General features: G+C 64.6%; 36 protein-coding genes and 1 pseudogene (1 of these 37 running past the window's edge). 26 read left to right on the top strand and 11 right to left on the bottom strand.

Translation table 11 applies throughout. The annotated features are described in order from the left end of the window. The 8 genes and pseudogenes from ACN0X6_RS20090 to ACN0X6_RS20055 form a co-directional block, all read left to right on the top strand. Positions 1-194 (top strand): annotated as a pseudogene (locus tag ACN0X6_RS20090) (hydrolase); the annotation flags it as partial. 97 nt (positions 195-291) lie between these two features. Next, positions 292-870, top strand: coding sequence for an antibiotic biosynthesis monooxygenase (locus ACN0X6_RS20085; protein WP_417706679.1), 579 nt, complete (start codon positions 292-294; stop codon positions 868-870). A 137-nt stretch (positions 871-1,007) separates the two neighbouring features. Next, positions 1,008-2,849, top strand: coding sequence for an amidohydrolase (locus tag ACN0X6_RS20080; RefSeq protein ID WP_417706689.1), 1,842 nt, complete (start codon positions 1,008-1,010; stop codon positions 2,847-2,849). A 1-nt stretch (position 2,850) separates the two neighbouring features. Then, complete coding sequence (locus tag ACN0X6_RS20075) at positions 2,851-4,455, top strand: MFS transporter (protein WP_417706677.1); 1,605 nt, start codon at positions 2,851-2,853, stop codon at positions 4,453-4,455. Positions 4,456-4,499: 44 nt separating this feature from the next. Further along, the gene (locus tag ACN0X6_RS20070; protein WP_417706675.1) at positions 4,500-5,237 is read left to right on the top strand and encodes an alpha/beta fold hydrolase; all 738 of its coding nucleotides are present in this window, start codon (positions 4,500-4,502) and stop codon (positions 5,235-5,237) included. Between the two features lie 31 nt (positions 5,238-5,268). Continuing rightward, a complete protein-coding gene (locus tag ACN0X6_RS20065; RefSeq protein ID WP_417706673.1) occupies positions 5,269-8,280 on the top strand; it encodes a triple tyrosine motif-containing protein in 3,012 nt (1,003 codons plus the stop codon). Then, positions 8,277-8,918, top strand: a complete 642-nt coding sequence (locus ACN0X6_RS20060) for a response regulator (protein WP_417706671.1) — start codon at positions 8,277-8,279, stop codon at positions 8,916-8,918. The genes ACN0X6_RS20065 and ACN0X6_RS20060 overlap by 4 nt, the downstream gene beginning before the upstream one ends. Positions 8,919-9,005: 87 nt before the next feature. Beyond that, the gene (locus ACN0X6_RS20055) at positions 9,006-9,575 is read left to right on the top strand and encodes a helix-turn-helix domain-containing protein (RefSeq protein ID WP_417706669.1); all 570 of its coding nucleotides are present in this window, start codon (positions 9,006-9,008) and stop codon (positions 9,573-9,575) included. Here the strand turns inward: ACN0X6_RS20055 and ACN0X6_RS20050 are convergent, their stop codons facing one another. Continuing rightward, a complete protein-coding gene (locus ACN0X6_RS20050) occupies positions 9,576-10,178 on the bottom strand; it encodes a glutathione S-transferase family protein (protein WP_417706668.1) in 603 nt (200 codons plus the stop codon). It abuts the gene before it with no gap. Positions 10,179-10,285: 107 nt separating this feature from the next. Next, positions 10,286-11,443, bottom strand: a complete 1,158-nt coding sequence (locus tag ACN0X6_RS20045) for a PLP-dependent aminotransferase family protein (RefSeq protein ID WP_417706666.1) — start codon at positions 11,441-11,443, stop codon at positions 10,286-10,288. Positions 11,444-11,526: 83 nt separating this feature from the next. Here ACN0X6_RS20045 and ACN0X6_RS20040 point away from each other — a divergent pair, with 83 nt between their 5' ends. The 4 genes from ACN0X6_RS20040 to ACN0X6_RS20025 all read left to right on the top strand — a co-directional run bounded on the left by ACN0X6_RS20040 (position 11,527) and on the right by ACN0X6_RS20025 (position 16,211). Further along, positions 11,527-12,048, top strand: a complete 522-nt coding sequence (locus ACN0X6_RS20040; protein ID WP_417706664.1) for a MarR family winged helix-turn-helix transcriptional regulator — start codon at positions 11,527-11,529, stop codon at positions 12,046-12,048. A 193-nt stretch (positions 12,049-12,241) separates the two neighbouring features. Next, positions 12,242-12,766, top strand: a complete 525-nt coding sequence (locus ACN0X6_RS20035; RefSeq protein WP_417706662.1) for an RNA polymerase sigma factor — start codon at positions 12,242-12,244, stop codon at positions 12,764-12,766. After that, positions 12,763-13,722 carry a FecR domain-containing protein gene (locus tag ACN0X6_RS20030; protein ID WP_417706661.1) on the top strand — a complete coding sequence of 320 codons (960 nt, stop codon included), beginning with the start codon at positions 12,763-12,765 and terminating at the stop codon, positions 13,720-13,722. The genes ACN0X6_RS20035 and ACN0X6_RS20030 overlap by 4 nt, the downstream gene beginning before the upstream one ends. Before the next feature lie 80 nt (positions 13,723-13,802). After that, positions 13,803-16,211, top strand: a complete 2,409-nt coding sequence (locus tag ACN0X6_RS20025) for a TonB-dependent siderophore receptor (protein WP_417706660.1) — start codon at positions 13,803-13,805, stop codon at positions 16,209-16,211. 54 nt (positions 16,212-16,265) lie between these two features. On the opposite strand, the gene ACN0X6_RS20020 is transcribed toward ACN0X6_RS20025, so the two are convergent. Continuing rightward, complete coding sequence (locus tag ACN0X6_RS20020) at positions 16,266-16,913, bottom strand: hypothetical protein (RefSeq protein ID WP_417706658.1); 648 nt, start codon at positions 16,911-16,913, stop codon at positions 16,266-16,268. Positions 16,914-17,056: 143 nt separating this feature from the next. On the opposite strand from ACN0X6_RS20020, the gene ACN0X6_RS20015 reads away from it, so the two are divergent. Both ACN0X6_RS20015 and ACN0X6_RS20010 read left to right on the top strand, forming a co-directional pair. Next, a complete protein-coding gene (locus tag ACN0X6_RS20015) occupies positions 17,057-17,668 on the top strand; it encodes a LysE family translocator (protein WP_417706656.1) in 612 nt (203 codons plus the stop codon). Then, positions 17,668-18,858: a benzoate/H(+) symporter BenE family transporter gene (locus ACN0X6_RS20010; protein ID WP_417706654.1), complete on the top strand. Its 1,191-nt coding sequence runs from the start codon at positions 17,668-17,670 to the stop codon at positions 18,856-18,858. Before ACN0X6_RS20015 ends, ACN0X6_RS20010 begins: the two co-directional genes overlap by 1 nt. Positions 18,859-18,984: 126 nt before the next feature. Here the strand turns inward: ACN0X6_RS20010 and ACN0X6_RS20005 are convergent, their stop codons facing one another. The 5 genes from ACN0X6_RS20005 to ACN0X6_RS19985 all read right to left on the bottom strand — a co-directional run bounded on the left by ACN0X6_RS20005 (position 18,985) and on the right by ACN0X6_RS19985 (position 24,090). After that, positions 18,985-19,881 carry a bile acid:sodium symporter family protein gene (locus ACN0X6_RS20005; RefSeq protein WP_417706653.1) on the bottom strand — a complete coding sequence of 299 codons (897 nt, stop codon included), beginning with the start codon at positions 19,879-19,881 and terminating at the stop codon, positions 18,985-18,987. A gap of 112 nt (positions 19,882-19,993) precedes the next feature. Continuing rightward, positions 19,994-20,755 (bottom strand): SDR family oxidoreductase, encoded by a 762-nt coding sequence (locus ACN0X6_RS20000; protein ID WP_417706651.1) that lies wholly within the window; start codon positions 20,753-20,755, stop codon positions 19,994-19,996. 203 nt (positions 20,756-20,958) lie between these two features. Then, entirely contained in the window at positions 20,959-21,660 is a 702-nt protein-coding gene (pyrF, locus tag ACN0X6_RS19995) for an orotidine-5'-phosphate decarboxylase (RefSeq protein ID WP_417706650.1), read from the bottom strand. 241 nt (positions 21,661-21,901) lie between these two features. Beyond that, on the bottom strand, positions 21,902-22,819 hold the full coding sequence (locus tag ACN0X6_RS19990) for a response regulator (RefSeq protein ID WP_417706687.1): 918 nt from the start codon (positions 22,817-22,819) through the stop codon (positions 21,902-21,904). Further along, positions 22,816-24,090, bottom strand: a complete 1,275-nt coding sequence (locus ACN0X6_RS19985) for a sensor histidine kinase (RefSeq protein ID WP_417706685.1) — start codon at positions 24,088-24,090, stop codon at positions 22,816-22,818. Before ACN0X6_RS19985 ends, ACN0X6_RS19990 begins: the two co-directional genes overlap by 4 nt. A 261-nt stretch (positions 24,091-24,351) precedes the next feature. On the opposite strand from ACN0X6_RS19985, the gene ACN0X6_RS19980 reads away from it, so the two are divergent. The 4 genes from ACN0X6_RS19980 to ACN0X6_RS19965 all read left to right on the top strand — a co-directional run bounded on the left by ACN0X6_RS19980 (position 24,352) and on the right by ACN0X6_RS19965 (position 27,656). Then, on the top strand, positions 24,352-25,746 hold the full coding sequence (locus ACN0X6_RS19980) for an ethanolamine ammonia-lyase subunit EutB (RefSeq protein ID WP_417706648.1): 1,395 nt from the start codon (positions 24,352-24,354) through the stop codon (positions 25,744-25,746). After that, a complete protein-coding gene (gene eutC, locus ACN0X6_RS19975; protein WP_417706646.1) occupies positions 25,746-26,510 on the top strand; it encodes an ethanolamine ammonia-lyase subunit EutC in 765 nt (254 codons plus the stop codon). The genes ACN0X6_RS19980 and eutC overlap by 1 nt, the downstream gene beginning before the upstream one ends. A 54-nt stretch (positions 26,511-26,564) precedes the next feature. Then, positions 26,565-26,738: a DUF2897 family protein gene (locus ACN0X6_RS19970; RefSeq protein ID WP_417706644.1), complete on the top strand. Its 174-nt coding sequence runs from the start codon at positions 26,565-26,567 to the stop codon at positions 26,736-26,738. A 159-nt stretch (positions 26,739-26,897) separates the two neighbouring features. Next, positions 26,898-27,656, top strand: a complete 759-nt coding sequence (locus tag ACN0X6_RS19965; protein ID WP_417706643.1) for a CPBP family intramembrane glutamic endopeptidase — start codon at positions 26,898-26,900, stop codon at positions 27,654-27,656. Here ACN0X6_RS19965 and ACN0X6_RS19960 read toward each other — a convergent pair. From ACN0X6_RS19960 to ACN0X6_RS19950, 3 genes are all read right to left on the bottom strand, one after another. Then, positions 27,607-28,425 carry a substrate-binding periplasmic protein gene (locus tag ACN0X6_RS19960; RefSeq protein ID WP_417706641.1) on the bottom strand — a complete coding sequence of 273 codons (819 nt, stop codon included), beginning with the start codon at positions 28,423-28,425 and terminating at the stop codon, positions 27,607-27,609. The genes ACN0X6_RS19965 and ACN0X6_RS19960 overlap by 50 nt on opposite strands. A gap of 76 nt (positions 28,426-28,501) precedes the next feature. Next, positions 28,502-29,287 (bottom strand): substrate-binding periplasmic protein, encoded by a 786-nt coding sequence (locus tag ACN0X6_RS19955; protein WP_417706683.1) that lies wholly within the window; start codon positions 29,285-29,287, stop codon positions 28,502-28,504. A gap of 87 nt (positions 29,288-29,374) precedes the next feature. Further along, on the bottom strand, positions 29,375-29,998 hold the full coding sequence (locus tag ACN0X6_RS19950; RefSeq protein WP_417706639.1) for a TetR/AcrR family transcriptional regulator: 624 nt from the start codon (positions 29,996-29,998) through the stop codon (positions 29,375-29,377). Positions 29,999-30,219: 221 nt separating this feature from the next. On the opposite strand from ACN0X6_RS19950, the gene ACN0X6_RS19945 reads away from it, so the two are divergent. The 8 genes from ACN0X6_RS19945 to ACN0X6_RS19910 form a co-directional block, all read left to right on the top strand. Further along, positions 30,220-32,037, top strand: a complete 1,818-nt coding sequence (locus ACN0X6_RS19945; protein ID WP_417706637.1) for an acyclic terpene utilization AtuA family protein — start codon at positions 30,220-30,222, stop codon at positions 32,035-32,037. A gap of 42 nt (positions 32,038-32,079) precedes the next feature. Then, positions 32,080-32,949, top strand: a complete 870-nt coding sequence (locus ACN0X6_RS19940) for an SDR family oxidoreductase (RefSeq protein WP_417706635.1) — start codon at positions 32,080-32,082, stop codon at positions 32,947-32,949. Between the two features lie 4 nt (positions 32,950-32,953). Beyond that, positions 32,954-34,570: a geranyl-CoA carboxylase subunit beta gene (atuC, locus tag ACN0X6_RS19935; RefSeq protein WP_417706634.1), complete on the top strand. Its 1,617-nt coding sequence runs from the start codon at positions 32,954-32,956 to the stop codon at positions 34,568-34,570. Positions 34,571-34,651: 81 nt separating this feature from the next. After that, positions 34,652-35,809: a citronellyl-CoA dehydrogenase gene (atuD, locus tag ACN0X6_RS19930; protein ID WP_417706633.1), complete on the top strand. Its 1,158-nt coding sequence runs from the start codon at positions 34,652-34,654 to the stop codon at positions 35,807-35,809. Positions 35,810-35,989: 180 nt separating this feature from the next. Further along, positions 35,990-36,790, top strand: coding sequence for an isohexenylglutaconyl-CoA hydratase (atuE, locus tag ACN0X6_RS19925; protein ID WP_417706631.1), 801 nt, complete (start codon positions 35,990-35,992; stop codon positions 36,788-36,790). Positions 36,791-37,017: 227 nt separating this feature from the next. After that, positions 37,018-39,003 (top strand): acetyl-CoA carboxylase biotin carboxylase subunit, encoded by a 1,986-nt coding sequence (locus tag ACN0X6_RS19920; RefSeq protein WP_417706630.1) that lies wholly within the window; start codon positions 37,018-37,020, stop codon positions 39,001-39,003. 74 nt (positions 39,004-39,077) lie between these two features. Continuing rightward, positions 39,078-39,926, top strand: a complete 849-nt coding sequence (locus ACN0X6_RS19915) for an SDR family oxidoreductase (protein ID WP_417706628.1) — start codon at positions 39,078-39,080, stop codon at positions 39,924-39,926. Positions 39,927-40,125: 199 nt separating this feature from the next. After that, positions 40,126-40,390: the 5' end (the start) of an autotransporter domain-containing protein gene (locus ACN0X6_RS19910; protein ID WP_417706626.1), read on the top strand. 2,171 nt of this gene lie beyond the right edge of the window; the window shows 265 of its 2,436 coding nt (coding positions 1-265); its start codon is at positions 40,126-40,128; its stop codon lies off the right edge, out of view.

Raw genomic sequence — 40,390 nt, 5'->3', positions numbered from 1 at the left:
CCTGGCAACAGGTGCTGCTGGAATGGCAGCGCGACTGGAAGAACCGCGACACCTACGACGCCGTGATGGCCCTGGTCAAGGAGCACTCCGGCGCCTACGGCATGGGCGTGGACTACGCCTACACCATGGTCCACAAGGCGCCTGAGCGCGTTGAGCACGGTCCGACCCTGGCCCCTGTTGCGGCGCCCATCTGACCTCATGACGGCGGAAACGCCCTCGACTCGACCAGCGGCGCGCATCGGTGCGCGCCGCTGGATCGACAAGACCAAGGCCTCGAGCAGAGTCTCCAGCATGAGCGAGACGCAAGCAGAAACCGTCACCCTGGTGGTGCGCCATCAGGTTCGCCCCAACCACGTGCCCCATTACGAGGCCTGGCTGCGCCGCATCATCGCCACTGCCAGCCAATGCCCCGGCCACCTCGGCGTGGACGTGGTGCGCAGCCGTCAGCCTGGCGTGACGCAGTTCACCTGCGTGCTGCGCTTCGCCAGCCTGCAGCAGTTGCAGAACTGGATCGAATCGGAACAACGACGCCAGTTGATCGCCGAAGTCGAGCCACTGCTACGCGCCGGCGACCAACTGGAGATCGCCGAGAACAAGGAATTCTGGTTCGTGCCGGAAACCGCACAGGCACCGCCGCCCCGCTGGAAACAGGTCTGCGTCACCTTCCTGGTGATCCTGCCGCTGAGCCTGCTGATACCGCTGCTCTGGCAACCCCTGTTCCACCTTGTTCCCTGGCTCGGCGATTACCTGCCAAGCAACGTCCTTATCACCCTGAGCATCGTCCTGCTCGTGGTGTACCTGTTCATGCCCGTGGCCACGCGGCTGTTCGACGCCTGGCTGAACCCAACCGTAGACGAGGATCGACCATGAGCCAGGACCCCTCCGACCCGAAACGCCGCCACTTTCTCGCCACCAGCAGCGTCCTTGGCGCGGCCGGGGCATTGTGGTCAGCCATGCCCTTCGCGGCCATGGCCAGCGACTCATCCGTCAGTTCATCAGGAGGCAACATGAGTGCCGATCTCATTCTCTACAACGGTCGCCTGCACACGGTTGATCGCGAAAAGCCCCAGGCCAGCGCCGTAGCCATCAAGGACGGGCGCTTCGTCGCCGTCGGCAGCGACGCCGAGGCCATGGCCATGCGCGGTGATGCCACCCGCGTGGTCGACCTGCAGAAACGCACGGTCATCCCTGGCCTCAACGACTCGCACCTGCACCTGATTCGCGGCGGCCTCAACTACAATCTGGAGTTGCGCTGGGAAGGCGTGCCGTCGCTGGCCGATGCCCTGCGCATGCTCAAGGATCAGGCTGACCGCACGCCGACGCCGCAGTGGGTGCGCGTGGTCGGCGGCTGGACCGAATTCCAGTTCGCCGAGAAACGTCTGCCGACCCTGGATGAGCTGAACAAGGCGGCGCCGGATACGCCAGTGTTCGTCCTCCACCTCTACGACCGCGCCCTGCTCAACCGCGCGGCATTGCGCGCCGTGGGCTACGACAGGAACACGCCGAACCCGCCCGGCGGCGAGATCCAGCGTGATGCCAGTGGCGAGCCCACCGGCATGCTGATCGCCCGGCCCAATGCACTGATCCTCTACGCTACCCTGGCCAAGGGGCCGAAGCTGCCGCTGGAGTATCAGGTCAACTCCACCCGCCAGTTCATGCGTGAGCTCAACCGCCTGGGCGTGACCAGCGCCATCGACGCCGGCGGCGGTTATCAGAACTACCCGGACGACTACCAGGTGATCCAGGAGCTGGCCGACAAGGATCAGCTCACCGTGCGCATCGCCTACAACCTGTTCACCCAGAAGCCCAAGGAAGAGCTGACCGACTTCAAGAACTGGACCAGCAGCGTCAAGCTGCACCAGGGCGATGACTTCCTCCGTCACAACGGCGCCGGCGAGATGCTGGTGTTCTCCGCTGCCGACTTCGAGGATTTTGTCGAGCCGCGCCCGGACCTCGCACCGAGCATGGAAGCCGACCTGGAGCCGGTGGTGCGTCATCTGGTCGAGCAGCGCTGGCCGTTCCGCCTGCACGCCACCTACGACGAATCCATCTCGCGCATGCTCGACGTATTCGAGAAGGTCGACCGCGACATGCCGTTCAACGGCCTGCCCTGGCTGTTCGACCACGCCGAGACCATCAGCCCACGCAATATCGAACGGGTACGCGCGCTGGGCGGTGGCATCGCCATCCAGCACCGCATGGCCTTCCAGGGCGAGTATTTCATCGACCGCTACGGCGCCAAGGCCGCCGAAGCCACGCCACCGATCCAGCGCATGCTGGCCGAAGGCGTGCCGGTCGGCGGCGGCACCGATGCCACCCGCGTGGCCAGCTACAACCCCTGGACGGCGCTGTACTGGCTGGTCAGCGGCAAGACCGTCGGCGGCACCACGCTCACCCCGCAGGGCCTGTCGCGCGCCACCGCGCTGCAGCTGTTCACCCACGGCAGTGCCTGGTTCTCCAGCGAGCAAGGCAAGAAGGGTCAGATCAAGGTGGGCCAGCTCGCCGACCTGGTGGCCTTGAACGCGGACTTCTTCAGCGTCGAGGAAGAGCAGATCAAGTGGCTGGAGTCGGTACTCACCATCGTCGGCGGCAAGGTGGTGCATGGCACCGGCGAGTTCGACAAGCTCGCCCCGCCGACGCTGCCGGTCTTGCCGGACTGGTCGCCGGTGGCCATGGTGCCTGGGCACTGGAAGCCGGCAGCGGCGCCCATGGCCGCCAGCATCCACCAGTGCATCGGCGCCTGCGCCGTGCATCAGCACCAGCATGACCGCGCCCGCCGCAGCAGCATGCCGGTGAGCGACCACCAGGGCTTCTGGGGCGCCTTCGGCTGCTCGTGCTTTGCGTTCTGACATGACCGGGGAAAAAGCTTCGCCGTGGAGCGCACTCAACCACGTCACGTTTCGTTGGCTGTGGCTGGCCAGCATCGCCTCGAACATCGGCACCTGGATGCACGAGGTCGGTGCCGGCTGGCTGATGACCGGCCTGTCGAGCAACCCCATGCACGTGGCACTGGTACAGGTCGCCGGCTCCGCGCCGATGTTCCTTCTGGCGCTGCCGGCCGGGGCCATGGCCGACATCGTCGACAAGCGTCGCTACCTGCTCGGCGTGCAATTGTGGATGGCGGCAGTGGCAACGCTGCTGGCCATCCTGACGCTACTCGGCCTGACCACGGTCTGGCTGCTGCTCAGCCTGACCCTGGCCATGGGTGTCGGTACCGCGCTGATGATGCCGGCCTGGTCGGCGCTGACCCCAGAGCTGGTGAGCAAGCGCGACCTGCCCTCGGCCATCGCCCTGTCGAGCCTCGGCATCAACGTGGCCCGCGCACTCGGCCCGGCCATCGCCGGGGTACTGGTCAGCCTCAGCGGCCCCTGGGCGACCTTCGCCCTCAACGCCCTGTCGTTCTTCGCGGTGATGGCGGTGCTGCTGACCTGGAAGCGTGAGCGCCAGGTCGCTGCCTTCCCGGCCGAACGCCTGCTCGGCGCCATGCGTGCCGGCTGGCGCTACAGCCGCGCATCGCGACCACTACAGGCCGTACTGGTCCGCGCCGCAGCGTTCTTCGTCGGTGCCAGCGCCGGCATGTCGCTGCTGCCGTTGATCGTACGTGGTGAATTGCAAGGCAGTGCCAGTGACTTTGGCCTGCTGCTGGGTAGCGTCGGTATCGGCGCAGTGCTCGGCGCCATGCTGCTGCCCAAACTGCGTGAGCGCATCAGCTCCAACACGCTGGTGGCCGCGGCCAGCCTGCTCTACGCACTGGTGTTGCTGGCCCTGGCCTGGGTGCGAGATTTCGCCGTGCTGCTGCCGGTGATGCTGCTCAGCGGTGCGGCGTGGATCGCCGTGCTGTCGAGCCTGCAGGTCAGTGCGCAGACTTCGGTGCCGGACTGGGTGCGAGCCCGCGCGTTGTCGGTGTATATCCTGGTGTTCTTCGGCAGCATGGCCGCTGGCGGTGCACTCTGGGGCTATGTCGCCAGCCAGGCGTCGATTCCGGTCGCCCTGTTCGCCGCCGCTGGTTGCCTGGTGCTGGGCTTGTCGCTGACGCTGCATTTCCCGCTGCCGGTTACCGAAAGCGAAGACCTCGCCCCGTCGCTGCATTGGCCAGCGCCGATTCTGGCTGACCAAGCCGATCTGGAGCGCGGCCCGGTCATGGTCACGCTGCAGTACGACATCGCAGCGGAGCATGCAGCCGACTTCCGCCAGGCGATGGCCGAGGTCGCTCGCATGCGCAGACGCAACGGCGCGTTCTCCTGGGGGCTGGTGCAGAACAGCGAGAATCCTCGCCACTGGCAGGAGTTCTTCTTTGACGAGTCCTGGCTCGAACACCTGCGCCATCACGGCCGGGTGACGCGCGCCGAGCAACGCATCGAGGCGGCGGCCAGGCATTTCCAGAACCCGGACGTGCCCGTGCACATCGAGCACTTTCTGATGCCGGCCAAGGATGCGCCCCATGCCACCCCCTGACGACGGCAACTGCCCGAATCAGGGCGTGACAGGTTGAGTGCAGCATGCCTCGTCATGCCCTGTTCATCCACGGCATCTGGCTCACGCCAGCGATCTGGGAGCCATTTCAGAGGCGTTTCAGCGCCTGCGGTTATCGCTGCACGGCGCCGCCCTGGCCGGTTAGCACTGAGGGTCGACAACCCGGCATCAGCACCCTCCTGGCCCATTACGAAACGCTGGTACGCAAGCTGGAGCAGCCGCCGCTGCTGATTGGCCATGACCTCGGTGGTCTGCTGGTGCAATTGCTGCTCGACCGCGGCCTGGGCCAGGCCGGTATCGCCATCGCTCCACTGGCGCCACGCGCCGGTTTGCTGGGATTGCATAGCACCTGGCCATGGCTGTTGCCCTGGGTGGGTTGGCGTGACCTGCTGTACATGACACCGCAGTATTTCGCGCGCAATATGGCGCAGACGCTGACACCTGCAGAGCAAAACGCCGCCTATGTGCGCCACATCGTTCCGGCGCCCAGCCGGGTGTTCGTCGAGGCTGCGCTGGGCATCGGTAGCACCGTCGACTTCGCCAACGGCGAACGTGCGCCTCTGCTGTTGCTGGCAGCAGGCAATTCCCACATCGTTCGCGCCAGCGTAGTGGCCGCCCTCTATCGTCGCCACCGAGACTCGTCAGCCATCACCAGCTTCAAGCAGTTCCCCGGCTACAGCCACTGGCTGATCGCCGAACCCGGTTGGGAGAGAATTGCCGACTACAGCATCGAATGGGTTCAGAACCAAGTTGGACGTTTTTAAAGCACATACCCCACAAGCTCGCCTCGGCGTCATGGCAGGCCTGCTCTGCCTGGTGTTTTTCAGCGTTGCCGCGCTGGCCGACAGAAGCGCTCTGCAGCAGCAGCTGGAGCATCGGCGCTGGACGCTCAACGACAACAGCCCCAGCCAGATCGGCGCATTGGCCGAAGCCCGGGACGGTTACCTGTGGCTGGGCACTCACGACTCCCTGTATCGTTTCGACGGTTTCGAGTTCACCCGATATCGCACGCCTGGTGGCCATGAACTGGGTATCGTATCCAGCCTGTTGGCCAGCGACGCCGGGCTTTGGGTCGGCTTGCGCAACGGCGGCGTTCACCTGATCGCATCGGCGGAGGAACGTCCCGGCAGCTTCGATCTGGCCCGAGGGGTCATCTACGCCCTGGCCCAGACAGCAGACGGCAGCGTCTGGGCTGCAGCCAACGACGGCCTGATGCGTTTCGACGGCAAGCGCTGGCAGCAACTGGGTATCGCAGAAGGTTTTATCGGCGAGAATGCCTACAGCGTCTTCGTCGACAGCAGTGACCGTCTCTGGGTGGCCGATGAACAGCGCCTTTATGTCCTGCCACCCGGGGCCCAGAAACTGCACGACACCGGCGTTCGCAGCCAACGTACGCGTCAGATGGCGCAAGCCGCTGACGGTGCACTGTGGCTGATCGAGCGCGACCGCGAGAGTCTGCTGCGAGTAAGGATCGATCAGCCGCACCTGCAGGCGACCCGCATCGCACTCGGCGAAGCAGCCAACGCCATGTTGTTCGACCAGCACGGCTGCCTCTGGCTGAGCACCGCCGGCGGCGGCCTGCTGCACGTGGCCAAACCCAACGAACATGGCCGTGGCCGCTTCGATGATATCGAGCGGCTTTCTTCACGTGATGGTCTGAGTTCCGACTTCGCCTGGCCGCTGCTCGAAGACAGCGAAGACAGCCTGTGGGTCGGCACACAGAACGGGCTGGATCGGCTGCGCGAACGCCCTCTGCGCCCTGCCGGCTTTCCGCCCGAGGCGAACAACCTGGCGATTGCCGCCGATGACGCCGGCAATCTCTGGGCCGCCAGCAGCAACCTGCCGCTCATGCGCCTGGATGAACAGGGTTTGCATGAGCTGCCGCTGCGTACACCGATCAGCGCGATCAGCAAGGACCCTGGCGGTTCCGTCTGGCTGGCCGGCTCCGAGGGTATCTGGCGCAGCACGGGCAAGCAGCTGGAAAAAGTCTCCGCCCTGCCGATCGAGCGTGATCTGGATTCCTCGGTGCGCACCCTGTTGATCGACGCTAAAGGCGCGCTCTGGCTCTCGCTCAACCGTCAGGGTCTCTACGTGCTGCGCGATGGCAACTGGCGACGGCTTCCCGCCCCCAGCAAGGACCCGGCGCAACTGATGCCGGTGAGCTCCGCCCTCGCCCCTGATGGCAGGCGCTGGTTCGGCTATCGCAACAACCTGATCGTCAGCCATGACGATCAGGGCGAACGCCACTGGGGCAGCGCCGACGGGCTGGATATTGGCCACGTGACGGCGATGGCTCATTTGCAGGGCCACAGCTGGTTCGGTGGCCAACACGGCCTGGCGCGCTTCGATGGCAAGCGTTTCCAGCATCTGCCGCTGAGCGAGAGTGGCCTGTTCGACAATCTCTACGCGATCATCCCGGTTACCGGCCCTCAAGGCGAAGACCTCTGGCTGCAAGGCAAAGGTGGCGTCTTCCAGTTACCGGCCGCAGAAATCGAAAAGGCCCTGAACGATCCCAAATACCATATCCGTTACCGTACCTACGATCTGCAAGGCGGGCTCGCCAACGACCCGCACCAGGTGCTCGCGCTGCCAACGGCCGTGCGCAGCAGCGATGGTCGCCTGTGGTTCGTCACCCGCAACGGCGTGGCCGGTTTGAGCCCGGACAGGGCGATGCATAGCAACAAGCCGCCCAGGGTGCGTATCGAATCGTTACTGGCTGACGGTGCGACCATCTCCTTGCAAACGCCGCCAATCCTGCCCGCAGACAGCAAACGCCTGGTCATTCACTACGGTGCCCTGAGCCTGTCTGCGCCCGAGGGGCTGCATTTTCTCTACCGTCTCGATGGCTTCGACAGCGAATGGCATTCCGCCGGACGTCAGCGCGAGGCGACCTATACCGGCCTGCCGGCCGGCGACTATCGCTTTCGCGTACGAGCGCTCAATCAAAATGGCGTGGCCAGCGAGCAGGATGCCGAACTCAGGTTCAGCATCGGGCAGGTGTTCTACCACCATCCGCTGTTCATCCTGGCCATGGCACTGGTCGTGCTGCTGACCCTGCACCTGCTCTATCGCAATAACATGCAGCGCGCGGCCGAACGCCTGCGCACACGCCTGGAAGAACGCCACGACGAACGCGAGCGCATCGCCCGCGAACTGCACGACACCTTGCTGCAGGGCGTGCAGGGGCTGATGCTCCACGTGCAGGCTGCGGCAGACAGTCTGCCAGCCGATCAAACGGTGCGAGGCAAGCTTGAGAATGCCCTGGATCGTGCCGATCAGGTCATCGCCGAAGGTCGTGATCGGGTGCGCAACCTGCGCCACGCCGAGGAGGCGTCGAACGACTTGCCGCAGACGCTGCAAGAGCTCGATCAATTGCACGAACATGCCGACACCGAGTATCGGGTCGAGATCGCAGGCACGCCCTGCGCCCTCCACCCGGTGGTGCATGACGAACTCAGCCAACTCGCACGCGAGGCGGTCAGCAATGCCTTCCGTCATGCCAGGGCGCGCCACGTGTGCGTGCAGCTGGATTACCAACCCCGACAGTTGTCATTGTGCGTGAGCGACGATGGCCGCGGCCTGCTGGCCGAGTACCTGCAGGGCGCGGAGCCGGTCGATCACTGGGGCCTTACAGGCATGTACGAACGCGCCGCCAAGATTGGCGGCACCCTGAACATCGACAGTACCCCAGGCCACGGCTGCCAGGTACGAGTGACCCTGGCCGGACCATTGGCCTATCGCCCGTCGCCCCCTCGCGCGCGGCGCTGGCTAAACTGGAAACGATTGAACAGGAGCTCGCAGTCATGACCGCTGCCACCCCCATCCGCGTGCTGGTCGCCGACGACCATCCTCTGCTGCGCGAGGGCATCGCTGCCGTGCTGGCCGGGCAGGCGGATATCGATCTGGTCGGCGAAGCCAGCGATGGTCGTGAGGCACTGGAATGCTTTCGCCAGCTACGGCCCGACGTCACCCTGATGGACCTGCAGATGCCGCGCATGAACGGCATCGACAGCATCCTGGCGATTCGCGGCGAATGCCCGGATGCACGCATTGCCATCCTCACCACCTATCGCGGTGACGTGCGTGCGCTGCATGCGATCCAGGCGGGCGCGCAGGCTTATCTGCTGAAAAGCACCCTGCGCAAGGAGCTGGTGGAAACCATTCGCAGCCTGGCCGCCGGCAGACGCCATATTCCGCCCGAGATCGCCGCCGACCTGGCCCAGCACATCGGCCAGCAGTGTCTCAGCCCGCGTGAAGTTGAGGTGCTGCAGGCGGCCGCTCTGGGTTATTCGAATCGCGATATCGCACTGCAACTGCGCATCACCGAAGACACGGTCAAAGGCCATATGCGCCTGATCATGGACAAGCTCCGCGCCAACAATCGCACCCACGCCGTGGCCATCGCCGTGCAACGCGGTGTGCTGGAGATCGGCACCCCACTTTAGTGTTGTCACCCTTCCCCTCCTTGTGAGCTGTGCACCATCGACGGCGCCGCGCATGCTCTGCAATCAATCATCCAAGGAGGTTTCGCAATGGGCTCGTTCGGCGAACTTCAGGCAATTGCGCCCTGCCTGCACCAGGCCGGGCACGACCCGCAGCTTCTTGACCGTATCGCGGCCTTGCTCGCCGAGGCTGAAACGCAGCTGCTGGAGGACACGCAAAGCGCCTACTTGCAGGTCGAGCAGGCCATGACGCTGCTGCGCCAGGTCAACGCCTGCAAGCAGTGTGGCATTCGTCAGTGCGCGAACGGTCTGACACGCTGGCAGACGCGACGCCTGGATCAGTACATCGGCGACAACCTGGCCACCGCCATTCGCACCTGCGACCTGGCAGCCCAGCTCAGCCTGAGCAGCAGCCATTTCTCCCATGTGTTCAAACAGACCTTCGGCGTCACGCCGCTGGCCTATGTGGCACGCAAACGCATCGAGGCGGCCAGGGAGATGATGCTGTCCACCGATCAACCATTGACCCAGATCGCGCACGCCCACGGGTTCTGCGACCAGTCGCATTTCACCCGCACCTTCCGCCGCGAGACCGGACTGAGCCCTTTGATATGGCGGCAGCGCTGCACAGCAAAGTCCAAAGCCACCGCCGAGCCGTGATCAGCCGAGCATGGTCACGTGGCGTGGGTGACTGGCGACGCGCTCGAGCCAGGCGCGCACGGCCGGGAAGGCCTCCAGGCTGAAGCCGCCTTCGTCGGCCACGTGGGTGTAGGCATACAGGGCGATATCGGCGATGGAGTAGTGCTCACCGACCAGGTAAGGAGTGCGCTCGAGCTGCTTCTCCATCACCTTCAAAGCCTTGTAGCCAAGCTTCAGGCAGCGCGCGTGCTCCTCGCGGCGCTCCTCCGGCATGCCCTGGTAGAGCTGGATGAAACGCGCCACCGCGACGTACGGCTCGTGGCTGTATTGCTCGAAGAACTGCCACTGCAGCACCTGGGTGCGCAAGCGCGGCTCGCTGGGCAGGAACTCGCTGCCATCGGCGAGGTAGTTGAGGATGGCGTTGGACTCCCACAGGCAGGTGCCGTCTTCCAGCTCCAGCACCGGAATCTTGCCGTTGGGGTTCTTGGCCAGGAAGGCTTCGCTTTGCGTTTCGCCCTTGAGGATATCGATGGCAATCCACTGGTACTCCTTGCCCAGCAGATGCAGCATCAGCTTGACCTTGTAGCAGTTGCCCGAGCGGTAATCGCCGTAGACCTTGAACATCGCATTGCCCTCCCCGTGTTTCCTTCTTTTACCTGTAGGAGCCGGCTTGCCGGCGATCAGCCCTAGCAAGCGCATCGCCGGCAAGCCGGCTCCTACGCTACAAGCTTCTACTTCGCCTGCGCCTCTTGAATCACCGCCGCCAGACGGCGCAGCCCCTCGCCCAGACGCTCCGGCGCCACGTGGCTGAAATTCAGTCGCAGGTGGCCGGGATTGGCATCCGGATCGATGAAGAACGGCTCACCCGGCATGAAGGCGACGTTCTGCGCCAGCGCCGCATCGAGCAGCGTGCGGGTGTCGAGCGGTTGCTTCAGGGTCAACCAGAAGAACAGACCGCCCTGTGGAATTTCCCACTCGGCCAGGTCGCCGAAGTGCTCCAGCAACGCCGCCTGCATGGCGTCGCGGCGAATGCGGTAGAAGTCGCGCAGCTCGGCCAGGTGGCCACGGTACTGCTCGCTGCCCAGCCACTGCAGCGCCTGCCACTGGCCGATGCGGTTGGTGTGCAGGTCGGCTGACTGCTTCAGGCGCAGCAGGTGCGGGTAAAGGTCCTGGGTGGCGATCAGGTAGCCGACACGCAGGCCCGGCAACAGTGTCTTGGAGACGGTACCGGTATAGATCCAACTGGCCTTCTTCAGGCGGCTGACGATGGGCGTGGCGCTACCGGCATCGAACACCAGCTCGCGGTACGGCTCGTCCTCGATCAGGGTCACGCCGAACTCGTCGAGCAGCGCCGCCACGGCTTCACGCTTGGCTTCGCTGTAACGGGTGGCGGACGGATTCTGGAAGGTCGGGATCAGGTAGGCGAAAGCCGGCGTGTGATTTTCCAGACGCTGACGCAGCGCCGCCAGCTCGGGGCCGTCGGCCTCCTGCGGCACGCTGATGCAGTCGGCGCCAAACAGCTGGAAGGCCTGCAGGGCCGCCAGGTAGGTCGGCGCTTCGAGCAGCACTTCGGTGCCCGGATCGATGAACAGCTTGGAGGCCAGGTCCAGGGTCTGCTGCGAACCGCTGACGATCAGTACCTGGCTGGCATCGCAGGGCACACCCAGCGCGCGTGCCTCGGCGGCAATGGCCTCGCGCAGCGCCGGCTCGCCTTCGCTCATGCCGTACTGGCCCATGCTCGCCGGCATCTCGGTCCAGTCCACCTTCGGCAGCATCGGCTCGGCCGGCAGGCCACCGGCGAAGGACATCACTTCCGGACGCTGCGCCGCGGCAAGAATTTCACGGATCAGGGAGCTTTTCAGGCGGGCGATGCGTTCGGAGAAGGCCATGGGATGTCCTGGGGTGCAAAAGTCATTGGAATTAAGTCAAACTGCTTGACCGAAACTACGCCGCCAACCAGAGATACGTCAATATGACTGACCTAAAAAATTTCCCCGAGAAATTTTTCACGTCGCCCGCCGAGGGCACGCAGGCCGGCCGTCATGGCGCGCAGGTCATCAAGAACGCCGCTGCTCAGCAGGCCGCCATGGAAGCCTTCTTCTTCGGCTACCAGGCCTTCACGGCCAAGCCCGACGAAATGCTCGCCAAGCGCGGCCTGTCGCGCGTGCATCACCGCATCCTGTTCTTCATCGCCAAGTACCCGGGCCTGAACATGACCGAGCTGCTGGGTTACCTGGGCGTGAGCAAGCAGGCGCTGAACATGCCGTTGCGCCAACTGATCGAAATGAACCTGGTGCAGAGCGAGGCTGCCGCAGACGACAAGCGCAAGCGTGTTCTCGGCTTCACCCTCGAGGGCGCCAAACTGGAGCAGGCCCTGCGCCGCGAACAGGCGCGCCTGTTGCAGCGCGTGTTTGGCGAGATGGGCGAAGAGGCCGTGCAGGGCTGGCTGGACGTCAATCATGCGCTGGCGCGCAGCCGCCAGGAACGCACCTGAGCATCACGCCCATATCCCGCTCGCAGGCGCTCGCATACCCATTCATTCGCAAACAGAGCTCGCGCCCAGCGATTCAGCCTGCCTCCTTGGTTCCTCTGCGCCGCCGGTCACGCAGGCCATCAGGTGATTGCACCCTGACACGACCTCTGCGATCATATGCGAATCATTATCACCTTAACTTAGATCTCGCGAGGTGCGCGTGTCGGTTCAGGATTCCAGCAATCAGCAACTGGTCGGTCTGCTTTATCGCGATCACCGTGACTGGCTGTTCGGCTGGCTGCGCAAAAGCCTGAATTGCGCGCAACGCGCCGAAGACCTGAGCCAGGACACCTTCGTCCGCCTGCTCGGCCGCGCCGACCTGCACCACCCGCGCGAGCCCAGAGCCCTGCTCACCACCATCGCCAAAGGGCTGCTGGTCGACCAGTTCCGCCGCCATGCGCTGGAACGTGCCTATCTGGAAGAACTCGCGCTGGCTCCGCAAGCCCTGCAGCCCAGCCCGGAAGAACAGGCGCTGGCACTTGAGCAACTGGCCGAGATCGACCGCCTGCTCGGTCAACTGTCGAGCAAGGCACGCGCGGCGTTCCTCTATAACCGTCTGGACGGCCTCGGTCATGCCGAAATCGCCGAGCGTCTTGGTGTGTCCCCGTCGCGCGTGCGCCAATACCTCGCCCAGGGCCTGCGCCAGTGCTACATCGCACTGTACGGAACGCCGCAATGAGTCAGGTATCGGCTCGCGTGCTCGATGAGGCCATCGCCTGGCAGCTGTGCCTGGACTCGGGTGAAGCCAGCGAGCAGCAGCGCCACGACTTCGCCGACTGGCTGGCCGCTCACCCGGCGCATGGCCTGGTCTGGCGACGCCTCGGCGGCATCGACCAGCAACTTTCTGCCGCCAGCACGCCGATGGCGCGACGCGCCCTGTTGCAGAGCAGCGTCAGCCGTCGGCGCAGCCTGCGCCGTCTCGGCGGTAGCGCCCTGAGTCTGCTGCTGGCCACAGGTGTAACGCTGGCGCTGCTGGCTCAGCAACGCCCGCTTGGCGACTACCTCGCCGACTACCATACCGCCAGCGGAGAACAACGCGACCTGCTGCTCGCCGACCGCAGCCAGGTACGCCTCAACAGCCGCAGTGCGCTGGATATCGAATTCGACGACAACGAGCGGCGCCTGCACCTGCGCAGCGGCGAAATTCTGGTTCAGACCGCCAAGGGCGATACCCGCCCCTTCATCGTCGAAACGGAGCAGGGACGACTGCGTGCATTGGGTACGCGCTTTCTGGTCCGACGCGAAGGGGCTGCGACCGAACTGATCGTGTTGCAGTCAGCAGTCGCTGCCAGGCCGCTGACCGGTTCGCAGGAACGCATCATCCACAGCGGCGAGCAGGTGCGCATGGACAGCCAGCACCTCGGCGACAGCCATCCTGCCCCCGTCAGCGCCGACGCCTGGAGCCGCGGCATGCTGGTGGCGGACAACCTGCCACTGCAGCGCCTGATCGATCAGCTTGGCGAATACCGCAGCGGTTATCTGAGCCTCGACCCGAGCCTGGCCGGGCTGCGCATCAGCGGCAGCTTCCCGCTGCACGACAGCGACAAGGCACTGGCCGCCCTGGCGCTGAGCCTGCCCGTGCGTACCGAGCAATTGGGCCCCCGGTGGACCCGCGTGGTGCCGGCAGAAAAATAATTTTCTGCGCCCCTGTCATTTTTCTTTCCTGCTTCGGCAAAAGGACATTGAGATACATTAACTCTTAGGAGACGTTCGCAATGTCCTTCCGCCCCGCTCCCTTCCGCCACACGCTGCTGGCCCTGACCATCGCCTTTGCCGGCCATGCCGGGCTGGCCCATGCCGAGGTCTACCAACTGCCTGCCGGCCCTCTGGCCGCCACGCTCAACCAGATCGCCAGCCAGGCCGGCGTGACCCTGAGCATCGATCCGGCCCTGACCGAGGGCAAGAACTCGGCACCGGTCAGCGGCGACTACGAAGCCATCGAAGCCCTCGATCAGGCACTGCGTGGCACCGGCCTGCAGCTGCAAGGCGGCAGCGGTGGCACCTACAGCCTGGCCCCCGCGGCCGAAGCGGCAATGGCGCTGCCGGACGTGACCGTGACAGCCAGCGAACAGGCCGCCGAGACCGCCTGGGGCCCGACCCGTGGTTATCTGGCCAACCGCACCGCAACCGGCACCAAGACCGACACACCGTTGCTGGAAACGCCACGCTCGATCTCCGTCGCTACCCGCGAGCAGATGCAGGACCGCAAGGTGCAGAACCTCGATGATGCCGTGCGCTATATGCCGGGTGTCATCGCCAGCAGCTACGGCAGCGACAGCCGCGCCGACTGGATGAAGATCCGAGGTTTCGAACCGATCCAGATGCTCGACGGCCTGCCCCTGCCCAAGGGCAGCTACACCATGGCCAAGCTGGAAACCTGGAACCTGGAGCGCGTCGCCGTGCTGCGCGGCCCGGCCTCGGCAGTGTATGGCCAGACGCCACCCGGCGGCCTGGTGGATGCGGTCAGCCGCCGCCCGCAGGCCGAAAGCAGCCATGAAGTGCAGGTGCAGGTCGGTAATTACAATCACAAGCAGATCAGCTTCGACAGCACCGGCAAGATCGACGATGAAGGTCGCTTTCTCTACCGTTTCAGCGGCACCGGTCGCGACAGTGGCACCGTTATCGAGCACATGGACGACCAGCGTTTCAACCTGGCGCCCAGCCTGACCTGGAATATTGCCGACGACACCAGACTGACCTTCCTCGGCCAGTTCAACCGTGACGATACCGGCGGCACCAGCCAGTTCCTGCCCCTGCAAGGCACCAAGCTGGGCACGCCAGCCGGCAAGGTCGATTACAACAAGAACCTCGGTGACCCTGACTGGGAGTTCTACGACAAGACGTTCTACGCACTGGGCTATGCCTTCGAGCACCGCATCAACGATATCTGGCAGTTCAATCAGAACCTGCGCTACAGCAAGCTCGAACTGGACAACCAGATCATCACGGCTGGGGGCTCAGCATTCTCGGTCGCTGCCGACGGCACAGTCGATCGTGGCGCCAACATCTACGACGAAAACATCAGCCACTTCGCCGTGGACAACAACTTCCAGGCGAACTTCAACACTGGCGCAATCGGGCACACCCTGCTGCTCGGCGTGGATTATCTGCGCGTCAACACCGATTACCGCTGGCTGTACGGTACGGCGCCCGACAGCAACATCATTCGCCCGATCTATGGCCAGGACTTCAGCGCTGTCACCTACACCGCCTTCCAGAACTACAACCAGAAGCGCAGAAACACCGGCCTCTATCTGCAAGATCAGCTGGCACTCGACGCCTGGCGTCTGACCCTGGGCGGCCGCTGGGACCGGCTGGACACCGACTCGGTGTTCCATAACGCCAATAACGCCAAGGACAGCCGTCGCGACAGCCAATTCAGCGGCAACGCAGCGCTGAGCTACGTGTTCGATTCCGGTTTCACGCCCTACGTGTCCTATGCCGAGTCCTTCCAGGCCGAAGCGGGCGGCAACAGCGGCGCGGCGTTCAAACCCAGCACCGGCAAGCAGTACGAACTGGGCATCAAATATCAACCGCCAGGCAGCGACATGCTGTTCACCGCCGCCGTCTATGACCTGAAGCGGCAGAACATCGTCACCACCAACACCGCCGGCGCCACCGAGCCGGTGAGCGAGGTGCAAGTGCGCGGCCTGGAGCTGGAGGCTACCGGTAACGTCACCGAGAATCTCAGCCTGACGGCGTCCTACAGCTATACCAACAGCAAGATGACCGAGGTCGGTGACCCGCGCGACAAGAACCGCGCCCTGCCGCTGATCCCCGAGCATCAGGCGTCGATCTGGGCCGACTATGACTGGAACCAGGGCGTGCTGGCGGGCTTCGGCGTCGGCTTTGGCGCCCGCTTCGTCGGCTCCACCGATAACATCGCCGTTGGTAGCATGGGCTTCGCCCGTGATCCTTCCGACGGCCACAGCAGCGCCTACACCGTCTACGACGCCGCAGTGCGCTACGATCTCGGCCAGCTCGATGCCGACCTGCGTGGCGCCAGCGTATCGCTCAACGCCAACAACCTGTTCGACAAGGAATACCTTTCGACCTGCGATGGTTTCTATTGCTACGCAGGGGACCCGCGCCGGGTCACGGCCAGCCTCGATTACAAGTGGTAAGCTGCTGAAAAACAGGAGCCGCCCGATGGGCGGCTCCTGGCATTCACGTCACAGTCAGCCGGCAGTCTTCTGCAACTCGGCAGCGCCCTTGAAGAACACCAGCATCAGCGCCACGCCGGCCCCAAGCAACGGCAGCAGCGCCACCAGCATCAACAGCACGCTGGCCAGCATCAGCCCTCCGACGATATCGAGCCAGGCCATCACCTTCAGCGACGGATAGGGATATTGCAGTTTAAGCAACCGTATCCCCAGCCAGGTGGTGCAGAGCCCCGTCAGGCACAGCAGCGCCACATAACTCAGCGTCTGCCAGTCCAGCCCTGCAAACAGCTGCTCGCCGAACAGCAGGTCGGCCAGTTCCATCAGCAGGGAAACCACCAGCACGGCCCATACCGGTACGCTCAGGTTGCGCGCAGCGAAACGTACTTCGGCAAAAGCCTTGAAACGCAGCAGCAGATAGCAACCGAGTAGTGTCAGCGCCAGCCTCAGCCAGTCGGTGTAGCTAAACAGCCGTTCAGCCTCATGTGCCTCCAGCAGCGCACCGGCGAACAGCAGCCCGACTACCAGGACATTGACCACTACCGAGACCAGTGCCAGCCAGCCCAGCACCTGCAACTGCCTGGCGCTCCAGCCTGGCAACGACTGCACGCCCGTGCTATCGAGCAATTCCACCTGCGGCGCACTGTAGGGATTGTCCGGTTGCATCGCCTTTATCCTTGTTCGGCAAAAACCCGAGGCTAACCATCCGGGCAGCGCTTGACCAGACTGTACGGTTCAACCCACCGGTGGCTGTACCGCGACGCCACTGCAGCCGCGCAATAGGCTTTGCCAGTCACCGGAGAACGACCATGTCCACCGAACTGCTGCTCGCCTTCATCGCCTTCGCCTTCGTCACCTCGGTGACGCCCGGCCCCAACAACATGATGCTGCTCGCCTCTGGAGTGAACTTCGGCGTGCGCCGCAGCATTCCGCACATGCTCGGCATCAGCCTGGGCTTCATGCTGCTGGTGGCTGCCGTGGGCCTGGGTCTCGGCCAGGTATTCCAGCGCCTGCCGATGCTGCACGACGTGCTGCGCTATGTCGGCGCCGCGTACCTGCTCTACCTGGCCTGGAAGATCGCCCAGTCCGGCGCGCCGCAAAGCCAAGAGAACCCTGAAGCCAAGCCGTTCACCTTCATCCAGGCGGCGGCCTTTCAGTGGGTCAACCCCAAGGCGTGGATCATGGCCATCGGCGCCATCACCACCTACACGCCGCAGGATGGCTTCTTCAGCAACGTGCTGCTGATCGCCGCGCTGTTCGCGCTGGTCAACTGCCCAAGCGTGGGTCTGTGGACCGTCGCCGGCAGCCTGCTGCGCAAGTGGTTGAACAACCCACGCGCACTGCGCGCCTTCAACATCGGCATGGCGCTGCTGTTGGTCGCCTCGCTCTATCCCATCCTCGTCGACACTGGAATGTTCTGATGCAAGACGCCGCCCCTACTCGTCTGCGCCCACTGGCGGACACCTCCACCTCGGCCGTGGTCGCCGGCTTCATCGCCATGCTCACCGGCTACACCAGCTCCCTGGTGCTGATGTTCCAGGCCGGCCAGGCTGCCGGCCTCACCGCCGGGCAGATCTCCTCGTGGATCTGGGCCCTGTCGATCGGCATGGCGCTGTGCTGCATCGTGCTCTCGCTGCGCTATCGCGCGCCGGTGATGATCGCCTGGTCCACCCCCGGCGCCGCGCTGCTGATCACCAGCCTGCCGCAGGTGTCCTACGGTGAGGCCATCGGCGCCTACATCCTGGCCTCGGGATTGATCGTGCTGATCGGCCTGACCGGCACCTTCGACCGCCTGATGCGTCGCATCCCCGCCTCCATCGCCGCCGCCCTGCTGGCCGGCGTGCTGTTCAAGATCGGCCTGGAAATCTGCGTGGCCGCCGAGCAGCAGCCAATTCTGGTGGTTGCCATGCTGCTCGCCTACCTGCTCGGCAAGCGCCTGTGGCCGCGCTACTCGGTACTTTCTGCGCTGATCGTCGGCAGCGTGCTGGCCGGGGTCTTCGGCCTGCTGGATTTCAGCGACTTCCAGCTGCAACTGGCCACGCCTGAATGGACGGCGCCAAGCTTCTCGCTGGCCGCCGCCATCAGCATCGGCATCCCGCTGTTCATCGTTGCCATGGCCTCGCAGAACCTGCCGGGCATGGCCGTATTGCGCGCCAATGGCTACGACGTGCCAGCCTCACCGCTGCTGACCAGCACCGGCCTGGTGTCGATTCTGATGGCGCCGTTCGGCAGCCATGGCATTCACATGGCGGCCATCAGCGCCGCCATCTGCGCCGGCCCGGAGGCCCATGAGGACCCACGCAAGCGCTACACGGCGGCGGTCTGGTGCGGGGTGTTCTACGCCATCGCCGGCACCTTCGGCGCCACCCTCGCTTCGCTGTTCGCGGCGTTGCCGGCGGCGTTGATCCTGTCCATCGCCGCACTGGCGCTGTTCGCTTCGATCATCGGCGGCCTGACCCAAGCCATGAGCGAGCCCAACGAGCGCGAAGCGGCACTGATCACCTTTCTGGTCACCGCCTCCGGCATGAGCCTGGCCGGCGTCGGCTCGGCCTTCTGGGGTATCGTTGCTGGCCTGTTGACCCTGGCGATCCTCAACGCCGGCAAACGCTAGCCACCCCGTACGGAAAAGCTCTGCAAGACCGCCCCGGATTGCATCCGGGCCATGGTTCCGGGGCAGCAGTAGGGTGCGCCGTGCGCACCTCCAGCCACGCGGCCTTTCCGGTGCGTGCAGCGCCCCCTAGCGTTCGGCCACCGCGTCGTGGGCCAGTTCGGTGCCATGCACGCGGTTGACCCACAGCCCGAACAGCGCTGCGGTCACGAACATGATCAGGCTATAGATGGCCGCCGGAATCGCCATGGTCGGGTTGTTCAGCAGCGCCGGGCTCAGGGCCAGGGCGATGGCCAGGGTGCCGTTGTGGATGCCGATCTCCATGGCGATGGCAATGGCCTGGCGCAGATTGAGCTTGAGCAGCCTGGGTACGCAGTAGCCTACCGCCATGCTCAACAGGTTGAACGCCAGTGCCGCCCCACCCACCGACGGCGCGTATTCCACGAAGGTGCGCCAGTCCTTGGCCACTGCCAGCAGGATGATCAGCAGCAGGAACAGCGCCGAGATGATCTTCACCGGCTTCTGCATGCGCTCGGCGAAGTCCGGAAACCGGCTGCGCAGCCACATGCCGATGGCCACCGGGCCGAGGACGATCACGAATACCTGCACCACCTTGGCGAACTGCAGCGGGATGGCCTGATCGGCAGACATGAAGTACGCCAGCGACAGGTTGACGATCAGCGGCATGGTCAGAATCGCGATCACCGAGTTGACGGCGGTGAGGGTGATGTTCAACGCCACGTCGCCGTGAGCCAGATGGCTGTAGAGATTGGCGGTGGTGCCACCCGGCGAGGCCGCCAACAGCATCAGACCGACGGCCAGTGCCGGCGCCAGGCCAAAGGCATTGGCCAGGAAGAAGCACGCCAGCGGCAACAGCAACAGCTGGCAAGCCAGGCCGATCAGCACGGGTTTGGGGAATTTGGCCACGCGGGCGAAATCGGCCAGGCTCAGTGACAAGCCAAGCCCGAGCATGATGATGCCCAGCGCAGCGGGAAGGAAAAACGTCAGCAAGGGATCGGCGGTCATTATTGTTATCGCTCCAGTTGAACCTGGCAGGATTGTGCTGAGTCAGGACCACTGCGGACAGTGGCCCTGCGAGCCAACCTTAGCCTGCTTGCAGACGACCGGGATAGAGCCTTTATATCGCCGTGGCCCCGCCGTCCACCGCCAACGCCTGGCCGGTGGTGAATGCCGCGTGGTCGCTGCACAGATAGAGCACGGCAGCCGCGATCTCCTCGACCTTGCCGATGCGCCCGACGGGGTGCATGGCGGCGGCGAACTCGGCCTTCTTCGGATCGGCTTCATAGGCGCGGCGGAACATGTCGGTGTCGATCACGGCCGGGCAGACTGCATTGACTCGCAGCTTCTTCTTGGCGTACTCGATCGCTGCAGATTTGCTCAGACCGATCACCGCGTGCTTGGAGGCCGCGTAGATGCTCATCTTTGGCGCCGCACCCAGGCCGGCCACCGAAGCGGTGTTGACGATGGCGCCGCCGCCCTGGGCCAGCAGCAAGGGGATCTGGTGCTTCATGCACAGCCACACGCCCTTGACGTTGACGCCCATGATAGCGTCGAACTCGGCTTCGTTGCCGTCGGCCAGCTTGCCCTGTTCGATCTCGATACCGGCGTTGTTGAAGGCATAGTCCAGGCGGCCGTACTGCGCCACGGTGGCGTCCATCAGCGCCTTGACCTCGGCATCACGGGTCACGTCGCAACGCACGAAGCAGGCCTCGCCGCCGGCCGCACGAATCAGCTCGACGGTGCCCTCGCCGCCGGCCACATCCACGTCGGAAACCACCACCTTGAGCCCTTCGGCAGCGAAGGCCTGGGCGGTGGCACGGCCAATACCGGCGGCAGCGCCGGTGACCAGGGCAACCTGGCCGGAGAACGTCATGCTCATGTCTGCTTCCTCGCAGCGATTCTTGTTGAATTGGCGAGGAGTCTAGCCAGGCGGCCGCACGCAGAGCAGCACTATCAGGCTCTGGAGTGGCGAGTCATGCAGGGCGCTGATGGCGACTCCACCAGCGCGGTGCCGCGATCAGCGGGTAGGGACAGATCGGACGGCATATCAGACAGCCCCGGAGTTCATCCGGGCTACAGGGCTCAGCCTTGCAGTTCGGCAACCACCGCAGCCAGTGCCTGGGCCGGATCGGCAGCCTGGCTGATCGGGCGACCGATCACCAGATAATCGGAGCCAGCATCCAGCGCCTGACGCGGGGTGAGGATGCGTTTCTGGTCATCGGCGCTGCTGCCGGCAGGACGAATACCCGGTGTCACCAGTTGCAGCTGCGGCTGTGCGACCTTCAGCGCGCTGGCTTCCTGCGCCGAGCAGACCAGGCCATCGAGCCCGGCCTCGGCAGCCAGCCCGGCCAGACGCAGCACCTGTTCCTGCGGCGGCACGTCCAGGCCGATGCCGGCCAGGTCCTGCTGCTCCATGCTGGTCAGCACCGTCACGCCGATCAGCAGCGGCTTGGCGCCCGCGAGCTTGTCCAGCTCGTTACGACAGGCCGCCATCATGCGCAGACCACCGGAACAGTGCACGTTGACCATCCACACGCCCAGCTCCGCAGCGGCCTTGACCGCCATCGCCGTGGTGTTGGGAATGTCATGGAATTTCAGATCGAGAAACAGCTCGAAACCCTTGGCCTGCAGCGCCTCGACCACCTGCGGACCACTGCGGGTGAACAGTTCCTTGCCGACCTTGACCCGGCACAGCGCCGGATCGAGCTGAGCGGCCAGCGCCAGAGCGGCATCACGGCTGGGAAAGTCGAGGGCGACGATGATCGGGGTTTGGCAGACAGGCATGGGGTGGGTCTCGAACAGGATGAAAAACGCCGCGCATTGTAGCGCAAAGCATCCTGTCACTGGTCGCGGCCGAAGTCCCTGTCCAGGGCAATCGCGCTATGCGTTCAGGGACCCGAGGATGCTGCATCGGTAGGGCGGGTGAAACCCGCCAATCGCCTCTGGCGGGTTTCACCCGCTCTACGAATCTGGCCTTGCCCCGTAGGAGCGGCTTCAGCCGCGAAAGCTCAGGGCAGCCAAACGGTCAGGCGATCAGCCGCTCACGCAGACGCCCGAGCATGCCCATCAGGCTGCCCACTTTCTCCTGCTCACGCTCGTCACGCGGCACCTCGGCCAGGCGAGTAACCACCTGCTGTGGTTGAGCGCGCCAGATCAGCGCCTGTTCGGCAGCGGCCTTCAAACCCTTCTCGAACAGACCACGACGAATCGGCTTGGGCAGGTAGCGGAAGATCTGCGCCTCGTTGACCAGACGCAGCAGCGCCTGGGTGTCCTGAAATGGCGTGACCACCAGGCTGAGCAGGCGCGGGTGGGCTTGCGCCAGGGTCTTGAGCAACGGCGCGGTGTCTTCGCCGGCCAACTTGAGGTCACTGACCAGAATGTCCGCGCCTTCGTTGTTGAGCTGCAGCATGGCTTCGGCCAGATTGCGTGCGCGCAGCAGGCGATGCCCGCCCACGACGCAGAACTCGCCAACGACGGCAAGCGTGTCCGGCTCGTCGTCCAGCAGCAGCACCGACAGCGGTGCACTCAACCCTTCGCTGGCGACAGCTTGCAGCGGCTGCGCCTGGCGAACGGCCAGCTCAGCCGCCTGGCGCAGGGTGAAGGCCATTTCCTGTTGGTCCCAGGGCTTGGTCAGGTAGCGGAAGATGCCGCCGTTGTTCAACGCCTCCACCGCAGCATCCAGATCGGAATAACCAGTCAGCAGGATGCGCAGCGTGTTCGGCGCAATCTCGCGTGCCTCGGCCAGCAGTTGCGCCCCACTCATCTGCGGCATGCGCTGATCGCTGACCAGCACATGGATATCTTCTTCACGCAGACGTTGCAGCGCGCGCAGCGGATCGCTCTCGGTCAGCACCTCGTAGTGACGGCGAAACTGCAGGGCAAGGCTGCGCAGAATGCGCTCCTCGTCGTCGACGAAGAGAATGCGAACGGGTGCGGACATCAGGCGCTCCTTTTCATGGCGACGGTAGCGGGCAATGGCAGGCTGACAAGAAAACGCGTGCCACGCCCGGGCTCGGAGGCGACGCGAATCTGGCCGCCGTGGTCCTGGACGATCTTGTAGCTGATGGACAACCCGAGGCCGGTGCCCTGGCCGACAGGTTTGGTGGTGAAAAAGGGATCGAAGATCTTCGCCATGACGTCCGGCGGCATGCCACGGCCGTTGTCCTGCAGCGACACATGAACGCCCTGGGCATCGGCCCAGCTGCGGATCTGGATGCGTCCCAGACCATCGATGGCCTGTGCAGCGTTGGTCAGCAGGTTGAGCAGCACCTGGTTGATCTGTGAGGGCGCACAGGCAATGCGCGGCAGCTCGCCGAGCTGCTGCACCACTTCGACCTTGTCCTTGATGTGGTTGCGGGCGATCAGCAGCGCGCTGCGGATGCAGTCGTTGAGGTCGACCTCCTCACTCATGGCGCGGTCGAGACGGGCGAAATCCTTGAGGCCAACCACCAGCTCGGCAATCTGTTCCAGGCCATACAGGGTGTCGCCATAGAGCTGCTGCAGGTCCTCGGCAAGCAGCTCCGGCGCCGCCTGCTGGCGAGCCTGTTCGGCGGCCTGCAGGGCCTGGGCGAGGCTTGCTTCGTCGCAATCCGGGTCGCTCAGGCATTGACCCAGTCGCGCCTGCGCGGCGGCCAGTTCGAACAGCGGCTCGCTCAGCTCGCGCAGCAGTTGCACGTTGTTCTTCACGTAGCCCAGCGGCGTATTCAGCTCATGGGCGACGCCGGCGACCATCTGCCCGAGCGACGCCATCTTCTCCGACTGCAGCAGTTGCGCCTGGGATTCCTTGAGGTCCACCAACGCCTGGCGCAGCACACGATTGCGCTGGGCAACGCGCGCTTCCATGGCCTTGAGCAAATCCAGCACCGTGCCCAGACCGCAATATTCACCCTGGGCATCGATCAGGATGAAGTCCTCGGTGATCGGGTACTGCAACTGCGCGGTAACCTGCTTGGCAGCCTCTTCCAGGCTGGTTTCCAGGCTGACGATCAGCGGCGCCTGGTTCATCACCTCGCCCACCGGGTGGCGACCGCGCAGGTCGCGTCCAAAGCGCTGCATGAAGATGTCCTGCAGGGTGGCGCGACTGACCAGGCCAAGCGGCCGGTTGTGCTCATCGACCACCGGCAGAGAGAGAAAGGCGCGGTGCTCAGCCGCCAGGAACAGATCGGCAACCTCGTTGATATTCATCGCAGCGGCAAGCGGCGTAACGGCTCGCATCAGCGATTGCAGCGCTCTGGCATGGGTCACGAACGGCCTCCCCGTGCGATCGGAAAGCCGACATTCAAACAGCACCAAGTTGCCATCATGTGACAGACATCACGATGCCGACGCGCTAATCTGATGCACCAGTCTCAGCCCTGCACCGTTTTCAGGCTTCCGAGATATTCGGCCGCGCCTGCGGACCACCAATCACCGGCGGCAAGCCCGCTGGCATGAGCACTGCACGGCAAGCACATCCTCTTGCAACGGGTCGCAGCCATGCCCTATCAAACCACCATCGGCAGCCTGGTCTACCGCTTCGCGGACCTCAAGACGCTGCTGGCCAAGGCCAGCCCGGCGCGCTCCGGCGACTACCTGGCAGGACTGGCTGCCGCTAGCTACGAAGAGCGCATGGCGGCCAAACTGGCCCTGGCCGAGGTGCCGCTCACGCGCTTTCTCGACGAGGCGCTGATTCCCTACGAGCAGGACGAAGTCACCCGTCTGATCATCGACAGCCATGACGCCGCCGCCTTTGCCCCGATCAGCCACCTGAGCGTGGGCGACCTGCGCGACTGGCTGCTGCTGGAGAAGACCGACAGCGCACGCCTGGCAGCCGTGGCCGCCGGGCTGACACCGGAGATGGTGGCCGCCGTGAGCAAGCTGATGCGCAATCAGGACCTGATTCTGGTGGCGCGCAAGTGCCAGGTGATCACGCGCTTTCGCAACACCCTGGGCCTGCCCGGTCATCTGGCCGTGCGCCTGCAGCCCAACCACCCCACCGATGACGTGCGCGGTATCGCCGCCAGCATGCTCGACGGCCTGCTCTATGGCTCCGGCGACGCCACGGTCGGTATCAACCCGGCCAGCGATTCGCTGCCGACGCTGATGCGCCTGTGGCAGATGATGGACGAGGTGCGCCAGCACTTCGAAATCCCCATGCAGAGCTGCGTGCTGACCCACGTCACCACGCAGATACAGGCCATCGAAGCTGGCGCGCCGATCGATCTGGTATTCCAATCCATTGCCGGCACCGAAGCCACCAACGCCGGCTTCGGCGTATCCCTGGCTATCCTGCGCGAAGCCCATGAAGCCGCGCTGTCACTGGGGCGCGGCACCCTGGGTGACAATGTCATGTACTTCGAAACCGGCCAGGGCAGCGCGCTGTCGGCCGGCGGCCACCATGGTGTCGACCAGCAGACCTGCGAGGCCCGCGCCTATGCCGTGGCCCGCGAATTCCGCCCGCTATTGGTCAATACCGTGGTCGGTTTCATCGGCCCGGAATACCTCTACGACGGCAAGCAGATCATCCGCGCCGGCCTGGAAGACCACTTCTGCGCCAAGCTGCTCGGCCTACCGATGGGCTGCGACGTCTGCTACACCAACCACGCCGAAGCCGATCAGGACGACATGGACAGCCTGCTCACCCTGCTCGGCGCGGCCGGTATCAACTTCATCATGGGCATCCCGGGTGCCGACGACATCATGCTCAACTACCAGAGCACTTCGTTCCACGATGCGCTGTACCTGCGCCATGTGCTGGGCCTGAAACGCGCACCCGAGTTCGATGCCTGGCTGGCGCGCATGGCCATTACCGAACCGGGCGGCCGACTGCGTGAGATCGGTAGCGCTCATCATCTGCTCAAGCAGTTGCCACAGATCTCCGGAGCAGCCTGATGAAGGATATCGACCTGATCCAGCACAACCCCTGGGACGAGCTGCGCGCGCATACCTCGGCACGTATCGCGCTTGGCCGCGTCGGTTGCAGCCTGCCCACCCGCGAGGTGCTGAAGTTCGGCCTGGCCCATGCCCAGGCGCGCGATGCCGTGCATCGCCCGCTGGACTTCGGCGAACTCAAGCACCAACTGCATGCGGCGGGTTTTCGCACCCTGAAAGTACGCAGCAACGCCGAAGACCGGCAGACCTACCTGCTGCGCCCGGATCACGGCCGTCATCTGCACGGCGACTGCCAGGTGCAACTGCAGCACGAACTGCCCGCCCCTGAAATCGCCATCGTGCTGGCCGATGGCTTGTCGGCCGTCGCCGTGCAGCGCCACGCCCTGCCGCTGCTGCAAGCCTTCCGCGAGCGCTTCGACACCGACTGGGCCAACACTCCGGTGGTGCTGGCCGAGCAAGGCCGCGTGGCAATTGGCGATGGCATAGGTGAAGCGCTGCGCGCGCGTCTGCTGATCGTCATGATCGGCGAACGTCCTGGCCTGACCTCGCCGGACAGCCTCGGTCTGTACCTGACCTACGCACCGCGCGTAGGCTGCCTGGACAGCGCACGCAACTGCATCTCCAATGTGCGTCCCGAGGGTCTGCCCTACGAGCTGGCAGCACACAAACTCGACTACCTGGCGCGCCAGGCGCTACGCCTGCAACTGAGCGGCGTGCAGCTCAAGGACGACAGCAACCTGCGCCCGGTCCTACAGGCAGACTGACAAGAACCTGAACGCGCGTTATGGTGACAGCTCCATTCCTTGTGAGGAGTCGTCATGCCCTGGTACGTCTGGCTGCTGCTGGTGCTGGTATTCGGCTCGGTGATCGGCAGCCTGCTGGTGCTGCGCAGCAGCGCCAAGAAAATGCCCCTGAGCGAAGACCAGCTCGAACGCATGCGCAAGCGCGCCATCGAGCAGGAAGCCAAGGACGAGAGCGAGCGTCAGCGCTGAACGCACTCGTCCCGTCAGGTAACGCCAAGACTGCCCGCAACGCAGCCTGCTAGCAGGTGGATGAAAAACGTAGGCGACGACTGCATGGATGCAGGAGCCAAAGCCGAGGTAGTTTTTCGACTGCCTGTTAGACTGCGCGCCTTCTCAGGAGGAGGTGCCATGCCCCTGCATCTGCGCTTGCTGCTCCCTGCTCTGACCCTGGCGCTGGGCACCGGCCTGGGTTTCATCCACCCCCTCGGCCTGCTGCTGGGCAGCGCATTCGTCATCGTCCTGTTGGCCGGACAATCGCGCCTGCCCAACTGGCTGTGGCTGCCTCTGATCCTGCTCGGCGCAATCGCCCTGGCGGCGCACCTCATACCCGGCTTCAGCCCCTGGCAGTTGTGGCAGCCACGTCTCATCAGCCACGATGCTGCTCCCTATGGCCTGCGCCTGTCCTGGGACAAACTGCTGTTGGGCAGCGCCCTGCTCGCCTGGTGGCTGGGGCAGCCACGCAGCCCTGTGATTTCGCAGAAACATGCCTGGCTGACGTGCGTCGCCACCCTGCTGCTGGTGCCGCTATTGGCCATGGCGCTGGGCCTGGTCACCTGGCAACCCAAATGGCCGCAGGGCCTGCTGCTGTGGCTGGCGGTCAATCTCGGCGTAACGGTGCTGGCGGAGGAATTGCTCTTTCGCGGCCTGCTCCAGACCGCCCTGATCAAGCGCCTGGGCATCTGGCCTGGCTTGCTGTTGACGGCGGGTCTGTTCGGCTCGGCGCATCTGCCCTTCAGCACGCTATTCGCCGTGGTGGCGACCTGCGCGGGGCTGGGTTATGGGCTGGCCTTTCATTGCAGCGGCCGCCTGAGCCTGGCCATCGCCCTGCACACAGCGGTCAATCTTCTGCATATATTGCTGTTGAGCTATCCGCTACGTCTGGCGTGACGGCAATGCGGTAAGGCGAAAAGATGCGTTGCAGCTCGCCTTTCGCCCTCAACTGCTCGAGCAGGGCGGCGAAACGTTCAGGAGTTATCGGTGCGCCGGCGCGAATCATCGCATGATGGCGATAGACCTGATCGACACGCTCGGAGATCAGTAACTGCCGTGCATACTCGCGATTGCGCTCGAGAAAGTCATAGAGATTGGAGCGTGTCACCAGCGCGACATCGGCGCGCCCGCGTATCACCATCAGCAGGTTGCTGTCGTGGGAGTGACCAAGGCTGGCATTGAAGGCGCTGGTAAGGAACTCCGGGTCGCTGTTGAACTGGGCAAAACCGTAGTGATAGCCGCGATAAAGCGCCAGGCGCTTGCCTTCGAGCTGCTCGAAGTAACGCTGGTCGCGCAGCGCCTCGTTCCTGGCGACGAACAACTCAGCATCTTCCAGCCTCATATCGACGGCTTCAGCGTCGATGTCCTGCCAGCCCCATTGCGGATTCTCGAAAATCGCCATATCGATACGCCCACGCTGCAGATCGCTGAAACGACGCACGATGGCGGTGGGCAACATGGTGAAGTGGTATTCGCTCTGCTCTCGATTGAGCGCTTCGAGCAGCTGCGGTAGCAGGCCACTGGAGTCGTGCAGGTTGGACTTGATCACATAGGGGGGGAAGTGCGCGCCACCGACCTTGACCACGTCGGCCGCATGCAGAGGATCCACCAGCAAGAGACACAAGGCACCCAAACATCCATGAAACCAGCACCGCGCATGCCGCATGTCGAGTCCCCAAAAAATTCCTTCTCTCAGTGAGCTGCACACTACTCCAGTCTCTCCTGACCGACCAGATGGATTTTCACTCTACTGACACTTTGTTACCCAATGTCAGACGATAGCGCCCAAGTAGCTTGGTTAGTTCACCACTGGCCTGCAGCCGGTTCAACAGTTCGGCAACTTCGGCCGGGCTCAGCGGCCCCTTGGGCCGCAGCAGCACCTGGTGGTGATAGAGCTGATCGGGGCGATCGGAAACCAGAAAATCGGGCAGCATTTCCGGGTGCCGATCCAGAAACAGCTCCAGATACGAGCGCGTCACCACGGCGATATCGACGCGTCGCGCCAGGAGCATGCGCAGGTTACTGTCGTGGGAATAGGTCAGCAGCGCGTTGAACTGCCGCGCGAGGTAGTCAGGGTCGGCGTCGAAACTGGCGAAGCCGTAGTGATAGCCGTTGTAGAGCGCCATGCGCTTGTCGCTGAAATTCTCGAAATAGTCCTGCCCACGCCCCGGCTCCGCCGCAGCGACATAGACTTCCGCATCGTCGATATCCAGCCCCAGGGCCAGGTATGACGTGCCCTGCCACCCCCAGCGACTGGACTCGAAGAACATCAGATCGAAGCGTCCGCTTTCAAGGTCGCGGTAACGGCGGGTCGCCGACGTTGGCACCAGCACGAAACGGTATTGCTGCTGCGACGCGTTGAGCGCGCGCAACAATTCGGGCACCAAACCTTGCGGATAGGATGATTCGGGCTTGTCCAGATAGGGCGGGAAGTGATAGCCGCCGACGCGTATTTCCTGCAGCGCAACGGCAGCAGGTACATGCAACAGCCACAGACAGCACAACAGGCAAAAGGCTAGTGCGCGCAAACTCGACCTCTCGTCACGGATGACAACGCGGGAGTACCCCAACGCCCGTGTTCGAGCCGAAAACCGGCAGATGCTCCTATCCTAGCCTCAGGCTTCCTTGCATACCAATGACAATGCTTCTTCGGCCAACTGATCCAGCGTCATGGGTCCCTGCGAACGGAACCAGGTATTGGTCCAGCTCAGCGCACCGGTGAGAAAACGCCGCTGAATGAAGGGATCGCCCCTGAAGTAACCGGCCTCACGCGCCTCGCCCAGCACCGCCAACCAGATCTGCTCGTAGGTATCACGCAGGGCCAGTACCTGTGCCTGCCCCTCTTGCGAAAGCGAACGCCATTCGTAGACCAGCACCGCCATGGCCTCGCCGGTACCGCCCATGATCGATTGCAGCTCGCAGCGGATCAGCGCCAGCAGCCGCTCGCGGGTGCCCTGCGCCTCGGCCAGTGCAGCGCGCATCAGGGCGGTGTTGTAAACGATGGTTTCCTCCATCACCGAGCGCAGGATTTCGTCCTTGCTCTTGAAGTGGTGAAAGATGCTGCCCGACTGAATGCCGATGGCAGCGGCCAGATCGCGCACCGTGGTGCGCTCGTACCCCTTGCTGCGGAACAGGTGGGCGGCCATCTGCAACAGCTTGCCGCGGGCACTGTCCGGATCGGTTACCTGGCCGCTGGCGACCAGTTCCTGCATCACGGCCTGGGCTCTGTGTTCGTCCACGCTGACTTCTCCCCTGATTGCCCTGCACGGCGATTGTTCTGATGAATTCTCTATGCTGCCGGCAAGTGCTTGTCTTGCTTGACGAAATGTATGCGGCGAGAGCTGACCAAGCAAGCGCTTGGGCGCATTTTTGGCCGAATTGGCGTCTTTCGCCACTTTTAAACCAAGCGCTTGCTTGGTAGTGTGAGCTCACCTTCTCAATGTGTGACGGGCCAATTCCAATGAGCAAAACCGTACGCATCGGCTGCGCCTCCGCGTTCTGGGGCGACACCTCCACTGCTGCCGCCCAGCTGGTTCATGGCGCCGAACTGGATTACCTGGTGTTCGACTACCTGGCCGAGATCACCATGTCGATCATGGCCGGCGCCCGCATGAAGAAGCCTGACGATGGCTATGCCCGTGATTTCGTCGAGGTGCTCACGCCGCTGCTGGGCGAGCTGGCGGCGAAGAAGATCCGCGTCATCAGCAACGCCGGCGGGGTCAACCCGATGGCCTGTGCCACCGCCCTGAGCACTGCCTGCGAGCAGGCCGGCGTGCAACTGAAGATCGCCGTGCTGCACGGCGACAACCTGCAACCCAAGCTTGGCGAGCTGGTCAAGGCCGACACCCGCGAGATGTTCACAGGCGCCGCGCTGCCGCCCTTCTGCGTGTCGGTCAACGCCTACCTGGGCGCGCCGGGCATCGTCGCCGCGCTGGAACAGGGCGCCGACATCGTCATCACTGGCCGCGTGGTCGACAGCGCCGTGGTCAGCGCCGCCCTGGTGCACGAGTTCGACTGGGCCTGGAGCGATTACGACAAGCTGGCCCAGGCCGCGCTGGCCGGGCACATCATCGAATGCGGCGCGCAGTGCACCGGTGGCAATTTCACCGATTGGCGCGACGTAGCGGATTACGAGCACATCGGTTTCCCCATCGTCGAAGTCGAAAGCGATGGCCGTTTCGTCGTGACCAAGCCCGAGGGCTCCGGCGGCCTGGTCACGCCTTTTACCGTTGGCGAGCAGATGCTCTACGAGATCGGCGACCCGCGCGCCTATCTGTTGCCGGACGTGATCTGCGACTTCACCCTGGTCGAACTGCGCCAGGTCGGCGACAACCGCGTGCAGCTGCAGGGCGCGCGCGGCCTGCCGCCTAGCGATCAGTACAAGGTCAGCGCCACGCACCCGGACGGTTTTCGCTGCACTGCCAGCTTCCTGCTCGCGGGTATCGATGCCGTGGCCAAGGCCGAGCGGGTCAGCCAGGCGATCATCAACAAGACCGAAGAGATGTTCGCCGAGCGTGGCTGGGGCCGTTACCAGGAGGTCAGCGTCGAGCTGCTCGGCAGCGAGGCCACCTATGGCGCCCACGCTCAGCACCAGGACAGCCGCGAGGTGGTGGTGAAGATCGCCGCACGCCATGCCAGGAAGGAGGCGCTGATCCTCTTCTCCCGCGAGATCGCCCAGGCCGCCACCGGCATGGCGCCGGGCCTGACCGGCATCGTCGGCGGGCGCCCTACCGTCTACCCGGTGATCCGCCTGTTCAGCTTCCTGGTGGACAAGAGTGCCTGCGCCTTGGGCGTCGAGATCGATGGCGAGCGCCAGCCGGTCGCCCTGCCCCAGGTCGATGCCTTCGACCCGGCTCAACTGCGCGCACCGGCCGCGCTGCCCGTGCCCATGGGCGAAGCGGACGCTACCGTACCGCTGATCCGCCTGGCCGTGGCGCGCTCCGGCGACAAGGGCAACCACAGCAATATCGGCGTGATGGCCAGAAAGCCCGAATACCTGGCGTGGATAGCCGCTGCGCTGACACCCGAAGCCGTGGCCAGCTGGATGGCACATACCCTGGATGCCGAGCAGGGTCGCGTCAGCCGCTGGTACCTGCCGGGCAGCCACAGCCTCAACTTTCTGCTGGAGAACGCGCTGGGCGGTGGTGGCGTCGCCAGCCTGCGCATCGACCCGCAGGGCAAGGCCTTCGCTCAGCAACTGCTGGAATTCCCGGTACCGGTGCCCGGGGCGCTGGCCGGGACCTTGACTGGTGCGCACGGCGCACCCTACACCCCGTAGGGTGCGCTGCGCGCACCGGTATCACTCAGGACAACCAGAACAATGAGCTACGACTCCGTATTCAAACCCGGTCTTTTCAATGATCAGACCAGCCTGGTCACCGGCGGTGGCAGCGGCATCGGTCGCTGCGTGGCCCACGAGCTGGCCTACCTGGGCGCCCATGTGGTGCTGGTCGGGCGCAAGCAGGAAAAGCTGGAGAAGACCTGTGCCGAGATCATCGAAGACGGCGGCAGCGCCAGCTTCCAGGTCTGCGACATCCGCGACGAAGACGCGGTAAAGGCCATGATTGCTGCAGTGATCGAGGAGCGCGGGCGCATCCATCAACTGGTCAACAACGCCGGCGGCCAGTTCCCGGCGCCGCTGATCGGCATCAACCAGAAAGGCTTCGAGACCGTGGTGCGCACCAACCTGGTGGGCGGTTTTCTGGTGGCCAGGGAAGTCTTCCTGCAGAGCATGAGCAAGCACGGTGGCGCCATCGTCAACATGCTCGCCGACATGTGGGGCGGCATGCCCGGCATGGGCCACTCGGGGGCGGCGCGGGCGGGCATGGAGAACTTCACCAAGACCGCCGCCTACGAATGGGGCCACGCTGGCGTGCGGGTCAACGCCGTGGCGCCGGGCTGGATCGCCTCCAGCGGCATGGACACCTACCCCGAGTCGATGAAGAACATGATCCGCAACCTCAAGGATCACGTGCCGCTGCAGCGCATCGGCAGCGAGTCCGAGGTAGCCGCAGCCATCGTCTTCCTGCTCAGCCCCGGCGCCAACTTCATCAGCGGCAACTGCATCCGCATCGATGGCGCCGCCAGCCAGGGCACCCGCGCCTGGACGCTGGGCAAGGCGAGAAACAGCGAGCCCTACAACGGTTTCCATCGGGCCTATGTGCCCGATGTATTGAAAGATCAGGAGTAAGGCGATGCCCGTGATCCAATCGGAAATCGATGTGCATGGCGACGCCTTCGCGCAGAACCGCGAGGCCATGCTGGCGGCCATCACGGCCTTCCGCGACGTCGAGCAGAAGGTGCAGGACAAGGCGCAGGAAGCCAAGGCCAAGTTCGAGAAGCGCGGCCAGTTGCTGCCGCGCGAACGCATCAACCTGCTGCTCGATGCCGGTGCGCCGTTCCTCGAGCTGGCCTCGCTGGCCGGCTACAAGCTGCATGACGACAAGGACGGCAGCCAGGCCGGCGGCGGCCTGATCGCCGGCATCGGCTACATCGCCGGCGTGCGTTGCCTGGTAATTGCCAACAACAGCGCGATCAAGGGCGGCACCATCTCCCCCAGCGGCCTGAAGAAATCCCTGCGCCTGCAGCAGATCGCCTTCGAGAACAAACTGCCGGTGGTGACCCTGGCAGAAAGCGGCGGCGCCAACCTCAACTACGCCGCCGACATCTTCGTCGAGGGTGCGCGCGGTTTCGCCAACCAGGCGCGCATGTCGGCCATGGGCCTGCCGCAGATCACCGTGGTGCATGGCTCCAGCACCGCCGGCGGGGCCTATCAGCCCGGCCTGTCGGACTACGTGGTGGTGGTACGCGGCAAGGCCAAGATGTTCCTCGCCGGCCCACCACTGCTCAAGGCCGCCACCGGCGAGATCGCCACCGACGAGCAACTCGGCGGCGCCGAGATGCACGCTCAGGTCGCCGGCACCGCCGAGTACCTGGCCGAGAACGACGCCGACGGTGTGCGCCTGGCGCGTGAGATCCTCGCCATGTTGCCCTGGAACCAGCAGCTACCGGCGCGTCCGGCGAAAACCTGGCGCGAACCGCTGTACCCAGCCGAGGAACTGCTCGGCCTGGTACCGGCCGACGCCAAGAAGCCCTACGACGTGCGCGAGATCATCGCGCGCATCGCCGATGGCTCGGCGTTCCTCGATTTCAAGAACGAGTTCGACAGCCAGACCGTCTGCGGCCACTTGCAGATCGAAGGCCTGGCCTGCGGCTTCATTGGCAACAACGGCCCGATCACCCCGCAGGGCGCGGCCAAGGCAGCGCAGTTCATCCAGCTGTGCGAGCAGAGCAACACACCGATCCTGTTCTTCCACAACACCACCGGTTTCATGGTCGGTACCGAGTCGGAGCAGAACGGCGTGATCAAGCACGGCTCGAAGATGATCCAGGCCGTGGCCAACGCCACCGTGCCCAAGCTCACCATCGTCGTCGGCGGTTCCTACGGCGCCGGCAACTACGCCATGTGCGGCCGAGGCCTCGACCCGCGCTTCATCTTCGCCTGGCCCAACAGCAAGACCGCCGTGATGGGTGGTGCCCAGGCCGGCAAGGTGCTGCGCATCGTCACCGAGGACAAGCACACCAAGGAAGGCAAGGAAGCCGATCCGAAAATGCTCGACATGCTCGAGCAAGTCACCGCGCAGAAGCTCGACAGCCAGTCCACCGCGCTGTACGGCACCGCCAGCCTGTGGGACGACGGCCTGATCGACCCGCGTGATACGCGCAAGCTGCTGGGCTTCTTGCTGGACATCTGTGCCGAGGCCAACCTGCGTCCATTGAAGAAAAGCAGCTTCGGCGTGGCGCGATTCTGACCGTAGGGCGGGTGAAACCCGCAAAGCATGCGGCGGGTTTCACCCGCCCTACCGACCCATTCGATACGGAGTACAACAACAATGATCTTCACCCAGGAACACGAAGAACTCCGCCGTACCGTCCGCAACTTCGTCGACAAGGACATCAATCCGCACGTCGATGCGTGGGAAAAGGAAGGCCGCTTCCCCATCCACGACATCTTCAGGAAGGCCGGCGAGCTGGGCCTGCTGGGCATCTCCAAGCCGGAGAAATTCGGCGGCATGGGCCTGGATTACAGCTATTCGATCGTTGCTGCCGAAGAGTTCGGCACCATTCACTGCGGCGGCATCCCCATGTCCATCGGCGTGCAGACCGACATGTGCACCCCGGCCCTGGCGCGCTTCGGCTCCGATGAGCTGCGCGAAGCGTTCCTGCGCCCGGCCATTACTGGCGAAATGGTCGGCTGCATCGGCGTCTCCGAAGTCGGTGCCGGCTCCGACGTGGCCGGTCTGAAGACCACCGCGCGCAAGGACGGCGACGACTACGTGATCAACGGCAGCAAGATGTGGATCACCAACTCGCCGTCAGCCGACTTCATCTGCCTGCTGGCCAACACCAGTGACGACAAGCCGCACGTCAACAAATCGCTGATCCTGGTGCCGATGAAGACCCCGGGCATCACGGTGAGCCCGCACCTGGACAAGCTCGGCATGCGCAGTTCGGAAACCGCCCAGGTGTTCTTCGACAACGTGCGCGTGCCACAGCGCTATCGCATCGGCCACGAAGGCGCCGGCTTCATGATGCAGATGCTGCAGTTCCAGGAAGAGCGCCTGTTCGGCGCGGCCAACATGATCAAGGGCCTGGAGCACTGCGTCGACACCACCATCGACTACTGCAAGCAGCGCCACACCTTCGGTCAGCCGCTGATCGACAACCAGGTCATTCACTTCCGCATGGCCGAGCTGCAGACCGAGATCGAGTGCCTGCGCGCGCTGGTGTACCAGGCCACCGAGCAATACGTGAAAGGCCGCGACGTGACCAAGCTGGCATCGATGGCCAAGCTCAAGGCCGGGCGCCTCGGCCGCGAGGTGTCCGACGCCTGCCTGCAGTACTGGGGCGGCATGGGTTTCATGTGGGACAACCCGGTGTCGCGCGCCTACCGCGACGTGCGCCTGGTCAGCATTGGCGGCGGTGCCGACGAAATCATGCTCGGCATCATCTGCAAGCTGATGGGCATCCTGCCGGGGAAGAAAAAATAACGTCGCGCAGCGACGGCCCGAAGGGTGGCCGCCAGGGACGGCAGGCCATAAGGAAGGTTTGATCGTAGGGGGGATCACGCTTTATCGATCCACCATGACGGTGGACGTAAAAAGCGACGTCCACCCTACGCACCGTAGGAGCGGCTTCAGCCGCGAATCACCGAAATCAAAGGTGTATCCATGAACGACCTGCCCCACTGCGACACCCTGCTGCTCGACCTCGATGCTGGTGTGCTGCACATCACCCTCAACCGTCCGGACAGCCGCAATGCCATGAGCCTGGCCATGGTCGGCGAACTGCGCGCGACCCTCGAAGCCGTGCGCCATGACCCGAACGTGCGCGCCCTCGTGCTGCGCGGTGCGGGCGGCCATTTCTGTGCCGGTGGCGATATCAAGGACATGGCCGGTGCCCGCGCCAAAGGTAGCGATGCCTACCGCGCGCTGAACCGCGCCTTCGGTGCGCTGCTGGAAGAGGCCCAGGCCGCGCCGCAGGTGCTGGTGGCGGTGCTGGAAGGCGCCGTGCTCGGCGGCGGTTTCGGCCTGGCCTGCGTGTCCGACGTGGCCATCGCCGCCAGCGGCGCCAAATTCGGCCTGCCGGAGACCACACTGGGCATCCTGCCGGCGCAGATCGCCCCCTTCGTCGTGCATCGCATCGGCCTGACCCAGGCCCGCCGCCTGGCCCTGACCGCCGCCCGTTTCAACGGCCTTGATGCCCTGCGCCTGGGCCTGGTGCATTACTGCGAAAGCGATGACGCCGCCCTGCAGCAGCGCCTGGACGAGACCCTGGAACAGATTCGCCAATGCGCGCCACAGGCCAACGCCCAGACCAAGGCCCTGCTGCTGGCCAGCGAACGCGAAGCGCTCGGCCCGCTGCTCGACCGCGCCGCCGAACAGTTCGCCACTGCAGTGACCGGCACCGAGGGCGCCGAAGGCACTCTGGCCTTCGTGCAGAAGCGCAAGCCGAAGTGGGCTGCAGATTGACTCTGTTGGAGGGCCCGGCGGCGCTCCGCTTCAGCCGCGACCTGTAGCCTCGTCGCGGCTAAAGCCCCTCCCACGCAAACCAGAACCTAGGGTGGGTCGGGGCGCGCAGCCGTCGCTCTTCACATCCACCAATGACACAAACGGTGGATCGATGAAGCGCGATCCACCCTGCGCCAGAACACCCTAGCCCGGATGCAATCCGGGGATCGTCCCACAGGAGCACGAAGATGCCCGCATTCAACAAGATCCTCATCGCCAACCGTGGCGAGATCGCCTGCCGGGTGATGCGCACCGCCCTCGAACTCGGCTACCGCACCGTGGCGGTGTACTCCGAGGCCGATGCCGATGCCCGTCACGTGCAGATCGCCGACGAAGCCGTGTGCATCGGCCCGGCACAGGTGAGCCAGTCTTACCTGCGCATCGACGCCATCATCGAGGCCGCGCGCAAGACCGGCGCCGACGCCATCCACCCCGGCTATGGCTTCCTCTCCGAGAACGCCGACTTCGCCCGCGCCTGCGAGGCGGCCGGTATCGTCTTCATCGGCCCGACCGTAGAGGCCATCCACCTGATGGGCAGCAAGCGCCTGTCCAAGATCGCCATGCTGGAAGCCGGCGTGCCCTGCATTCCCGGTTACGAAGGCGCCGCCCAGGATGACGACACCCTGGTCCGCGAAGCCGAGCGCATCGGCTACCCGCTGATGATCAAGGCCAGCGCCGGTGGCGGCGGCCGTGGCATGCGCCTGGTACATGAATCCTCCGAACTGCTGGGGCAGATCCGCACCGCTCGCTCGGAGGCGCAGAACGCCTTCGGCTCCGGCGAGCTGATCCTCGAACGCGCGGTGATCCGCCCACGCCATGTGGAAATCCAGGTCTTCGGCGACCAGCACGGCAGCATCGTCTACCTTGGCGAGCGCGACTGCTCGGTGCAGCGTCGCCACCAGAAGGTGGTCGAGGAAGCGCCCTGCCCGGTGATGACGCCCGAGCTGCGCCGCGCCATGGGCGAGGCGGCGGTGAAGGCGGCGGCTTCGGTCAACTACGTTGGCGCCGGTACCGTGGAGTTCCTGCTCGACGCCAGCGGCGAGTTCTTCTTCCTGGAAATGAACACCCGCCTGCAGGTGGAGCACCCGGTCACCGAGCTGATCACCGGGCAGGATCTGGTGGCCTGGCAGATTCGCACGGCCTCCGGTCTGCCCCTGCCGCTGCAGCAGGACGAAATCCGCCTCAGCGGCCACGCCATGGAGGTGCGCCTGTACGCCGAGGACTCGGCCGCCGGCTTCCTGCCGCAAACCGGCCAGGTGCTGCGTTGGGAGCCCGAGCTACTGGCCGGCGTGCGCATTGATCACGGTTTGGTCGAGGGCCAGGCGGTCACGCCCTTCTACGACCCGATGCTGGCCAAGGTCATCGCCTACGGCGAAACCCGCGACGAAGCCCGGCGCAAGCTGGTGCGCGCCGTAGAGCAATGCGTGCTGCTCGGCGTGAACGGCAACCAGCGCTTCCTCGCCAACCTGCTCAAGCACCCGCAGTTCGCCGCCGGCAACGCCACCACGGCGTTCATCGCCGAGCATTTTGCCGCCGATCCCAGCCTGCACCCGCACAGGGCCAGCCTGGCCGAGCTGGCCATGGCCGCCGCCCTGCTCTATCAGGCCTCGGCCAACGCCCGCGCGCACCAGCCCGGCCTGTCCGGCTGGCGTAGCGCGGGCAGCGCGCCCTGGCGTTTCGTTCTCAAGCAGGGGGAGCACAGACACGCTGTGGAACTGGACGTGCTCGCCAGCGGCCCACAAGCGCAGCTTCGCGTGCACCGGGGTGAAGAGCAGCTGTCTGTGCGCCTGCTGGCCAGCGACGGTCGTTGGCTGACCCTGGAACTGGACGGCGTGCGCCGCCGCCAGGCCTACCACATCGAAGGCGAGCGCCTGTGGCTCTACGGTGAACACGGCAACCTGGAACTGCTGGACGTCACCCACGAGCCGGCCGGCGGGCAGGACGCCGCCAGCAGCGGCGCGGTAAAGGCACCGATGGATGGCGCCATCGTCGACGTGCTGATCGCCGAAGGCGACAGCGTGAGCAAGGGACAATTGCTGGTGGTGCTGGAGGCGATGAAGATGGAGCACCCGCTCAAGGCCGGTGTCGACGGTATCGTCCGTCGCGTTGGCGTGAGCCGGGGCGAGCAGGTCAAGAACCGTCAGTTGCTGGTGGAAATCGAAGCGGCTTCGTAGGGTGCGCGCGCACCTGGATTGACAGGCGGTGCGCACGGCGCACCCTAAGTGTTCGAACAACAAGAGGAACGCCCATGTCACTTTCCGGCAAGACCCTGTTCATCACCGGCGCCAGCCGTGGTATCGGCCGCGAGATCGCCCTCAAGGCCGCCGCCGATGGCGCCAACATCGTCATTGCAGCCAAGAGCGCCGAGCCGCACCCGAAACTGCAAGGCACCATCTTCAGCGTCGCAGCCGAGGTCGAAGCCGCTGGCGGCAAGGCCCTGGCGTTGCAACTGGACGTGCGTGACGAACAAGCCGTGGCAGCAGCCATGGCCAAGGCCGCCGAGCATTTTGGCTGTATCGATGCACTGATCAACAACGCCGGGGCGATCAAGCTGGTGGGCGTGGAGAAACTGGAACCCAAGCGCTTCGACCTGATGTACCAGATCAATACCCGTGCGGTGATGGTCTGCAGCCAGGCGGCGCTGCCGTACTTGAAGAACAGCAGCTCCGCTGCGGGGAAACAGAGCTCGGGCGGGCACATCCTCAACCTCTCTCCGCCGCTCAACCTCGATACCAGGTGGTTCGCCCAGCACGGCCCCTACACCGTCACCAAGTACGGCATGAGCATGCTCACCCTGGGCATGAGCGAGGAATTCAAGAAGTACGGCATCAGCGTCAATTCACTGTGGCCGAAGACCATGATCGCCACCGCCGCCATCGAGTTCGAACTGGGCAGCCGCGACGCCTTCAAGCGGGCACGCACCCCGGCGATCATGGCCGACGCGGCTCATGCGATCCTGGCCAGTCAAGGCCGCAGCATCACCGGGCGCCTGCTGATCGACGAGGACATCCTGCGCGAACAGGGCATCAGCGACTTCGAGCAATACCGTTTCGATCCTGCTGGCGGCAGCCTGATACCGGATCTGTTCGTCGATTGAGTCAATCTTCGGCTGCTCATCGGGCCTGCAGCAAATACCGAATGTGCGCCTGAAAGAAGTCAGGCACAATGCCACTACATGCCAGGCATGTCAGGAAGCCGTATGCAGGGAAGTGCAATCTGAACCCTCCCGCCGTACCGCTGATACAAACGCGTCGCATCGCTCGCCTGGCAGTTGCCAGGTAGCGCAGGGAGCAGTCATGAACAAAGCTTTTAGTATCGTCTGGAGCTTTACCCGCAACAGCTTCGTGGTTGCCGATGAACATGCCAACCTGCATGGCAAGCGCAGTGGCGGCGCACTCAAGCTCGCAGGTGTAGCCCTTGCCCTGACGACAGCTGGAGCAGCGCAGGCCGTCCCGGGTATTTGCGGGGCTGGCAACAACACCATCAGCGGCAACGAATCCTACAGTTGTTATCTGTACGGCAATGACAGCCTGACAGTGAGTAAATCCGGCAGCATCACCA

The organism is Pseudomonas sp. (genome assembly GCF_048269965.1).
In the GTDB taxonomy this organism is placed as follows: domain Bacteria; phylum Pseudomonadota; class Gammaproteobacteria; order Pseudomonadales; family Pseudomonadaceae; genus Aquipseudomonas.
Note: the sequence above shows the minus strand (reverse complement) of the source record. Positions and strands in the feature narration are given on the sequence as shown.

Coding starts and splice junctions, on each gene's coding strand:
- ACN0X6_RS19970 (WP_417706644.1), top strand. CDS start 26,565: ATGCCCTGGTACGTCTGGCTGCTGCTGGTGCTGGTATTCGGCTCGGTG.
- ACN0X6_RS20065 (WP_417706673.1), top strand. CDS start 5,269: ATGGCAGGCCTGCTCTGCCTGGTGTTTTTCAGCGTTGCCGCGCTGGCC.
- ACN0X6_RS19920 (WP_417706630.1), top strand. CDS start 37,018: ATGCCCGCATTCAACAAGATCCTCATCGCCAACCGTGGCGAGATCGCC.
- ACN0X6_RS19985 (WP_417706685.1), bottom strand. CDS start 24,090: ATGCGAGCCGTTACGCCGCTTGCCGCTGCGATGAATATCAACGAGGTT.
- ACN0X6_RS19945 (WP_417706637.1), top strand. CDS start 30,220: ATGAGCAAAACCGTACGCATCGGCTGCGCCTCCGCGTTCTGGGGCGAC.
- ACN0X6_RS20045 (WP_417706666.1), bottom strand. CDS start 11,443: ATGGCCTTCTCCGAACGCATCGCCCGCCTGAAAAGCTCCCTGATCCGT.
- atuD (WP_417706633.1), top strand. CDS start 34,652: ATGATCTTCACCCAGGAACACGAAGAACTCCGCCGTACCGTCCGCAAC.
- ACN0X6_RS20080 (WP_417706689.1), top strand. CDS start 1,008: ATGAGTGCCGATCTCATTCTCTACAACGGTCGCCTGCACACGGTTGAT.
- ACN0X6_RS20005 (WP_417706653.1), bottom strand. CDS start 19,881: ATGACCGCCGATCCCTTGCTGACGTTTTTCCTTCCCGCTGCGCTGGGC.
- ACN0X6_RS20010 (WP_417706654.1), top strand. CDS start 17,668: ATGCAAGACGCCGCCCCTACTCGTCTGCGCCCACTGGCGGACACCTCC.
- atuE (WP_417706631.1), top strand. CDS start 35,990: ATGAACGACCTGCCCCACTGCGACACCCTGCTGCTCGACCTCGATGCT.
- ACN0X6_RS20060 (WP_417706671.1), top strand. CDS start 8,277: ATGACCGCTGCCACCCCCATCCGCGTGCTGGTCGCCGACGACCATCCT.
- ACN0X6_RS20050 (WP_417706668.1), bottom strand. CDS start 10,178: ATGTTCAAGGTCTACGGCGATTACCGCTCGGGCAACTGCTACAAGGTC.
- ACN0X6_RS20070 (WP_417706675.1), top strand. CDS start 4,500: ATGCCTCGTCATGCCCTGTTCATCCACGGCATCTGGCTCACGCCAGCG.
- ACN0X6_RS20000 (WP_417706651.1), bottom strand. CDS start 20,755: ATGAGCATGACGTTCTCCGGCCAGGTTGCCCTGGTCACCGGCGCTGCC.
- ACN0X6_RS19915 (WP_417706628.1), top strand. CDS start 39,078: ATGTCACTTTCCGGCAAGACCCTGTTCATCACCGGCGCCAGCCGTGGT.
- ACN0X6_RS20075 (WP_417706677.1), top strand. CDS start 2,851: ATGACCGGGGAAAAAGCTTCGCCGTGGAGCGCACTCAACCACGTCACG.
- ACN0X6_RS20055 (WP_417706669.1), top strand. CDS start 9,006: ATGGGCTCGTTCGGCGAACTTCAGGCAATTGCGCCCTGCCTGCACCAG.
- ACN0X6_RS19960 (WP_417706641.1), bottom strand. CDS start 28,425: ATGCGGCATGCGCGGTGCTGGTTTCATGGATGTTTGGGTGCCTTGTGT.
- ACN0X6_RS20085 (WP_417706679.1), top strand. CDS start 292: ATGAGCGAGACGCAAGCAGAAACCGTCACCCTGGTGGTGCGCCATCAG.
- pyrF (WP_417706650.1), bottom strand. CDS start 21,660: ATGCCTGTCTGCCAAACCCCGATCATCGTCGCCCTCGACTTTCCCAGC.
- ACN0X6_RS20040 (WP_417706664.1), top strand. CDS start 11,527: ATGACTGACCTAAAAAATTTCCCCGAGAAATTTTTCACGTCGCCCGCC.
- eutC (WP_417706646.1), top strand. CDS start 25,746: ATGAAGGATATCGACCTGATCCAGCACAACCCCTGGGACGAGCTGCGC.
- ACN0X6_RS20020 (WP_417706658.1), bottom strand. CDS start 16,913: ATGCAACCGGACAATCCCTACAGTGCGCCGCAGGTGGAATTGCTCGAT.
- ACN0X6_RS20030 (WP_417706661.1), top strand. CDS start 12,763: ATGAGTCAGGTATCGGCTCGCGTGCTCGATGAGGCCATCGCCTGGCAG.
- ACN0X6_RS19980 (WP_417706648.1), top strand. CDS start 24,352: ATGCCCTATCAAACCACCATCGGCAGCCTGGTCTACCGCTTCGCGGAC.
- ACN0X6_RS20025 (WP_417706660.1), top strand. CDS start 13,803: ATGTCCTTCCGCCCCGCTCCCTTCCGCCACACGCTGCTGGCCCTGACC.
- ACN0X6_RS19965 (WP_417706643.1), top strand. CDS start 26,898: ATGCCCCTGCATCTGCGCTTGCTGCTCCCTGCTCTGACCCTGGCGCTG.
- ACN0X6_RS20015 (WP_417706656.1), top strand. CDS start 17,057: ATGTCCACCGAACTGCTGCTCGCCTTCATCGCCTTCGCCTTCGTCACC.
- atuC (WP_417706634.1), top strand. CDS start 32,954: ATGCCCGTGATCCAATCGGAAATCGATGTGCATGGCGACGCCTTCGCG.
- ACN0X6_RS19940 (WP_417706635.1), top strand. CDS start 32,080: ATGAGCTACGACTCCGTATTCAAACCCGGTCTTTTCAATGATCAGACC.